The sequence below is a fragment of the Mycobacterium sp. SM3041 genome (assembly GCF_039668335.1).
Classification (GTDB): Bacteria; Actinomycetota; Actinomycetes; order Mycobacteriales; family Mycobacteriaceae; genus Mycobacterium.
On record NZ_JAYXBQ010000010.1, the window covers coordinates 57672 to 115342 of the forward strand.

General features: G+C 65.5%; 56 protein-coding genes and 1 riboswitch (2 of these 57 cut by a window edge). Of the genes, 29 read left to right on the forward strand and 27 right to left on the reverse strand.

Annotated features, from left to right (window positions below):
* From VXD91_RS04230 to VXD91_RS04240, 3 genes are all read right to left on the reverse strand, one after another.
* Positions 1-335: the beginning of an arylsulfatase gene (locus VXD91_RS04230; RefSeq protein WP_346414769.1), read on the reverse strand. 1981 nt of this gene lie to the left of the window's left edge; only the first 335 of its 2316 coding nucleotides appear in the window; it begins with the start codon at positions 333-335; its stop codon lies off the left edge, out of view.
* 126 nt (positions 336-461) lie between these two features.
* Complete coding sequence (locus tag VXD91_RS04235; RefSeq protein ID WP_346414705.1) at positions 462-1580, reverse strand: hypothetical protein; 1119 nt, start codon at positions 1578-1580, stop codon at positions 462-464.
* 7 nt (positions 1581-1587) lie between these two features.
* Complete coding sequence (locus VXD91_RS04240; protein ID WP_346414706.1) at positions 1588-2601, reverse strand: NADP-dependent oxidoreductase; 1014 nt, start codon at positions 2599-2601, stop codon at positions 1588-1590.
* Between the two features lie 102 nt (positions 2602-2703).
* Here VXD91_RS04240 and VXD91_RS04245 point away from each other — a divergent pair, with 102 nt between their 5' ends.
* Positions 2704-3372 carry a TetR/AcrR family transcriptional regulator C-terminal domain-containing protein gene (locus VXD91_RS04245; protein ID WP_346414707.1) on the forward strand — a complete coding sequence of 223 codons (669 nt, stop codon included), beginning with the start codon at positions 2704-2706 and terminating at the stop codon, positions 3370-3372.
* 72 nt (positions 3373-3444) lie between these two features.
* On the opposite strand, the gene VXD91_RS04250 is transcribed toward VXD91_RS04245, so the two are convergent.
* Positions 3445-4878 carry a glyceraldehyde-3-phosphate dehydrogenase gene (locus VXD91_RS04250; protein ID WP_346414708.1) on the reverse strand — a complete coding sequence of 478 codons (1434 nt, stop codon included), beginning with the start codon at positions 4876-4878 and terminating at the stop codon, positions 3445-3447.
* A gap of 167 nt (positions 4879-5045) precedes the next feature.
* Positions 5046-6248, reverse strand: coding sequence for an MFS transporter (locus tag VXD91_RS04255; RefSeq protein WP_346414709.1), 1203 nt, complete (start codon positions 6246-6248; stop codon positions 5046-5048).
* Positions 6249-6318: 70 nt separating this feature from the next.
* On the opposite strand from VXD91_RS04255, the gene VXD91_RS04260 reads away from it, so the two are divergent.
* Positions 6319-8217 carry a DUF222 domain-containing protein gene (locus tag VXD91_RS04260; RefSeq protein ID WP_346414710.1) on the forward strand — a complete coding sequence of 633 codons (1899 nt, stop codon included), beginning with the start codon at positions 6319-6321 and terminating at the stop codon, positions 8215-8217.
* 9 nt (positions 8218-8226) lie between these two features.
* Here the strand turns inward: VXD91_RS04260 and VXD91_RS04265 are convergent, their stop codons facing one another.
* Both VXD91_RS04265 and VXD91_RS04270 read right to left on the reverse strand, forming a co-directional pair.
* The gene (locus VXD91_RS04265) at positions 8227-8595 is read right to left on the reverse strand and encodes a hypothetical protein (protein WP_346414711.1); all 369 of its coding nucleotides are present in this window, start codon (positions 8593-8595) and stop codon (positions 8227-8229) included.
* Between the two features lie 83 nt (positions 8596-8678).
* Positions 8679-9458: a DKNYY domain-containing protein gene (locus VXD91_RS04270; protein ID WP_346414712.1), complete on the reverse strand. Its 780-nt coding sequence runs from the start codon at positions 9456-9458 to the stop codon at positions 8679-8681.
* Between the two features lie 111 nt (positions 9459-9569).
* A riboswitch (glycine riboswitch) is annotated at positions 9570-9660 on the forward strand.
* A 153-nt stretch (positions 9661-9813) separates the two neighbouring features.
* On the opposite strand from VXD91_RS04270, the gene gcvT reads away from it, so the two are divergent.
* The 5 genes from gcvT to VXD91_RS04295 all read left to right on the forward strand — a co-directional run bounded on the left by gcvT (position 9814) and on the right by VXD91_RS04295 (position 14733).
* On the forward strand, positions 9814-10962 hold the full coding sequence (gene gcvT / locus VXD91_RS04275; protein WP_346414713.1) for a glycine cleavage system aminomethyltransferase GcvT: 1149 nt from the start codon (positions 9814-9816) through the stop codon (positions 10960-10962).
* A 31-nt stretch (positions 10963-10993) separates the two neighbouring features.
* Entirely contained in the window at positions 10994-11392 is a 399-nt protein-coding gene (gene gcvH, locus VXD91_RS04280) for a glycine cleavage system protein GcvH (RefSeq protein ID WP_346414714.1), read from the forward strand.
* Between the two features lie 118 nt (positions 11393-11510).
* On the forward strand, positions 11511-12887 hold the full coding sequence (locus VXD91_RS04285) for an L-serine ammonia-lyase (protein WP_346414715.1): 1377 nt from the start codon (positions 11511-11513) through the stop codon (positions 12885-12887).
* Positions 12881-13888, forward strand: coding sequence for a Gfo/Idh/MocA family oxidoreductase (locus VXD91_RS04290; RefSeq protein ID WP_346414716.1), 1008 nt, complete (start codon positions 12881-12883; stop codon positions 13886-13888). Before VXD91_RS04285 ends, VXD91_RS04290 begins: the two co-directional genes overlap by 7 nt.
* Entirely contained in the window at positions 13885-14733 is an 849-nt protein-coding gene (locus VXD91_RS04295) for a sugar phosphate isomerase/epimerase family protein (RefSeq protein WP_346414717.1), read from the forward strand. The genes VXD91_RS04290 and VXD91_RS04295 overlap by 4 nt, the downstream gene beginning before the upstream one ends.
* Here VXD91_RS04295 and VXD91_RS04300 read toward each other — a convergent pair.
* Entirely contained in the window at positions 14711-15364 is a 654-nt protein-coding gene (locus VXD91_RS04300; RefSeq protein ID WP_346414718.1) for a VC0807 family protein, read from the reverse strand. The two genes, VXD91_RS04295 and VXD91_RS04300, sit on opposite strands and share 23 nt — an antisense overlap.
* Positions 15365-15597: 233 nt before the next feature.
* On the opposite strand from VXD91_RS04300, the gene VXD91_RS04305 reads away from it, so the two are divergent.
* From VXD91_RS04305 to VXD91_RS04315, 3 genes are all read left to right on the forward strand, one after another.
* On the forward strand, positions 15598-16089 hold the full coding sequence (locus VXD91_RS04305; protein WP_346414719.1) for a universal stress protein: 492 nt from the start codon (positions 15598-15600) through the stop codon (positions 16087-16089).
* A 10-nt stretch (positions 16090-16099) separates the two neighbouring features.
* Entirely contained in the window at positions 16100-16663 is a 564-nt protein-coding gene (locus VXD91_RS04310; protein ID WP_346414720.1) for a hypothetical protein, read from the forward strand.
* A gap of 94 nt (positions 16664-16757) precedes the next feature.
* Positions 16758-17054, forward strand: coding sequence for a DUF1330 domain-containing protein (locus tag VXD91_RS04315; protein WP_346414721.1), 297 nt, complete (start codon positions 16758-16760; stop codon positions 17052-17054).
* Between the two features lie 139 nt (positions 17055-17193).
* On the opposite strand, the gene VXD91_RS04320 is transcribed toward VXD91_RS04315, so the two are convergent.
* Positions 17194-17793, reverse strand: coding sequence for a TetR/AcrR family transcriptional regulator (locus VXD91_RS04320; protein ID WP_346414722.1), 600 nt, complete (start codon positions 17791-17793; stop codon positions 17194-17196).
* Between the two features lie 100 nt (positions 17794-17893).
* Here VXD91_RS04320 and VXD91_RS04325 point away from each other — a divergent pair, with 100 nt between their 5' ends.
* A complete protein-coding gene (locus VXD91_RS04325) occupies positions 17894-19516 on the forward strand; it encodes an FAD-binding protein (protein WP_346414723.1) in 1623 nt (540 codons plus the stop codon).
* On the opposite strand, the gene VXD91_RS04330 is transcribed toward VXD91_RS04325, so the two are convergent.
* Both VXD91_RS04330 and VXD91_RS04335 read right to left on the reverse strand, forming a co-directional pair.
* The gene (locus VXD91_RS04330) at positions 19503-22376 is read right to left on the reverse strand and encodes an MMPL family transporter (protein WP_346414724.1); all 2874 of its coding nucleotides are present in this window, start codon (positions 22374-22376) and stop codon (positions 19503-19505) included. The two genes, VXD91_RS04325 and VXD91_RS04330, sit on opposite strands and share 14 nt — an antisense overlap.
* Positions 22373-22819, reverse strand: a complete 447-nt coding sequence (locus VXD91_RS04335; protein ID WP_346414725.1) for an MmpS family transport accessory protein — start codon at positions 22817-22819, stop codon at positions 22373-22375. The genes VXD91_RS04330 and VXD91_RS04335 overlap by 4 nt, the downstream gene beginning before the upstream one ends.
* A 206-nt stretch (positions 22820-23025) precedes the next feature.
* Between VXD91_RS04335 and VXD91_RS04340 the strand changes: the two genes are divergently transcribed.
* Entirely contained in the window at positions 23026-23622 is a 597-nt protein-coding gene (locus VXD91_RS04340; RefSeq protein WP_346414726.1) for a TetR/AcrR family transcriptional regulator, read from the forward strand.
* Positions 23623-23682: 60 nt separating this feature from the next.
* On the opposite strand, the gene VXD91_RS04345 is transcribed toward VXD91_RS04340, so the two are convergent.
* Positions 23683-24876, reverse strand: a complete 1194-nt coding sequence (locus VXD91_RS04345) for an MFS transporter (RefSeq protein ID WP_346414727.1) — start codon at positions 24874-24876, stop codon at positions 23683-23685.
* Between the two features lie 105 nt (positions 24877-24981).
* On the opposite strand from VXD91_RS04345, the gene VXD91_RS04350 reads away from it, so the two are divergent.
* Positions 24982-25437: a helix-turn-helix domain-containing protein gene (locus VXD91_RS04350; protein ID WP_346414728.1), complete on the forward strand. Its 456-nt coding sequence runs from the start codon at positions 24982-24984 to the stop codon at positions 25435-25437.
* Here the strand turns inward: VXD91_RS04350 and VXD91_RS04355 are convergent.
* Positions 25385-25930 carry a helix-turn-helix transcriptional regulator gene (locus VXD91_RS04355; protein ID WP_346414729.1) on the reverse strand — a complete coding sequence of 182 codons (546 nt, stop codon included), beginning with the start codon at positions 25928-25930 and terminating at the stop codon, positions 25385-25387. The two genes, VXD91_RS04350 and VXD91_RS04355, sit on opposite strands and share 53 nt — an antisense overlap.
* Positions 25931-26480: 550 nt before the next feature.
* Between VXD91_RS04355 and VXD91_RS04360 the strand changes: the two genes are divergently transcribed.
* Both VXD91_RS04360 and whiA read left to right on the forward strand, forming a co-directional pair.
* Entirely contained in the window at positions 26481-26951 is a 471-nt protein-coding gene (locus VXD91_RS04360) for a hypothetical protein (RefSeq protein WP_346414730.1), read from the forward strand.
* 53 nt (positions 26952-27004) lie between these two features.
* Entirely contained in the window at positions 27005-27952 is a 948-nt protein-coding gene (whiA, locus tag VXD91_RS04365) for a DNA-binding protein WhiA (RefSeq protein WP_346414770.1), read from the forward strand.
* A gap of 17 nt (positions 27953-27969) precedes the next feature.
* Here the strand turns inward: whiA and VXD91_RS04370 are convergent, their stop codons facing one another.
* The gene (locus VXD91_RS04370) at positions 27970-28428 is read right to left on the reverse strand and encodes a hypothetical protein (protein ID WP_346414731.1); all 459 of its coding nucleotides are present in this window, start codon (positions 28426-28428) and stop codon (positions 27970-27972) included.
* The gene (locus tag VXD91_RS04375) at positions 28425-28997 is read right to left on the reverse strand and encodes a sigma-70 family RNA polymerase sigma factor (RefSeq protein WP_346414732.1); all 573 of its coding nucleotides are present in this window, start codon (positions 28995-28997) and stop codon (positions 28425-28427) included. The genes VXD91_RS04370 and VXD91_RS04375 overlap by 4 nt, the downstream gene beginning before the upstream one ends.
* Before the next feature lie 193 nt (positions 28998-29190).
* Here VXD91_RS04375 and VXD91_RS04380 point away from each other — a divergent pair, with 193 nt between their 5' ends.
* The 6 genes from VXD91_RS04380 (at position 29191) to VXD91_RS04405 (ending at position 31768) form a co-directional block, all read left to right on the forward strand.
* Positions 29191-29655, forward strand: a complete 465-nt coding sequence (locus tag VXD91_RS04380; protein WP_346414733.1) for an Asp23/Gls24 family envelope stress response protein — start codon at positions 29191-29193, stop codon at positions 29653-29655.
* Positions 29627-29974, forward strand: a complete 348-nt coding sequence (locus tag VXD91_RS04385; RefSeq protein WP_346414771.1) for an Asp23/Gls24 family envelope stress response protein — start codon at positions 29627-29629, stop codon at positions 29972-29974. The genes VXD91_RS04380 and VXD91_RS04385 overlap by 29 nt, the downstream gene beginning before the upstream one ends.
* A 100-nt stretch (positions 29975-30074) precedes the next feature.
* Positions 30075-30254 carry a hypothetical protein gene (locus VXD91_RS04390; protein ID WP_346414734.1) on the forward strand — a complete coding sequence of 60 codons (180 nt, stop codon included), beginning with the start codon at positions 30075-30077 and terminating at the stop codon, positions 30252-30254.
* Complete coding sequence (locus VXD91_RS04395; RefSeq protein WP_346414735.1) at positions 30247-30645, forward strand: Asp23/Gls24 family envelope stress response protein; 399 nt, start codon at positions 30247-30249, stop codon at positions 30643-30645. The genes VXD91_RS04390 and VXD91_RS04395 overlap by 8 nt, the downstream gene beginning before the upstream one ends.
* Entirely contained in the window at positions 30645-31205 is a 561-nt protein-coding gene (locus VXD91_RS04400) for a DUF6286 domain-containing protein (RefSeq protein WP_346414736.1), read from the forward strand. Before VXD91_RS04395 ends, VXD91_RS04400 begins: the two co-directional genes overlap by 1 nt.
* Positions 31202-31768 (forward strand): hypothetical protein, encoded by a 567-nt coding sequence (locus VXD91_RS04405; protein WP_346414737.1) that lies wholly within the window; start codon positions 31202-31204, stop codon positions 31766-31768. Before VXD91_RS04400 ends, VXD91_RS04405 begins: the two co-directional genes overlap by 4 nt.
* Positions 31769-31805: 37 nt before the next feature.
* On the opposite strand, the gene VXD91_RS04410 is transcribed toward VXD91_RS04405, so the two are convergent.
* Entirely contained in the window at positions 31806-32726 is a 921-nt protein-coding gene (locus VXD91_RS04410) for an MBL fold metallo-hydrolase (protein ID WP_346414772.1), read from the reverse strand.
* A 150-nt stretch (positions 32727-32876) separates the two neighbouring features.
* Between VXD91_RS04410 and VXD91_RS04415 the strand changes: the two genes are divergently transcribed.
* The 3 genes from VXD91_RS04415 to VXD91_RS04425 all read left to right on the forward strand — a co-directional run bounded on the left by VXD91_RS04415 (position 32877) and on the right by VXD91_RS04425 (position 33973).
* Entirely contained in the window at positions 32877-33107 is a 231-nt protein-coding gene (locus tag VXD91_RS04415) for a hypothetical protein (protein ID WP_061007354.1), read from the forward strand.
* 23 nt (positions 33108-33130) lie between these two features.
* Positions 33131-33478 (forward strand): aminopeptidase, encoded by a 348-nt coding sequence (locus VXD91_RS04420; protein WP_346414738.1) that lies wholly within the window; start codon positions 33131-33133, stop codon positions 33476-33478.
* 108 nt (positions 33479-33586) lie between these two features.
* A complete protein-coding gene (locus tag VXD91_RS04425; protein ID WP_346414739.1) occupies positions 33587-33973 on the forward strand; it encodes a hypothetical protein in 387 nt (128 codons plus the stop codon).
* Positions 33974-33995: 22 nt separating this feature from the next.
* On the opposite strand, the gene VXD91_RS04430 is transcribed toward VXD91_RS04425, so the two are convergent.
* From VXD91_RS04430 to VXD91_RS04440, 3 genes are all read right to left on the reverse strand, one after another.
* Positions 33996-35174: an MFS transporter gene (locus VXD91_RS04430; protein ID WP_346414740.1), complete on the reverse strand. Its 1179-nt coding sequence runs from the start codon at positions 35172-35174 to the stop codon at positions 33996-33998.
* A gap of 42 nt (positions 35175-35216) precedes the next feature.
* Complete coding sequence (locus VXD91_RS04435) at positions 35217-35747, reverse strand: Chromate resistance protein ChrB (RefSeq protein WP_346414741.1); 531 nt, start codon at positions 35745-35747, stop codon at positions 35217-35219.
* Positions 35748-35896: 149 nt separating this feature from the next.
* The gene (locus VXD91_RS04440; protein ID WP_346414742.1) at positions 35897-37264 is read right to left on the reverse strand and encodes a sugar transferase; all 1368 of its coding nucleotides are present in this window, start codon (positions 37262-37264) and stop codon (positions 35897-35899) included.
* Positions 37265-37922: 658 nt separating this feature from the next.
* On the opposite strand from VXD91_RS04440, the gene VXD91_RS04445 reads away from it, so the two are divergent.
* Complete coding sequence (locus VXD91_RS04445; RefSeq protein ID WP_346414743.1) at positions 37923-39134, forward strand: GGDEF domain-containing protein; 1212 nt, start codon at positions 37923-37925, stop codon at positions 39132-39134.
* A 271-nt stretch (positions 39135-39405) separates the two neighbouring features.
* Positions 39406-41709, forward strand: coding sequence for a bifunctional diguanylate cyclase/phosphodiesterase (locus tag VXD91_RS04450; RefSeq protein ID WP_346414744.1), 2304 nt, complete (start codon positions 39406-39408; stop codon positions 41707-41709).
* Here VXD91_RS04450 and VXD91_RS04455 read toward each other — a convergent pair.
* Both VXD91_RS04455 and VXD91_RS04460 read right to left on the reverse strand, forming a co-directional pair.
* Complete coding sequence (locus VXD91_RS04455; protein WP_346414745.1) at positions 41706-42779, reverse strand: glycosyltransferase family 1 protein; 1074 nt, start codon at positions 42777-42779, stop codon at positions 41706-41708. The two genes, VXD91_RS04450 and VXD91_RS04455, sit on opposite strands and share 4 nt — an antisense overlap.
* Positions 42779-43870, reverse strand: a complete 1092-nt coding sequence (locus tag VXD91_RS04460; protein ID WP_346414746.1) for a glycosyltransferase family 4 protein — start codon at positions 43868-43870, stop codon at positions 42779-42781. The genes VXD91_RS04455 and VXD91_RS04460 overlap by 1 nt, the downstream gene beginning before the upstream one ends.
* Positions 43871-44220: 350 nt before the next feature.
* Between VXD91_RS04460 and VXD91_RS04465 the strand changes: the two genes are divergently transcribed.
* Genes VXD91_RS04465 through VXD91_RS04475 form a run of 3 tightly spaced genes read left to right on the forward strand, consistent with a single transcriptional unit; the run spans position 44221 to position 48661 of the window.
* Positions 44221-45996 (forward strand): alpha/beta hydrolase, encoded by a 1776-nt coding sequence (locus tag VXD91_RS04465; RefSeq protein ID WP_346414747.1) that lies wholly within the window; start codon positions 44221-44223, stop codon positions 45994-45996.
* Positions 45997-46055: 59 nt separating this feature from the next.
* Complete coding sequence (locus tag VXD91_RS04470; RefSeq protein ID WP_346414748.1) at positions 46056-47564, forward strand: flippase; 1509 nt, start codon at positions 46056-46058, stop codon at positions 47562-47564.
* A complete protein-coding gene (locus VXD91_RS04475; protein WP_346414749.1) occupies positions 47561-48661 on the forward strand; it encodes a glycosyltransferase family 4 protein in 1101 nt (366 codons plus the stop codon). Before VXD91_RS04470 ends, VXD91_RS04475 begins: the two co-directional genes overlap by 4 nt.
* On the opposite strand, the gene VXD91_RS04480 is transcribed toward VXD91_RS04475, so the two are convergent.
* From VXD91_RS04480 to VXD91_RS04505, 6 genes are all read right to left on the reverse strand, one after another.
* Positions 48651-50627, reverse strand: a complete 1977-nt coding sequence (locus VXD91_RS04480; protein WP_346414750.1) for a right-handed parallel beta-helix repeat-containing protein — start codon at positions 50625-50627, stop codon at positions 48651-48653. The two genes, VXD91_RS04475 and VXD91_RS04480, sit on opposite strands and share 11 nt — an antisense overlap.
* Positions 50628-50974: 347 nt before the next feature.
* Complete coding sequence (locus VXD91_RS04485) at positions 50975-52075, reverse strand: right-handed parallel beta-helix repeat-containing protein (RefSeq protein WP_346414751.1); 1101 nt, start codon at positions 52073-52075, stop codon at positions 50975-50977.
* A 28-nt stretch (positions 52076-52103) separates the two neighbouring features.
* Positions 52104-53498, reverse strand: coding sequence for an O-antigen polymerase (locus VXD91_RS04490; RefSeq protein ID WP_346414753.1), 1395 nt, complete (start codon positions 53496-53498; stop codon positions 52104-52106).
* A 45-nt stretch (positions 53499-53543) separates the two neighbouring features.
* Positions 53544-54725 (reverse strand): hypothetical protein, encoded by a 1182-nt coding sequence (locus VXD91_RS04495; protein WP_346414754.1) that lies wholly within the window; start codon positions 54723-54725, stop codon positions 53544-53546.
* Between the two features lie 262 nt (positions 54726-54987).
* Positions 54988-55410 carry a 4'-phosphopantetheinyl transferase superfamily protein gene (locus VXD91_RS04500; protein ID WP_346414755.1) on the reverse strand — a complete coding sequence of 141 codons (423 nt, stop codon included), beginning with the start codon at positions 55408-55410 and terminating at the stop codon, positions 54988-54990.
* Positions 55407-57671 carry the 3' portion of a hypothetical protein gene (locus VXD91_RS04505; protein WP_346414756.1) on the reverse strand. It continues 108 nt past the right edge of the window, so the window shows 2265 of its 2373 coding nt (coding positions 109-2373); its start codon lies beyond the right edge, outside the window — the gene reads right to left on this strand; it ends in the stop codon at positions 55407-55409. The genes VXD91_RS04500 and VXD91_RS04505 overlap by 4 nt, the downstream gene beginning before the upstream one ends.

Consider the following 57671-nt stretch of genomic DNA (forward strand, 5'->3'; position numbering starts at 1 on the left):
TGCCCGTTGCCGATCTCGTGATGATTGCGACCCGTCAGCAGCGAGGCCCGCGTCGGCGAGCACATGGCCGTGGTGTGAAACCTGTTGTAGGAGACGCCTTCCGCGCACACCCGGTCGAGTGTCGAGGTGGTCACTTCACCACCGAGAGTGGACGGCAGTCCGGGACCGGCGTCGTCGATGAGGACGATGACGATGTTGGGGGTGTCGTCGTGCAACCGCTTGGGGACGGTCCGCGGCTGGTACGTCGACTCCTGCAGCGTCCGGCCGGCGATGCTGGCGGATGGAACCGGCGGGAATGGCAACACGCCACCGTCCGGCAGTACCGGTGCCACCATACTCGTGTCAGACAACTCGACCCCTCCTTCTGCTGATGCGGCAAGAGACTGCTCCCCGATCCGGGGTCTACTGTGCCGTACGCCACTGACGGTCGCGTCAGCGGGGGAGATCTTTGCCGTGCCGGGTCAGCCCTGGTAGCCGTCCAGGAATCCGGTGAGTCCCGACGGGGCGTGCGGACCGATGGCGATCTGTTCGACGACGCCGATCCCGGTGCGCTCACCCATGGTCGCCTTCACGACGTTCTGCAGGTGCAGCGACGTGAAGTCCGTCGGATCGAAATCGCCCAACCGGATTGATTCCCTGCCGATTTCGTACGGGCCATGATTGGAGCCGTGGCCCCAGTGCGGGTGCCAATAGCCGATACCCCGCATCCGGAACGTATAGAGCTTCTCCAGTTCGATGTGTGTCTCGCCCTCGATGGGATCGGTGAACCACAGCTGGGCCCGCCGGATTTCGCGCCGCCCGGGCTCCCAGTCCAGTTCGTAGCCGATGTCGTAACACTCGCGTACGCCGACGCGACTGCACGGTGACGCACCGTTCGGCATCGGGTCCAGGACCGCGGCAGTCTCCAGCCACCGGCGGCCGTCCTCATGCTCATGGAACGCGTAGTGGGTGAATCGGTCTCCGAAATGCAATGGCGCCCAGAGCCAGAAGACCTGGAACGGCATGGGTTGGCGCAACACGGCGAGCTGTTCGCCGACCGGACGGATGCCCCACGACCGATCCCGGGTGCCCGGCACGTCACCGGCTCTGACCGCAAGGTCCTCGCCGTCGACGCTGATGATCCCTTCCCACGACCCCCATTGCGTCAGCCTGGTGTGGTCGGTCAGCACGATGCCTTCAGCGGTGCGGCGCTGTTGACGTGGCTCCTCCACGGCCACGGTGGTGGCTCGGAAGGTCAGGTCGCAGGATATGTTCTGCTCGTTGTCCTCGACGACATAGCGGATGGTCCGCAATGGTTCGGCGACTTCGACGCGGAAGGGGCCGATGGTCGCCGACCGGTCCAGGGGCATCGCGCCCGAGGCGAAGATCGAATGTTCGACACCGTCTTTCACGACACTGAACGCGGCGTCGATGATGCCGCGAACGGGGTAGTGCCCCATGGCCGCACCGAAGTAGAAGTCGCCGTCACGCTGGTGGCCGTTGAACCAGTAACGGTCGTAGTGGTTGGGGTCACCGCTGGCCGGCACGCCTACCGGGTCTGCCGAGGCGTGAATCGGATAGTCGTCAAAGGGCGTCAGCACGGCGGCGTCACCGCTCCGGGTCGTTGATCTTAACCAGCATCTTTCCGATGTTCGCCCCGGTGAACAGACCGTTCAGCGCGTCGATGCTGGATTCCAGTCCCTCGTAAACGGTTTCGCGATGCACCAGCAGGCCCTGCTGTTCCCAACCGCTGAGCGCGGCGAAGGCCTCGTCGAATCGTGCCCACTCCTCGAGTGCGATGAAGCCCTGCATCGTCGAGGCCGTCGACAGCAGGTTCACGTAGTTGGACGGACCGGGGTGGTCGCCGTTGAGGTACGTCGTGATGATGCCGCACATGACCACCCGCGCCCGGTGGGCGAGGTTGCCGAGTGCGGCATTGAGAATGTCGCCACCGACGTTGTCGAAGTAGACGTTGATGCCGCCCGGACAGGCCGCCCTCAAGGCGGCCGGGAAATCGTCGGCCTTGTAGTCGACGCAGGCGTCGAACCCGAACTCCTCGACCACGACGCGACACTTCTCCGGGCCGCCCGCAATGCCGACGACGCGCGCGCCGGCGATCTTGGCGATCTGCCCGGCGACCGATCCGGTGGCGCCCGCGGCGGCCGAGACGACGACCGTCTCGCCCGGTTGGGGCTTTCCGACGCCCGTCATGCCGAAGTAGGCGGTCGCCCCGGTGGGGCCGTAGATCGACATCACCGCGAGAGGGTCGGTGTACCCGACCACCGGCGTGCTGAACAGGTCGTCGCGGATGATCGCGTAGTCCTGCAGGCCGGTCAGCGTGGTGACCAGGTCACCGACTTTGTAGGCCTCGCAACGAGATTCGACGACCTCGCCGATGCCGGCCACGCGCACCACCTCACCGAGCCCCAGCGCCGGGAGGTAACCGGGTTCGCCGTCCAGCCAGGTGCGGGCAGCGGCGTCGATGCCGACATAGGTGGTCCGCAGCAGTGCTTCACCCTCTGCGGGGACCGGTGCGGGCGCCGTCACCATCTCGGTGTCGTCGGGGGAGACCAGACCGTTGGGGCGGCGCCGCAGCAGGATCTGACGGTTTTCTCGGTTCATCGTGTCGTTTCTGTGGGTACCGGCGAGTTTTCATATTGATTATTAAAAGTCCTCTCGGTTATCGTCAACCCCGAATATGGAAGTGGTCGCCAGGAGAGTCCGATGAGCGTCAACAACGCAGCACCCCGCCGGGGGCGGCCGCCGCGTGTCGACCAGAGTGCCATTGCCGCAGCGGTTTTGGAGATCGGCACCGAGAACGCCACCATGCGCCGGGTCGCCGAGCATCTCGGTATCAGCCTGCCGGGGCTCTACCATCACGTGAAAAACCAGCACGACCTGCTGCGCCTGGCCACCGTCAGTGCCCTGACGAACTCACCGCCGCCGCGGTACACCGGCGGACACTGGGCGACCTGGCTCCGCGACTATGCGTCCTACATCCGGACAGTGCTGGCCGCCGAACCCGCGCTGGTGGAGAAGTTCGTCAGTGGTGCGGTCGGCCATGACGTCGAGATGGAGTACACCGCCGATGCAGTGGAAGCGCTTGCCGCGCAAGGTTTGTCGCCGAGCGACGCCCTCGCGGTGTGGGCATCGGTGAGTACCATGGCAGTCGGCAGTGTCACCGAGGCCCATCGCGAATACCTGTACTCGGAGAGCGGGCAGCCGTGGCTGGCCCGGATTCTCACGCTCACCGCCAAACGTTCACCGTCGGAGTTTCCGACGTTGCGTGCCATCGCGAAATCAGGTGACGACCCGTTCGGTGACGAGGCCTTCCAGCATCGAATCACGTTGCTGCTGACCGGTATCGCCGCGCATTACGGGCTGCCCCTCTAGCGCCGAAACGGCACTCCGGCAGAGCAAGTCTCGTGAACTTGCCTGCCGGAATGCCGTTTCGGTGGAAGTGGATCAGCTGCGCGGGTACGTCGGGTATTCGATACCCGAGAGGAACTGCACGACGCGGACGACCTGGCACGAGTAACCGAACTCGTTGTCGTACCAGCAGTACAGGATCGCCTGGTCGCCATCGACGATGGCCGCGTTCGCGTCGATGATGGACGCCGCACGCGAACCGATGAAGTCGCTCGACACCGCGTCGGTGGCCGCGGTGTAGTCGAGGTTGCGGCTCAGCGGGCCCGACAGCGACGTCTCGCGCAGGTGCGTGAGCACCTCGTCCTTCGTCGTCTCCTTCTTGAGCTGCAGGCTCAGGATGGCGATCGAGACGTCGGGCGTGGGGACGCGGATCGAGTTGCCCGTGATCTTGGCCTTGAGCTCCGGCAGGGCCTTGGCGACGGCCGAGGCGGCACCGGTCTCGGTGATCGTCAGGTTCAGCGGCGCGGAACGGCCACGACGGTCGGCCTTGTGGTAGTTGTCCAGCAGGTTCTGGTCGTTGGTGAACGAGTGCACCGTCTCGACGTGGCCGCGGATGATGCCGAACTTCTCGTCCATCGCCTTGAGCGGCGGGACGATCGCGTTGGTGGTGCACGACGCACACGAGAAGATCTGCTGGCTGACATCCTGGCCGAGGTGGTTGACGCCGTGCACGATGTTCGGCACGTCGCCCTTGCCCGGCGCGGTCAGGACGACCTTCGAGACGCCCGGACGCAGGTGCTGCTCGAGACCCGCGCGGTCGCGCCACTTGCCGGTGTTGTCGATGAGGATGGCGTCGTTGATGCCGTACTGCGTGTAATCGACCTCGGACGGGTCGTTGGCGTAGATGAACTTGATGACGTTGCCATTGGCGATGAGGAGGTTGTTCTCCTTGTCGACCTTGATGGTGCCGTTGAAGTGTCCGTGCACCGAGTCGCGCCGCAGCAGCGAAGCGCGCTTCTTCAGGTCATCGGCGCCGCCGCTGCGGACCACGACGGCGCGGAGGTTCAGGCCGTTGCCGCCGCCGGCCTTCTCGACGAGCAGTCGCGCCACGAGGCGACCGATCCGGCCGAAGCCGTACAGGACCACGTCGCGCGGGCCCTGCGGCTCGGCCTTGTTCTCACCGGTGACGTCGGACAGCGCGTCGGCGACGAAGTCGGCGACCGAGAGGCCACGCTCATCGGCGCGGTAGGCGTGTACCAGCAGGCCGAGATCGATCTTGGCCGGACCCAGGTCCAGGTTCGCCAGCGCCTCGAGGAACGGGAAGGTCTCGACCACCGACAGCTCTTCGCCGGCGATCTGCCGAGCGAAACGGTGGGTGCGCAGGATGCTGATCACCGACTTGTTCACCAGCGACCGGCTGTGCAGCAGGACGGTGACGCCGCGCGTGCGGTGCAAGGTGCCGACGATCGGAATCATCGCCTCCGCCAGGGCTTCCTGGGTGTTCCAATTGGCAAGTTCTGGTGTATTCAACTCATCTGTCCTACGGGTCGCTTGGCCGATCGCGCTGAGCAGCGCATTCATGTTAGCGATCGGCATTTCCGGTTCTGCAGGTCGTCCCGCTGGCAGGGCACGTAGGGGTTGACAGGCACGCGGGCGCGTGCGCCGAACAGGCCTCACCCAGGTGTTTCAGCGCGGCGTCAGCGTGTGGCCGGCTGGATCCGCCGCAACACCGGCACCAAACCGGCGAGCGCCGCGATGTTCGCCACGACGATCAGGGCCATGGTGTAGCCGGGGGAGATGTCGTAGACGGCACCGAGCAGGCCGCCGGCGATCAGCAACGCGACGCCCCGCAACAGGGCCAGCCAGCCGAAGGCGATGGCCCTGGTGTTTGCCGGCACGAGCTCGGTGACCACCGATTTCACCGTGGAATCGAGCACGCCGTTGACGACACCCCAGACCGCGACGCCGACCCAGACCAGGGTGCGGTCACCGGTGAAAGCAATCGCCGAGCACGCGGCGGCGAGGGGAACCGCGAGCAGCACGATCGGTCCGCGCTTGTCGTACACCCGGCCCATCACCAGACCCGCTGCGCCGTCCACCGCCATCGCGATCGCGAACAGGATCGGCACCTGGGCGTCGGTGAGCAGTCCGGTGCGCTGGGCATGGAACGCCAACAATGGGAATGATGCGACGCCGCATGACAGCAGGCCGATCGCGACGACGTACTGCCAGAACTGGGCGGGCAATCGCTTCGGCACCGCGGGGCTGCCCGGGGTGGATTCCGTGGCTTCGCGAACGGCTTCTTCTTCGTAGCTCCGCGGGTCGGGAACGCGAAACCGAAGCCAGCCCAGCAGGACCAGGACCAGGACGCCGGGAACGATGAGTACGCCGAACGCCATTCGGTAGTCGCCCGCGTGGGCGCTCAACACCGCCGCGAGCAGCAGCGGCCCGGCGATGGCACCGGTCTGGTCGAGGGCCTGGTGCACGCCGAACGCGCTGCCGCGCCCGGTGCTCGTCGACGCATGCGACAGCAGAGTGTCCTTCGCCGGCGAGCGCACCGCCTTGCCGAGACGCTCGGTGCCGTACAACAGCAGCGCTGGAACGAGAGATCCGGTGACGCCGATCAACGGGACACTCAGCACGGTCAGCGCGTAGCCGGTGATCGTCCACGTCCAGTAGTGCTGGGTGCGCGAGACGGCATAGCCGGCGACGACGCGCAGCCCGTATCCGATGAATTCGCCTGCGCCGGCGACCAATCCGACGACTGCGGCGGACGCGCCGAGGGTCGCAAGATAGGGGCCGATGATGCTGCGGGCGCCTTCGTACACCATGTCGGCGAGCAGACTCACCACCCCGAAGACGAGGACGAAGTGCCAGGGCTTGAGCGGTCGGCCGGTCACGCACCGATTGTGCACGGGACCCGGCGGCAATACATGGCACGTGTCCGACCCGTCTGGCATAATCGTACATATGTTCGAACATGTGGGTGTCGGGGCCGGCGGTGTGCTGGTTCACGATGCCTCTGTGGTCGATGCGGTGGTGCATTTCGCGCGGGTGTCGAATGTGGCCGAGTGCGGGAAGTTCCGGGCGATCGCTGATCTGGTGGCGTTGCGTGTCGATGACGAAGATGGCCGGCAGTGGTGGGCCTGTGATGGGTGGGATGCTGCGGTCGCCGAAGTCGGGGCGGCGCTGGGGATCGGGAAGCGCGAAGCGTCGGGGCAGTTGTCGATTGCGGTCGCGTTGCGGTTCCGGTTGCCGAAGGTGGCGGCGGTGTTCGCTGATGGTGGGGTGTCGGCGCGGACGGTGGGGACGATCTGTTGGCGTACCCGTTTGGTGGAGGATCCCAATACGCTGGCGGTGATCGATGTTGCGTTGGCGGGGGCGTTGTCGGAGTGGGCGGGGTTGTCGCGCAAGAAGATTGAGCGCAAGATCGATGGTTGGGTGCAGAAGTTCGACCCGGCCGCGGTGTTGAAGGTGCGCTCGGCTGCGCGGCGGCGTGGGGTCGGGGTGGGCAAGCCCGATGATGAGACCGGGGTGGCCTCGATCTGGGGTGCGCTGTTGGCCACCGATGCCGAGTTGTTGGATCGGGTGCTGGACGAGATGGCCCGGCAGGTGTGTGAGGACGATCCGCGGACGTTCGGTCAGCGGCGGGCTGACGCGTTGGGGGTGTTGGCGGTTCGTGGGGATCGGTTGGTGTGCCAGTGCGGCGATCCGGATTGCCCGGCGGCTGGGCCGGATGCGCGGGCGGCGGCGGTGGTGATTCATGTGCTCACCGATCAGCTGCCGGTGCCGGTGACTGACCCGCTGCTCAGTGGGGACCCGGCCGCGCCCCCGACCCCGGCACCGACCCAGCCTGCACCTGAGCCGGTGTTCACACCCGAACCTGAGCCTGAGCCCGCGCCGGCGGATGACGTGGCGCCGATGCCCGCGCCTGCACCGGCGGCCGATTCGCGGTCTGCCCAAACCCTGACTCCTGCTGGGGTCGAACGGGCCGGCGACAGCACGTCCACGCCAGTGCCGGCCAGCAGACCCGCGCATACACCTGCTCCGGCGGCTGAGTCGGCGCCCACCCCTGAAGCCCATGCGGCGCACCCGCCGGTCCCGACTTCCGCTCCGACTTCCACCAAGCCCCCAGCGCCGGTGCGCACCCCGGTCGGTTATGTCCTCGGCGGTGGTGTGGTGCCCCCGGCGGTGCTCGCGGACTTGGTGGCTCGCGGCGCGAAAGTCCGCACCGTGGCTTCGGCTGCGGATCTGGCTGAGGTGTCGCGGTATCGGCCGTCGGCGGCGATGGATGAGTTCGTGCGGGTGCGGGCCATGACCTGTATGTTCCCGGGCTGCGATCAGCCCGCCACCGCCTCCGATGTGGACCACACGATTCCGTGGCCGGTCGGGCCGACGCATCCGGGCAACCTGAGCCCGAAGTGCCGCAAACACCATCTGCTGAAAACGTTCTACGGCGGGCCGGATGGGTGGCAGGACCGTCAACAGCCTGACGGGACGATTGTGTGGACCGCACCCACCGGTCACACCTACATCAGCGTGCCCGAAAGCCGGATCCTGTTTCCTCGCACGGTCACCGACACCCCGCTGCCGAACCCGCCACCAGAGGACACCGATCTGGACACCACCGCGGCTCCTGGCCGGGGTGTGATGATGCCCATCCGGCGCCGCACCCGTGCCCAGAACCAGGCTCAGCAGATCGCCTACGAGCGCGCCCTCAACCAGGCCGACATCGACGAACGCGAAGCCGCACAAGAAGCCTTCGCCCGCCAACGCAAAGAACGCCAAGAACGCGAAGCCGCAGAAGCCGCCCAAGCCGCGGCGGCCGCCGAATCAGCAGAGCAACAAAACATCCCACCGCCGCAGTGAGGCAGATGGCTAGTGTGCGTGGTCGAACAGAACCAAGGTGTCGGCCAAGTTGCCGTCGACGAAGTAGGCGCGGCAGGTGAAAGGGTCACGAATCGTGCCGCCCGCTTCGGCCTTGGCGTCGACCATTCCCGACACGTTCCACACGGTGATGCGGCTGTGGTCAACGCCTTTCAGCGGTTCGTCGGTCATCAGCGGAAACATGTCCTGCCCATCCGTCTCCAGCGTGCCGGCAACTGAGCGCACGTCGGAAAGCTGAGCCGAATCGGGCGATGCCAATTGCTTGCGCACGTCGGCTTGGCATCTGTCGCGGGCCACGTCTTGCGCGCGCTGCGGCTCAGGCCTGGCGAGGCCGAACCCGTGTGTCTTCATGGCGATCATCGCCAGGACCGCCCCCGCAAGAACACACACCGCTCCGATGACGAGGAACCGGCTCGGTCGGCGCGGTTCTCCATGGTCAGCTGTCATGGACCGAACGTAACCTGCGTCCCGTCGCATCCCGTCACGGACTTGCCGGGTGGGAACTTTTGCGGATCGACATCCGGGATGACGGTGTCCCAGCGATACGCGCGCTGGGCGTCGGCGGCGCAGCCCTCATTGGCGGTGTCGTACAGGACCCGGAAGGTATGCGGATCGGCGCCGGCGATCACCCGGTCTTGGTAGTAGGCCCGCTGATTGTCGACGGCGTAATTGAAAACGCTGTCGTTGAGTCGGCGGAAGGTCGCCGCGTCCGCCCCGGGGATCGCTTCGCATCGGTAGTACACCGCGTGAATATCCTTGGTGTAGTCCAGGTTTCGGTCGTCGGGGGTGATGCGCAGGATCTCGAAGTGTGCGGGGTCGTCCGAAATCTCGCGGTCCTTGCAGTAGACGGCACCGCTGTCCTTCGCGAGATCGCTGTTGATCGTCTCGAAGTGGTCGGGGTCGCCGCTGAGGGGCAGGGTGCCGGCCCAGATGTGGTTGCGGTCCTTGGCCCAGCCGTAATTCAGCCAGTCGAACGTGGTGACATCCGCACCGGCGATCCGAGCCCCGCGGTAGTAGGCATGCGCCTTGTCCCGCGCGTAGCCGCTGGAGAGCTTGTGGAAGGAGCCGGCGTCCGCGCCGGCGACTTCGCGAGGTGACGAGTCGATGCCGCCCGTCCAGTACACCTTGCCATCCTCGACGTAGTAGCCGCCGACGACCTTCGGGCTACAGGCAGGCGTCAGGAGCACTGCCGAGACAGCCAGCGCGCTAACCCATCGACGCACCTGCCCACCTCCTGTCGGTCCCAGGATTAGACGTTCGCACAAACACGCGGGCCGTGCACCTATCTATCGAGATGACAGGCTACGATTGCCGCAGACAACTCAATACGCCGACAACGCGCTGTGGGAGAACCCCCGGAAACGGGGCGCCGTAGGAGCAAGTCCTCCCCGGGAATCTCTCAGGCCCAAATACCGCAGCGTCGAGGCAACTCTGGAGAACAGTGCGGATCAGCAGATCCGCGCTTACCGAAGGTGAACGGCGCTTACGCGTCAAAACTCTCAGGTTTCAGGACAGAGCGGGGAGGTGCTACCCAACGACGCGTCGAGCAGTCGACGCCCCGCGAACCGGAGTCACCTCATGTCTGTCCGTACAATAATTGGTAAGAACCACAACAGCTTTCGTGACCGCACTGGTCCGGCATCTCCGCTGTTGGCCGAACACCGCGCCCTGGCAGCTAGTTTCACCGACTTCGCCGGGTGGGAAATGCCACTCAAGTACGGCAGTGAACTCGAAGAGCACCGGGCGGTACGCGAGGCGGCGGGCCTGTTCGACCTGTCGCACATGGGTGAGGTCGCGGTCACGGGACCGGAAGCGGCGGCAGCACTGGACTTCGCGCTGGTCGGTGAGGCTTCCAAGATTGGTGTGGGGCGGGCCAAATACTCGTTGATGTGCGACGCCGATGGCGGTGTCATCGATGACCTTGTGGTGTACCGGCTGGGCACTGACGCCTTCCTGGTCGTTGCCAATGCGGCCAATGCGCCGACCGTGGCCCGCGAACTGGTCAGGCGCGCAGCGCAATTCGACGCGATTGTCGATGACCAGTCACTGGCGACCGCACTGATCGCGGTGCAGGGACCGGCGTCCGAGGCCATCGTCAGCTCGCTGGTGCCGCACCGCCGGAGAGCCGCCGTTGCCGAGCTCCCGTACTACGCGGTGATCGATGCTCAGGTGGCCGGCATCGACGTGCTGCTCGCGCGCACCGGCTACACCGGGGAAGACGGCTTCGAGCTCTACGTGCCCAATGGTCAGGCCGTGGCACTGTGGCGAGCGCTGCTCGCAGCCACCTCCGAGGCCGGCGGCGTACCCGCGGGTCTCGCATGCCGCGACACGCTACGGCTGGAGGCCGGCATGGCGCTCTATGGGCACGAGCTCACCGCGGACATCAACCCTTACCAGGCAGGCCTCGGCAAGGTGGTGCGCCTGGGCAAGGACTTCGTCGGATGTGATGCGCTGCAGCAACTTTCCGCGCAGAACGGCCAGCGGGTGCTGGTCGGACTGAAGGGCGATACCCGACGCGCCGCGCGGTCCGGCTACACCATCCATCACGACGACGAGGCGGTGGGCACCGTGACCTCGGGCACGCTGTCGCCGACCCTGGGATACCCCGTCGCGCTGGCCTATCTCGACGCCGCGCTGGCGGAACCCGGCACCAGGGTGCAGGTCGACGTCCGAGGGCGAAAAGAGCCGTTCGAAGTCACCCCGGCGCCGTTCTACCGTCGCCCCTGAATACGAGACGACCACTTCAGGAAGGACCACCATGGCCACCAACGTCATCCCCGACGATCGCAGCTACACCGAGGAGCATGAATGGGTACTCATCGCGCCCGGCGCCGCCCTTCCCGACACCCCGGTGCGGGTCGGCATCACCGCGGTCGCGGCCGCGGCCCTCGGTGATCTGGTGTACGTCGACCTGCCCGAAGTCGGGTCCGCCATCACCGCCGGCGAGACCTGTGGCGAGGTCGAATCGACCAAGACCGTCTCCGAGCTGTACCCGCCGGTGAGCGGCACGGTCACTGCGGTCAACAGCGCCGCGGTCGATGATCCCAGCATCATTACCGCTGACCCCTACGATGCCGGTTGGCTCTTCGAGGTGCAGCCGACCGCGGCCGGAAACCTGCTCACCGCAGCCGATTACGCCGCACGCAACGAGGAATAGCCATGAGCATCTCGGTCGTCGCGGCCGCTCCGCTCGCCAACGGTGCCGCCGATTCCGGACATCTCGACCCGCAGGTGCGTACCCTGGCCGAACAGTTCCCGCTCTACCCGGAGTTGTAATGGCGATCAGCGTGTTCGACCTGTTTTCCGTCGGGATCGGGCCGTCGAGTTCACACACCGTCGGCCCGATGCGGGCGGCCGGCATGTTCGTCGACGAACTCATCGCCCGCAAGACGATCGACGACGTCGTCGATGTTCGAGTCGATCTGTACGGGTCGCTGGCGGCCACCGGCGGCGGCCACGGCACGATGCCCGCCATCCTGCTCGGACTGGAGGGCTGCCGTCCCGAGACCATCGAGACCGACGAGATGGAACAGCGGCTGGCGGCCATCAGGGCCAACGGTACGGTCCGGCTGGGTGGCCGGATCGAGCTCCCTCTCGCCGAATCCGACATCGCCCTGCACCCGGCGCAGCAGCTCGACCGTCATCCCAACGCGATGACGATCACTGCCCGTTCGGCCGACGGCGAAGTGCTCTTCGGCGAGACGTATTTTTCTGTCGGGGGTGGCTTCGTCGTCACCGAAGACGACTTGGCGCAGCCACCCGAATGTGGCAGAGATGCGGACACTTTCACGTCGGCGGCAGAACTCCTGGCGATCACCGACCGCGAGCGCATCCCCATCAGTGCGGTGATGATGAGTCAGGAATCGACGACGCGCACCGAAACCGAGGTGCGTCGACAGCTGCTACACATCCGCGATGTGATGCTCGCGTGCGCGACCAACGGCATGTCCCGCGACGGCTACCTGCCCGGAAAGCTGATGGTCCGCCGGCGAGCCAAGGACTGGTTCGTCCGGCTGAGCGCGGAAGACCCCGGGCGCGACCCGGCCTTCGCCGAGGACTGGGTGAACCTGGTGGCACTGGCGGTGAACGAGGAGAACGCCTCGGGTGGTCGCATCGTCACCGCACCGACCAACGGTGCCGCCGGCATCATTCCGGCGGTCCTGTACTACGCGCTGCACTACACCGCGGCGGGCAAGGCCGATCCCGACGACGTCACCGTCCGGTTCCTCCTGACTGCCGGCGCCATCGGATCCCTGTACAAGGAACGCGCATCGATCTCGGGTGCAGAGGTCGGCTGCCAGGGCGAGGTCGGATCGGCGGCATCGATGGCTGCCGGTGGCCTCGCCGAAATCCTCGGTGGCACACCACAACAGGTCGAAAACGCCGCCGAGATCGCGATGGAGCACAGCCTGGGCCTGACCTGCGATCCGATCGGAGGTCTCGTGCAAATCCCGTGCATCGAACGCAACGCCATCTCGGCGGGCAAGGCCATCAATGCCGCTCGCATGGCACTGCGCGGTGACGGCACCCACCGGGTCAGCCTTGACCAGGTCATCGAGACGATGCGCGCGACCGGCATGGACATGAGCTCCAAATACAAGGAAACCTCGACCGGTGGCCTCGCCGTCACCGTTAATGTCGTCGAATGCTGAACGACATCACGGCCCCGCCGGTGCGCATCGGCATCCTGGGCGCCGCCCGGATCGCGCCGCTGGCGCTCGTCAAACCGGCGAGGGGCCGCAGCGACGTCGTCGTGGCGGCAGTGGCTGCCCGCGACACTCAGCGGGCCGACCAGTTCGCCGCGCGTCACGGCATCGGTACCGCATATGGGAGTTACGACGCGCTGATCGCAGATCCCGAGGTGGACGCGGTGTACATCCCGCTGCCGAATGGTCTGCACGGCAGGTGGATCCGGGCCGCCCTCGACGCCGGTAAGCATGTGCTCTGCGAAAAACCGTTCACCGCCAACGCAACTGAGGCCCAGGACATCGCACAGCGGGCGGCGGCGTCGGACCGCGTGGTGATGGAGGCGTTCCACTACCGCTACCACCCGCTGGCTCTACGCGTCGAGGAGATCATCGCCTCCGGCGAGCTGGGGAAGCTGCAACACGTCGAGACGGCGATGTGCTTTCCGCTGCCCAAGTTCTCCGACATCCGGTACAACTACGCGCTCGCCGGTGGCGCGACGATGGACGGCGGGTGCTACGCCATCCACATGGCGCGCATCTTCGGCGGCGGCGGTACTCCCGAGGTCGTATCGGCGCAGGCGAAACTCCGTGACGGGCACGTCGATCGCGCGATGACCGCCGAATTGCGTTATCCCGCAGGGCATACCGGCCGCGTGCGCTGCAGTATGTGGTCGACGAGCCTGCTCGCGATGAGCGCGCGGGTCATCGGGGAGCACGGCGAGCTGCGGGTCTTCAATCCCGTGCTGCCCCAGATGTACCACCGCCTCGCGGTCCGCAGCGCGAACGGCAAACGCGTGGAACGATTTTCACGACGAGCGTCCTACAGCTATCAGCTGGACGCCTTCGCCGGTGCGGTACTGCGCGGTGAACCGGTCAAGACGACGCCGAAGGATGCGGTCGAGAACATGACCGTCATCGATGCCGTCTACCGGGCCGCCGGCCTTCCGGTGCGGCAGCCGGCATGAGACCGACTGAGGATCGGCTCGGTATCGAGGCGCTGAGTGTGTTCGGCCTGCCGCCGGTCGAATTCGTGGATCTGGCCGCGGATCTCGGGTGTCGGTACATCACGGTCTTCCTCCGGAATCTCGCCGTGCTGCCACTGGGCTATCCGCCGTTCGCGCTCATGGACGGCAGCCGGCTGCGGGCTGACCTGCTGGCCGCCATGCATCACCGCGGCGTCAGCATCTCGCTGGGTGATGGATTCCTGGTGCTGCCCGGCGCCGACATGCGGTCATTCGCAAGGGATCTCGACCTGATGGCCGAGCTGGGGGTGCCGCGCATCAATGTGGTCAGCCTCGACCCGGATCTCGACCGCACCTGCGATCAGGTGTGCACGCTGGCGGAGCACGCCGCCGAGCGGCAGATCGAGACTGTCGTCGAACCCGTGCCGGGCCTGACGATCGGCGATCTGTCGACGGCACTGGCTGTGCTCCAACAGGTCTCGCGGCCCGATGTCCGGCTCCTCATCGACACCATGCACCTGGTGCGCTCGGGTTCGGGCGCCGACGAAATCTCGGCGATCGCTCCCGACCAGATCGGTTACGCCCAACTCTGTGACACCACGCTCACGCCGCGGACCGACAACTATGCAGAAGAGGCCATGTTCGAACGCATGGTGCCGGGGGAGGGCGAGCTGCCGCTGCTGGAAATCCTTGCGGCTCTTCCCGACGACGTCGTCATCGGACTGGAAGTCCCGCAACGCGCGCCGGCGCTCGCCGGCGTCGGTCCGGCAGAGCGGCTCAGACCCTGCGTCGAAGCGGCGCAGGGTCTGTTGCGGCAGCGTCAGCTCAGCCGGCGAGGGTCTGCTTGAAACGGCGGACCATGAGAGCCACCACCGCGCCGAGGACCAGGACGACGACCGAACCGACCACGTTGACCAAGCCATTGGCGACGTCGAACGGGAACGTGAAGATGATGCCGAGCAGGATGGCGACCTGAATCAGCAGGCCGATGCCGACCACGGCACTCAGCCGGATGTGCAACGCGTGCAGCGCGGTGGTCGGGGTGTGCGCCGTGGCAGCCGGCATGAAGCGGGCCGCGACGAAGTGTGTCATGGGCTTTCCGAGCAGGCAGCTCGCCAGGAACACCGCCGCCGCCACGCCGCCGACGAGCGTCTGCCCGGCCAGCACGAGCCGGGGGTCGGTGGTGACCAGTGCGACCGCCAGGGTCAGGCCGAACATCAACATGAGATACCCGGAATACGGATCGAGCTGACGTGCTTTCACGAGCCCGTATGCCACCGGGATACCGGCGACGACCGTCGCGGCCAACAACGCGAAGTACTCGGAATGCCCGGTGGCACGGAGGCCGTAGAAGGCGACCAACGGGCTCCCGATCTCGAGAACGGTCCGCATGATCACGCGGCGTTTGGCAGCGGATCGGTCGGCGTCCGGGCGGTCGACCGGCTCCGGTCCGATGGTGTCGATCGACATGGCGGTCATGGTGGTGTCCTTCCCGGACGAGTCGGTGGCTTCGCGGTTCAGCGATGCCTACAGCGTCTCGCTCGGGCCGCCGCGGGTCTGTCCGGCGACCGGCCGACGTGGGGGAGGAAATCGATGTCCACCGATCGGGGGAGGCCTCGGCAGTGCCTAACCGCGATGCGCGTCAAAAGCCCACGTCAACCGGCTTGTTCGCGTTAGTGTCGTCACGACGTCACTCCCGTAAGGAGACAGCCATGGGCACCTACCGGACCGTCCTCGTCGGAACTGACGGCTCAGACTCGTCGATGAAGGCCGTCGAGCACGCCGCAACGTTCGCCGCTCAGCAGGGCGCGAAACTGGTGATTGCGACGGCCCATTTCCATGAAGTCGAAAAGGGCAGCTGGGCACGGGCGGCCGCACCTGAAAAGGCCAGTGATCGCCGTGCGGAGGACGTACTCGGGCGTGACGCCGGTTACCGGGTGCACGGTGACGCGCACGTGTACGAAATCCTCCGCGACGCAGCCGAACTCGCGCGTGGTGCGGGCGCGCAGGATGTCGTGGAGCGGTCGGTGATCGGTGCGCCCGTCGAGGCGTTGACCACGTTGGCGCGAGACGTCGACGCCGACCTGATCGTCGTCGGCGATGTCGGACTGAATACGACAGCGGGACGTCTGTTGGGCTCGGTGCCTGCCGATGTTGCGCGCAAGGCCAAGATCGACATCTTGATCGTGCACACCGTCGACTGACCTGGTGCCCATGTCGACGCACGACTACGCCACCTACGAGGAGTTCGGCCGAAAGTTCTTCGAGGTCGCGGTCACCGCTGACCGTGTTGCCGAGGGCTTCGGCACGATGGCCGGCGACACCTTCGAGCTCGGGCCGTTTCATGCCGGGCCGGCCGGGATCGCGCGGGTGACGGCGCGGGTCAGCATCGAGCAACCACAGGTGACACGCAGAGACGGCGACATGATCGCGTTCGACGTTCGCATTCCGCTGGACATCGATCTGCTCATCGACCTGCGCGTGGACCGCTCCCGGTTCGAGGTGACGGGCGAGATCGCGCTGATCGCGACCGCGCGCGCCGCCGAACCGCTGCTGTTGATCATCGATATCCCGAAACCGCACCGCAAAGACATCACCGTCAACGTGACGTCCCAGACGCTGCGGGGCGAGCTCCTGCGGATCGTGGCCGATGTCGACTCGGAGATCAAACGCGTCATCGCCAAGCAGGTCGGCCGCCGGATCGACGCGCCCGAAGCGCAGCAGGCGAAGGTCGTCGACATCGGCAAGCGCATAGCCAGCGCGTGGACCGGAGTCTGACCGCCGGCGCCCCGGCCCTGCCATGCTGAACGCATGGTGCAGTGTCGCGGTGGTTCTCGACACTGACCGCGCCGACGTCGGGTAGTTTCACGCCATGACGGTGTATGCCATTGCCCAGCTTCGCTTTACGGACCGACCCGCCTATGACAGGTATCAGAGCCGATTCATGGGCGTGTTCGCGAAGTACGCGGGAACCATCCTCGCCGCCGACGAGGCACCCGTGGTCATCGAAGGTGACTGGGACCGCGAGAAAGTCGTGCTGATGTCGTTTCCCGACGAACCGTCGTTCCGTGAATGGGCGGATTCGCCTGAGTACCAGGAAATCTCGGTCGACCGACGGGCCGGGTCCGACGCCGTCGTCCTGCTCGTGAAGGGAGTCGGCGCGCCATAGGGCGGAACGCCCCAGGTCCCAGTTACGGTGCCGGCCATGCCGGTTGCTGCAGTGTGCACTGTGAACCTTCTTGCCCGTGTGTGAAATAGATTGGCGCACTACGTGTTCAAAACCTATGGAAGATCAGGGATCGGCGTGCCTAGTTCGCCGGCGCGACGCCGTTCAGGACGAAGTCGATGACGGCACCGGCGACGTCGCGTTGGGTCTTTCCCGAGCCGACGGCGTTGTGCAGCAGCGCTGTCATCATGACCGCGCCGAAGATGCTGACCGCATCGGTGTGCGGCTCCGCGACGCGCTTCAAGGTGCCGTCGGCGGCACCAGCTTCGAGCACACGCGCGATGGGTTCGTAGAACGCATGCTGGACAGCCGAGGCCAGGTCGGGGAGACGGATGGCGCGGCCCAGGTCGCCGACCAGCGCCATGCTGGTTCCCGGTCGATTCATCGTGTGGGCGACCTGCGCGGTGATGACGGCGATGAGTCGCTCCCGCCCGCTACCGGCGGAATCGGCGGCAGCGGCGACATCACGAGCCAGGTCACCGAGTGAATCGCGCAGCAGAAAGCCGAGGATGTCGTCCTTGCCGGTGAAGTAGTAGTACAGGGTGGCCTTCGGGACACCGGACGCGGCGGCGATCTCTTCGATCTTCGTGTTCTCCAGGCCTTTGGCGGCGATCAGGTCGGCCGCGGCATAGAGCTTGCTCGCCACCGTCCCGGGCACTGCCCGTCCCGTCTGCTCAACCACGAATCGAAGTGTACGAGCCGCCGGGCCACCGGATTCCGGGACCGTGGAACCGACATCCAAACTGATATGTTGTACTCAAAGTCTAAACCGCTGGTTCTAGATGCAGGTCGGAGTGATCATCATGGGCAACGTCACCGCTGACGTCGTTGTGGTCGGTTACGGAGCAGCCGGCGCGTGCGCCGCGCTCGAAGCTCGGGCACAGGGTGCGGACGTCCTCGCCATCGACCGGTTCAACGGGGGCGGTGCCACGCAGGTATCCGGCGGGATCATCTACGCCGGCGGTGGCACCTGGGTCCAGCGTCAGGCCGGCATCGAGGACAGTGCCGACGCGATGTACACCTACCTGCACGCCGAGGTCGGCGACTCGGTGCGGCCGGAAACACTGCGGCGGTTCGTCGACGGCAGCCCCGCGATGATCGACTGGCTCACCGCACACGGTGTGCCGTTCGAAGCATCGGTGTGCCCGTACAAGACGTCGTACCCCAACAACAAGTACTACCTGTACTACTCGGGGAGCGAGAACTCCGGACACTTCCGTGCGCTCACCCCGCCGGCGCAGCGCGGTCACCGGGCCAAGGGACCGGGCGCGTCGGGCAAGAAGATCTATCAGCCACTCGCGGCGTCAGCGCGCCGCGCGGGCGTGCGCACGATGTTCCACACGCGCGCCAACTCGCTGCTGACCGACGCTGACGGCCGGGTCGTGGGGGTCCGGACCAGCACCATGGCGCACGCCCCGGCGTGGGTGCAGCGGCGCTACGCGACCTACGCGGCTCTTGCCGTGAAACCGGGTATCTACTACCCGCCGCTGCGTGCGGCCATGGAGCGGCGCCTGGCCGGCCTCGAGCGCCGGTACGCCCAGACCGTCGACGTCCATGCCCGCAAAGGCGTAATCCTCTGTGCCGGTGGCTATATCGCAAATCGAGAGTTGATCGAGCAACACGCACCGGGCTATCGCGACGGTCTGCAGCTCGGCACCAGCGCCGACGACGGCAGCGGCATGCAGTTGGCCGTCGACGTCGGCGGTGCCGTGGATCGGCTGGACAACGTGTCGGCGTGGCGGTTCATCACGCCGCCCAGTGCCATGCTCGGCGGGCTCGTCGTCGACGAACATGGGCAGCGCTTCATCGACGAAACCCGTTACGGCGCAGCGATCGGCAACGCGATGGTGCAAGGCCACAACGGGCGGGGCTGGGTCCTGGTCGACCGGGCGCTGCTCGAGCAGGCGCGCGAACAGCTTCCGCAGCAGGCGATCTGGTTCCAGCGCCTGCAGATGGAGGCGATGCTACGGACCGATCGCGTGGAGGCCGCCACCATCGAAGCAGTGGCCGCCAAGGCCGGCGTCGACCCGGAGGGGCTGCGCCGAACCGTCGCAGAGCACAACGAGGCCGCGGCGTCGGGACGACCGGATCCGATGGGCAAGCCGGCCGACTACGTCCACCCCATCGAACAGGGGCCGTACTCGCTGATCGCGATCTCGATCAAGCGGAGCCTGATCAATCCGTGCCCGATGTTCACCCTCGGCGGCCTCATCGTCGACGAGGACACCGGCGCCGTGAAAACTCCCGAGGGACAACCGATCGACGGCCTCTTCGCGGCAGGACGCACAGCGGTCGGCATCTGCGCCAACTCTTACGTGAGCGGGCTGTCGCTGGCCGACTGCGTGTACTCGGGACGACGTGCCGGCGCGCACGTCGTCCAACTCCCTTCGGTCAGCGCTCGCTGAGTGACAGATCGTCGTCGAACTGCTGCGGCGACGGCCACTTTGCGGGCACCGGGCGCTGGCGCACGATCTGCGGCCACCAGAACCACTTGCCCAGCAGTGCGGCGATCGATGGTGTCATGAACGATCGCACCACGAGCGTGTCGAACAGCAGGCCGAGGCCGATGGTCGTACCGATCTGCCCGAGGATCACCAGCGGGCTGAAGATGAACGCGGCCATCGTGGCGGAGAAGACCAGGCCGGCCGCCGTGACGACGCTGCCGGTGCCGCCCATCGACCGGATGATGCCGGTGTTGAGGCCGGCATGCAGCTCCTCTTTGAAGCGGGACACCAGCAGCAGGTTGTAGTCCGCGCCGACGGCCAACAGCAGGATGATGGCGAGCGGCACCACGACCCAGTACAGATGGATGCCGAAGATGTACTGCCACACCAGAACCGACAAGCCGATCGATGCGCCCAGCGACAGTACGACGGTACCGACGATGACGGCCGCGGCGACGATGCTGCGGGTCACGATCACCATGATCAGCAGGATGAGAGCGACTGCCGCAATCGCGGAGATCAACAGGTCGTACTTGGTGCCCTCTTGAATGTCCTTGTTGGTGGAGCCGATGCCCGCGATGTAGATCTTGGCATCTGACATCGGGGTCGCCTTGAGAGCGTCGAACACCGCGTCCTTGATCGCGTTGATGTGCGGGATGGCCTCGGGGTTGGCGGGGTTGCCCTGGTGCGTCACGATCATCCGGGCCGCTTTGCCGTCGGGCGACAGGAACAGCTTGAGCCCGCGTTTGAAGTCGGCGTTGTCGAAGGCCTCGGGCGGCAGGTAGAACGTGTCGTCGTTCTTGGCGTCGTCGAACGCCTTGCCCATCGCGGTGGCGTTCTTCAGCGCCTCGTCGCTCTGGGAGTTGGTGCCACCGGTGGTCGCGTAATTCGACAGTGTCAGTTCGCGATTGCGTTCCTGGATCGCGATCTGCGGCGGGATCAGCGCCACCAGCTGCGGCTGCAGGGCGTCCAGCTTGTCGAGGCTGGCGGTGATGTTGCCGAACTTGTCGGAGAGATCGGCGATCCCGTCCAGCGAGTCGAACACCGAGCGCAGCGCCGCGCACATGGGGATGTCGAAGCAGTGCGGTTCCCAGTAGAAGTAGTTGCGCAGCGGACGGAACTGGTCGTCGAAATCGGCGAGCTTGTTTCGCAGATCGTTGACCGTCACGACGGTGTCGTGGAACGCCTCGACCTGCTCATGCGTCGCCTCGGCGCTCTGCTTCTGCAGCGACAGCTGCTGCTTGAGCACGCTGATCGTGTTGTCGATTTCGTTGGCCTGCTTGAGCAGATCGTTGGCCCGATCCTTCTGGTAACCCAGGTTCATGATCTGGCTCGCACTGGATGCGCTGATCTGGAACGGGATGGAGCTGTGGGTGATCGGGGTGCCCAGTGGGCGCGTGATCGATTGCACCAGTGCGATTCCCGGCGTGTGCAGCACAGCCTTGGCCGCACGTTCGAGGATCAGCATGTCCGCCGGGTTCCGCATGTCGTGATCGGCTTCGATCATCACGAGCTCGGGGTTGATGCGCGCCTCGGTGAAGTGCCGTTCGGCGGCTTCCATGCCGACCACGCCGGGTGCGCTGGCGGGGATGTAGGGCCGGTTGTCGTAGCTGACCTCGAACCCGGGCAGCGCGAACACGCCGATGAGCGCGATCGCGCCGGTCACCACCAGGATCGGCCCGGGCCAGCGCACGATGGCGGTGCCGATCTTGCGCCAGCCGCGTGCCCGCTGGGCGACCTTGGGCTCCATCAGTCCGAAGCGGGTGGCGATCAACAACACCGCGGGGCCCAGCGTCAGCGCGGCCGCCAGTGTCACGAGAACACCTATGGCAGCGGGGATTCCGAGCGTCTGGAAATAGGGGAGACGGGCGAAGCTCATGCACGCGACAGCGCCGGCGATCGTCAGACCGGAGCCGACCATCACGTGGACCGTGCCGTGCCACATGTCGTGGTAGGCCGAGATGCGGTCCATGCCCTTGCCGCGCGCCTCCTGGTACCGGCCGACGACGAAGATCGCGTAGTCGGTGCCCGCCGCGATGGCGAGCAGGGTTAGCAGGTTCGTCGCGTAGGTGGACAGCCCGATGACGCCGGCGTGGGCGAGGACCGCCACGACGCCTCGGGCCGCCATGAGTTCGACGGCCACGGTCAACAAGACGATCAGCATCGTCACCAGTGATCGGTAGACGAACAGCAGCATGATGGCGATGACCAGGAACGTGACGCCGGTGACCTCGTTGGTGCCCGCGCTGCCGACCTCGAAGTTGTCGGTCACCAACGGCGAGGCGCCAGTGATGTACGCCCTGATGCCGGGCGGCGGCGGGTCGTCGGCAACGATCTTGCGCACGGCGTCGACGGATTCGTTCGACATGGCCTCGCCCTGGTTGCCGCGCAGATACAGCTGCGTCAGGGCGGCCTTGCCGTCCTTGCTCTGCGAGCCGCCGGCGGTGAGCGGGTCACCCCAGAAGTCCTGGACGTGCTCGACATGTTCTTTGTCGGCCTGGAGTCGCTTGACCAAGCCGTCGTAGTAGTTGTGCGCTTCGGGACCGAGGGGCTTGTCGCCCTCGATGACGAGCATTGCCGCACTGTCGGAATCGAATTCGTGGAAGACCTCGCCGATGTGCCGCATCGCGAGAATGCCGGGAGCATCGGCTGCGTTCTGCCCGACCGAGCGTTCCCAGCCGACGATTTCGAGCTGCGGCGCGATGGTGTTCGAGCCGACCGCGATTACGAGCCAGATCAACAGGATCGGCAGCGAGAGTCTACGGATGATCCGTGCCGGCAGTGCGCCTTCGACGGCAGGGTCGGTCCGGTGCTCGCTCATGCGGTCTTGTCCAGGCACGAGATGTATCCGTTCACGTGGTTCGTGGACCTTTCGTCCTTGACGATGCCGTTGACGGTGATGCGGCACCCGATGGTGCTGCCGTCACCCTGAGCGCGCAGGTCGGCGTACATGGTCGGGTCGTCGGTGGTCAGCTCCTGCGACCACGGCAGGGTGACGTTCTCCACGCGCTGCGGCTGCGCGTTGATGTCCAGAAAGTTGATGGTGGCCACGGATCCGGGCGAGCCGAACACCTCGAACAGCACCTTTTTCGGGTTGTAGCCGGTGTTCTCCAGGGCTTCTGATCCGGGCCGCGATATCTCGTTGTCGGAGCCGAAGATGCCCCGCAATCGGTCGACACTGAACGCGACCAAGGCGACCACGAGGATCGCCACGATGGCGATCCACTGCCGGCGTGCCAACTTGCTCACCGAAAACTTGCTCAAGCCACAGCCTTTCGACGCCCCCGTTGACGAACAGCCGCAGCAATCTCGTCAAATCGTCCCGTAACGGAGAACGGTACGGTACCGTACGTGCGATCGCAACCGGGTTGACATATGAGCAAAAGCCTGCGCTCAATGCCGTATCGGAGTGCAACACCGTGGTGTAACTCTGGTATTCCATCTGTGTGCGATCAGGAAGAGGTGTGGCGATGTCCGACGACATGTGCGATGCCTCGAGCTGTCCGTGGAGTGAACGCGAAGCCGAACTCCTGGCGATCACGCTGGAGTTGTTGCAGGAGCACGGGTATGACCGGCTGAGCGTCGAGGCGGTGGCGACCAGGGCCAAGGCCAGCAAGGCGACGATGTACCGGCGCTGGCCGTCGAAGGCCGACCTGGTGCTGGCCGCGTTCATCGAAGGCACCCGAAGTTCGGCGGTACCGCCGCATACTGGCTCGCTGCGCTCGGACCTCCTGGAAATCGGTCGGTCTGTCTGCGAACAGGCTCAGGTCCACACCCGGACCATGCGGGCCGTGCTGAACGAGATGTCACACAATCCGGGGCTGCAGGCGGTGATGCAGGAGAAGTTCGTGTTCCACCGCAAGTTGGTGATCGACGGCGTCCTTGCCGACGCCGTCGAACGCGGCGAGATCGACGCCGCGGCCATCGACGAGGAGATCTTCGACCTGCTGCCGGGATATCTGGTGTTCCGGGCGCTGGTGTCGGATCGCCCGCCGACCACGGAAACGGTACGCATCATGGTTGACGACGTACTGCTGCCCAGCCTCCGACGCCATCAGTCGCAGTAGAGGCGAGCGCAGACACGAGCCCCCGCGGTCCGCTCGACCGGTGCCGCAGCACCCTGTCCCTCATCTGAGCCGGTCGCCGATCCATACGCCGAGCGCGGCCAGTGCGAACACGGCACCTACCACGCTCGTGCCTGTCCAGCCGGCCCGTGCGTACGCGACAGTGGCGGCGATGGCTCCCAAACCTGTGCCGATCGCGTAGTAGACCATGTAGCCGCCGATGAGGCTGGTGGTCGCGGTGGGATCGGACTCGACGATGAGGTGCTGGTTGATGACGTGCAGTGCCTCGCCGGCGAAATCGAGTGCGATCAAACCGATTCCGAGCAGAATGAGCGAGGTCGGGGTGTGGGCGATGGCCAGCCATGAGGCGAGGAACACGACGAGCATGCCGCCGGTGGCGAGCTGGGCATGACCCGCGTCGGCCCAACGGCCCGCGCCCGACGCGCCGAGCGCCCCGGCTGCACCGACGACGCCGAACAGCCCGATCTGCGTCGCGGTCAGATGCCACGGCTCCGCGGCGAGCGGAAGTGCCATCGATCCCCAGGCGGCGCCGAAGCTGGCGAACATCAGCCCGCCGATGAGGCTTCGCACCCGAAATGTTCTGTCGCTCCGGGTGAGGGCGACGACGGAGGTGATCGCCCGACGGTAGGGCACGGCGACCTTCTCGATGGTGTCGCGGGGGAGTGTCGCGGCCAGCCAACCGCTGACCGCCACCATGACCAGTGCCGCCACGACGAACACCGCGCGCCAGCCCCACAGGCCGGCGATGGCTCCGGAAACGGTGCGGGCCAACAAGATTCCGAGTACGACACCGGTCGTGACGACGCCGACGGTGCGCCCGCGCCGCTCCGGTGGGCTGGCCGCCGCGGCGTACGCGGTGATCACCTGCACTACCGTCGAGGCCGCGCCGAAGAGCGCGCAGCACGCGAGGAACGTCCACGCCGACGGTGCGACAGCTGCCCCGAGAAGGCCCAGCGCGGTCACCGCCAGCTGCCCGAGGATGATGCGGCGCCGGTCGAAGCGATCGCCGAGCGGCACAACCAGGATCAACCCGAGCAGATAGCCGCCCTGCGTTGCCGTGGTCACCCAGCCCAGCTGAGCCGCGGACATGCGCAACTGCAAGCCGAGGTCATCCAGAAGTGGTTGCGCGTAATAGACATTGGCCACCGCCGCGCCACTGACGAAGGCCAGTAGCAGGGCCATCCCGGTGCCGATCGTCTGTATCTGCCGGGTATCGGGTTCGGTCGTGCACGACATTTGGATGGGCCATCCTCTGGAGCGTCCGACAAAGTGGTACTAGATTGCAACCAGACCATAAGTAATGTGGTTGCAATTTGCAACCACACGAATCGGAGGGGTGTCATGAGCAGTCGGCTGGCTCGATCGACGTGCCCGGTATCGCGCACCGTCGACATCGTCGGGGACAAGTGGACGTTGATGATCCTTCGTGATGCCTTCGAAGGGTTATCCCGGTTCTCGCAATTCCAGCGCAGCCTCGGCGTCGCCAAGAACATTCTGTCGGGACGTCTGCAGCACCTGGTCGAAGCCGGAGTGATGGAGTCGCGTCCCGATGCAGGCGGCTCGTCTTATCGAGAATACGTGCTTACGCCCAAGGGAGAGAAGCTCTTTCACCTAATGGTCGCGCTGCGGGAATGGGGTGCGGAGAACGCCTTCGGCGACGACGAGCCGCGCACATCGTATGTCGACTCGCGTACCGGTGCGGCATTGCCGAGATTGCAGTATCGGTCACCTGATGGCGACGAGATCAAGCCCGATCACACCCGACCGGTACGGCCCGACGGTTGGGTCGCTCCGTGACGACCAATCCCGTTGCGGTAATCCCGGCGCCGGTCGGCGGCAGCTCGTCCATCTGCTCGGCAATGGTTGCCATACAGTCGCATTGACATTCGACGGCCTGCTCGAGGAGGCCGTCACGCTGGCTGGGCGTCAGCGCCATGAGTGCCGTGGTGAGTTCGCGGACGCTCTTGTCATGGACAACGTCGAGCCAGTCCAGTTCGGCGTCGAGCGCACGCGCATAGCTGGTTTCGGGGTCGAAGTAGTCGACGTCGACGCCGAAGAACTCGGCCAACATCTCCGCGGTGCGCGGTGACGGGTACTTCCGGATGCCCGAGCGCAGTTGCGACAGGTATGGGGCCGACAGCCGGTGACCGCGTCGGTCGAGCGCTTGGGTGACCTCGAAGTTGCGATACGGACCCCGTCCGGGCGCCCAGATGGTGTCGAACAATCGGTTGAGACGTGTGGCGAAAGTTGCTGTGTCCAATGAATATTGGCGGCGTTTCTTGCTGACCATCCAGTTCCCCCTTGAAACAAGCTGCAGCGCAGTGACTTACGGTGACTCAGTTGATGCCGGCTCGCTCGTGATGCCGGCGTTGCCTGATGCTTACCGCCCGGGGGTGCGGTTCCTGGGCCAGCTGCCACAGGGTGATGGTCGGGCGCGAGCCCGTCATACGAACATTAGCTCACATTCCTGTGAATGCAACGACAGCTAATGTTTGCGAAGAGTTGACGGGTCGGTAGGTTCATGGAATTCTCGTGACATCAGTTGAGTGCCAGTAAAGCCGGGGGGCTTGGGGCCGGTCTTCTCAAGGGGGATGCAGTGTTTCGTGTTCTGCCGCGGGTGTCGCGGAGCGTCGTGTCGACCTCGGCGTTGCTCACATTGCCGTAGTGGCGGTTGTGAGGGTGTCATGCCCGGTGGTTGCTGGTTTGGCGTCGACGCGGGATTGACCGCGTCGCCGTAGGCCGCGTACAGCGTCTTCACCATGTACGCGGCCAGGTCATGAGCCATACACCCGGCTGCTTCACGGCGTCGCCGAGACGCCGTGCACGATATGGAGACTTGAATGAATTCTGTTGGACGGCAGGATTGCCCACAGCACGACTGCACAGAATGGGCCGACGAGACCGCGGGGATAGCAGCGCTGCTGCGCGGCGGTTCAGGCCTGTTGAACCAGCCGCGCCCTGTGGCGCGCAACTCCGCTCACATCCCGGGCATGTTCTGTCAGCCACCGCGTCCCGTGCGGGTGGCCTATTGGTGGGCCAACGCGCTCCAGGCCCAGGGCTGGCGTCTGCGCGCGCTGGGCGAACCGCTCGCCGGTGGCGGGTTCATCGCCGAGATCGGCATGACGGGTGAGGAATCGGTGTGGGTGGTTTTTCCCCGGAACATGCCCGACGACGGCACCGAAGCGTCAGCGTTGGCAAACTTCCTGCAGCGACTGACCTTTGATCAGCGGAACTACCTGCGCCGGCTGGTCGCCGGCGCGCCCGGTGTCGGCCCGTCCCGGCGGCCGAAGGGATCGTCGACACCTTCGTGATTCCCGGTGCGGTGGCGAGTACGGAACGAATGTGTTGTGGGGGATTTGCGGTGTTGACACCGAGAGTGAAAGACGAGCTCGCTGGTACCGTCGTGCACCTGCCGAGTGCGCGCAAGGCCGAAGTGACCGCGCTGCTTCAATTCGCGGGCGGACTCCGCGTGGCCAACGGGCGCGTCGTGATCGACGCCGACGTGGACCGCGAATCCGTTGCCAGCCGCGTTTGCCGGGATCTCAAAGACCTGTGCGGGTCTTCGGCAGAGGTACGCGTGCTGCCGGGCGTCGGCACGCGTCGTCGCTATCTGATTCATGTCGCCCACGAGGCGGAAGACGTGGCCCGATGGACCGGACTCATCGACCGCTGGGGGCGGCCGGTCCGGGGCATGCCTGCGCAGATCGTCGGCGGCAGCACGGCAGAAGCCGAAGCCGTGTGGCGTGGCGCCTTTCTCGCCCGCGGTTCGTTGGCGCTGGCCGGCCGCGCCCGCGGGCTCGAGGTGGAATGCCCGGGGATGGAGGCCGCCTTGGCGCTGACCGGCGCTGCACGACGGCTCGGCGTGCAGGTGAAGGCCCGACAGCTGCGGGGCGCGGACCGGGTCACGGTGCGTGACGCGGACACCATCTCCTCACTGCTGAATCTCATTGGCGCCCAACAGACTCATACGGTCTGGCAGTCGTACCGTGACCGTGCCGGCACCGCATCGGCGGGCGCGGCACTGGTGTACTCCAACCAGCGCCGCGCACAGCAGTCTGCGATGACGACGGCCATCCGGGCGCAACGGGCGCTGGAAATCCTCGGCGACAAGGCACCTGATCATTTCGTCGAGATCGCGCGGTTGCGCATCCAGCATCCCGATCTGTCGTTGGAGGATCTGGGTCGCCTGGCTGAGCCTCCGTTGACGAAGCACGCAGCCGCCGGTCGTCTTCGGCGGGTCTTGGGAATGGCCGATCGCGAAGCCCAGCGTGCCGGGATCGCCGGTACCGGTGCGGACCTCGCCGCGGGATGACCTGAGCGGCGCCGCCGTCACCCCAGCGGGTCGCCCTCGACGACGTCTGTGATGGTCACATCGATCGGTCCGGCCGGGCTGCGGCCGTCCTGGTCGAGGTCGTCGAGGATGGTTCGGATGGTGTCCAGCACCAGGCGCCGGATGTCGTCGCCGAGGTCGCGAAGTTGGGTTCCGTAGCTTCCGGTGACGTCGATGTCGATGGCACGCAGTGCGGTGCCGTCCAGGGTGAAAGCGATTCGGGTCGGCTGGCACACGAAGCTGCGCCGCAGCTCCCGGGCCAGCAGACTGCGCAGTGCGTGATCGGTGATGTACACGACGCCGTCACCGGTATCGCGTGACGCGCGGATGGGCCAACCGACCCGGGGTGCCGCATGAACCGCCGCGCGCACTCTGTCGCTGATGGCGTCCCAGCCGGGTTCGGGCACAGTTCTCAGGTACGACGCTGCGCTGTGCAGGAAGGGATCAGGCTCAGTCACTGCCACCTCCTCAACAGAACTCGCAAAGTCTTCACAGCCCGAAGGTGGTGACCGCGCACCGCGTCGGGACTGAGCTGCAGCACCTCGCCGATCTCCGGGAACGTCATCTGCTCGACCTCCCGCATCATCCAGACCGCACGCTGGCGGACCGGCAGTTCGCCGAGCGCCAGCTCGAGGGCATCCAGGAAGGCGGCGTTGGACGCTGTGGTGAAAGGGTCCGCGGAGGTGTCGGGCCCTGCCAGCGGCTCCAGTACCCAATCTTCCACCGGTCGTGCACGTTTGAGCCGGTGCGTGTCGGCGATCTTTCGGTAGCAGATCGCGAACAGCCACGTCCGCAGTGACGAGCTACCGCGGAACGAGCCGATCTGCTGCCACGCGGCAACGAAGGTGTCCTGCACGACATCCGGGACGTCGGCCTCGGAAGCGAGCATTCGCCGCGCATACCGGTAGAGCACCGGTCCGTAGCGGTTGACGATGGTGTCGAACGCTTCGCGATCGCCGACCACCGCCGAGGCGCGCAAGGCCTCGTCGTCAGCGTCGCGTAGGTCGCCACCGGTTGGCGCTGTCACCACACTCCGCTCTCAGCTACGCTCCACCGCTCGTGAAATATAGGCATTCGTACCAGAATTGAATGCCGAACGGGCTGTCTGAGACAAGTTCGGCTGAGTAGATTTGCGATGTGTCCTGAATCACTCAAATGGGACGTTCGGTTCGAGTTCTGAGTAACGACTACCCAATAACGACGTCGAAAGGGGAGCGGTGATGACCAGCGCACAGGCCGACACGGAGCCGTCCGGCAAAGAAGTCAGCCCGTACCAGGGTTCACCGTTGGTGAGCTCGCAGGGCAAGACGACCATCGCGGACGTGGTGGTTTCCAAGATCGCCGGGATCGCGACCCGCGAGGTCAGCGGCGTGTACGACCTGGGCGGCGGGGCGTCGCGGGTGGTCGGCGCGATCCGCGAACGGATCCCCGGCGCGAGCGTCAACCAGAGCCAGGGCGTATCGGTCGAGATCGGCGAGAAGCAGGCGGCGGTCGACATCGACATCGTCGCCGAGTACGGCGTGGCGATCGCCGACCTGGCCGCGGGCATCCGCCGCAACGTCATCGCCGCGGTCGAACGCATGACGGGCCTCGAGGTGACCGAAGTCAACATCACCGTTCACGACGTGCACCTGGACGGTGACAGCGGTGACGACGCTGACGCCGCGCCCGCCCGTGTCCAGTGATGCCCCGACGGGGGACGCGGTTGTCGAGGACGCGGCCGAACGCATCGCTGCTGCGGTGACCGCCGTGGAGGGCGTGGCCGGTTTGCACGCCGGCATGTTCGGCGAGGTGGCGACCTACCTGCCGGGGCGGCGGGTATCCGGCGTCCGGATCGCGGCCGACCGGGTCGACGTACACGTGAGTCTGGTCCTCGGCGCGCCGGTTCGGCCGACGGCAACCGCGATCCAGCGGGCCGTCGCCGAGTTGATCGAACTACCTGTCGACGTCACGATCGAAGATCTCGTGCCGGTGACATCAACGCCTGGTCGGGGGTTGCTGTAGACCGCCGTGGTGTGGCGGCGCGACGAGGGGCGCGCCGCCCCACCACGGATCACGAATTCCCAAGTGCCAGTACAACTTCGTAACGCGGAAGGTTCACATCATGACCTCATCGACGCTGGGTCTGGTTGCCGGTCTGCTACTCGGCATCGCTGCGGCCGCCGGCGGACTCGGCGGTTTCCTCATCGCGTTGCTTCTCGGCGTGGCGGGCTACCTGATCGGCGCCCACCGCGACGGCGAACTCGATCTCGTCGCCCTGTTGCAGAGGCGCAACCGTGACTGAGCCAGAGGTTGCCGAAACCGTTGCGGCGCAGGCTGACTCCGAGGACGACGGTGCCACGCGCGGCACCCTGACCGTCCGCGAGAAGGTCGCGCAGCGGCTGGCCGTCCGCGCCGCACTCGACACTCCCGACGTGCTGCCGTTCCCGGAAGGACGCGCCAAACTCCCGGGCCGGTCTCTGCCACAAGCGCAGCTGACGGTCACCGGCGACCGCGTCACTGCCCATCTCAAGGTGACCGTGGCGTGGCCGGCACCGGCGGTGGACGTCGGGCGTGCGGTGCAGCGCAATGTCGTGCAGACCTTGTCGAGCATGGGTGGACTGCAGGTCGACCGTGTCGACGTCACCGTCGAGCAACTGAGCACCGTCACCAAGGACACGAAGAGGACCCGCTGATGACTGCCGACAACCTCGCACTTCCCGCACCCGGCCGGTCTCCGGCTGCCGCGGCCACCGCCCGCTACGTTGCGGTGGTGCTGGCACTGGTCGTCATGTTCGTCGGCGTCGTGTCGCTGCGTGAAGCAGGTGTCGTGTTGGGCTGGATCGGCGGAACGCCGTGGATCGGCACGGCCATCGCAGCACTCAACGGCCTGCGGAGTCAGTGGTGGATGGTGCCCGCCGGCGTCGGCACACTGCTGCTCGGCCTCTGGCTGGTGTTCGTGGCGCTGCGGCCCCGACGCAAGACCGTCGTCGCCGTCGACGCGGCGGGATCGGTGTGGATGCAGCCGCGCGACGTGGCCCGGCTGGCATCCCATGCGGCATCGTGCGTACCGGGCGTGGAGGTGCTGAACTCGGCGGCCACTCGTCGCAAGGTCACCATGTATGTCGGAATCACCGGCATCGAGTCCGACACCGCGGCGAAGGGCGCGGTCGCCGCGGCCGTCGGCAGCGCGACCGAGATCCTCATCCCCACACCGAGAATCGTCGTGCGCATCGGCACGAGCGGGGCTGCATGAGCCTGCTGCCGACTGATCTCGTGGATCGCGCGGCGACACTGGTCGCCGGGATCGTCGTGGCATCCCTGGGTGCGGCGGCGGCGTTGTGGCCGACGCATGTCGTGCATGCGGCTCCAGAACAGATCAGTACGGGGCCGGCCGTGCGGGCCACCGCATCGACGTGGTGGCCTTGGGAACTGGCCGGTGCGGGCGCGCTGCTGTTGATACTCGGGCTGATCTGGCTCATCGCGCATGTGCCGGTCCGCAAGACGCAGGTCCTACGCGTTCCCGGTACGACTGACCCGGGATTCATCACCGTGAATCTCGATGGCGTCGCCGGGGCGGCCGCCGCCGCGTTGGCGCAGGATTCGAATGTGCAGTCCGCCAAGGGGAAGACGATCGCCGACAGAGGCACCCCGACCGTGGAATTGACCGTCACCACGGCACACCCGGCGGGCCTTTCCGATGTCGTCTCCGCGATCGACACCACCCTTGCCGACATCGCCCGGGTCACCGGGGGCACCGGCAAGACCGTGGCGGCACGCGCGGTCCTGCAGATCGCGAAAACCAAACGCTCCGGGTGATTCCGCCGGCCGGCAGCCGGCTCCTTCGCTGCCTATTTCAGCAAACTTGGACCGCGTCGACGTAGTTTTGCCACCGGAAGCTGTCACCGTCCCGGCCGGCATACAGTGGGCCGTGCGCGGGGAAGTGGGCCGTCACAATGCCGATGCCCTCGTTCGCGCTGCGTTCGAGGATGGCGCGGCGCGTGTCGATCGCCTGCTGCGGGTTGTGGTCGGCAAAAAACTCCAGGTCGGGATACAGCGCCTGCACGGGGTGGTGGAGTGCGTCGCCGACGATGAGTAAACCGCCTCCGGGACTGGCGATCTCGACTGCGAGATGTCCGGGCGTGTGTCCGGCGGCCTGGGCCGCTCGGATCTGTGTGGCCCCGTTCGAATGAATGACGTCACCCGGGCTGACGCCGCGGTGTGCGCCACTGTCCAGTATGGGCAACACGCTGTCCTGGTAGACCCAGCCCGCGTCGCTCCGCCATTGCCCGACACGTGCCGACTTCCATTGTGCTTCAATATATTCGAGCTCGGCGCCGTGGAACCCGTAGGTGGCATTCGGGAAGGTCGGCACCCATACGCCGTCGACCAGTCGGGTGTTCCATCCGCAGTGATCCAGGTGTAGGTGGGTGTTGATGACGATGTCGACATCGGCCGGTTCGAACCCTGCACGCGAAAGCCGGTTCAGATAGTCGGTGTCGAGCATATGAAGATCCGCGAAGTACGGACGGTTCTTGTGATTGCCGGAGCAGGTGTCGATGACGATCACGACGCCGTCGATCTCGATCACGTAGTTGTGTATCGCGAACAGCATCGTGCCGCCGTCATCGGTGATGGCCGACGGCGCGAACAGTTGCCGCGCCGCATCCAGCTGGGAGTCGTTGATGGCGGGGTACCAGTGCCGAGGCGGGATCGGCCAGACATCCAACTCCGTGAGCTGCGTGACGGTCGCGTTCCCGGCGCAAAACGTGTGCACGGGGGTGGCCAACGCTGTTGACCCCCTATCTATTCCGGCGACGTCAAACGTGGGAAATCGATCGGGTGGCGACGTTTGGCACATCGGGCGACAGGGAATAGGTGAAGTTAGCTGATGCCGTCGGCGCGTCACTCAGTGTGAGGAATCGAGATGGTCCACGAACTGGTATTGGCCCTACAGAGCCAGCCCGAAGCAGCCGGATTCATCCTGCGGGGCATCAAGGGAATCTTCGTCGCCATCGGCAGCGTCATCGCCGCGATCATCTGCGCGGTGATCGCCGGCACGAAGGGCCGAAGCGCCCTCGGTTGGGGGATTCTGGGATTGTTCTTCTCGATCCTGACCCTGATCGTCGTGATCGTCATCCCGTCGAAGAAGTCTTGAGCCAACGGATATTAGGAGCAACCATGTCTGTTCGACGAATGCTTTTGCTCGCGGGGGCCATCTTGCTGTTGGCCGGCGCGATTGGTCTCTTGGTGCCCGTTTCTGCCTCCTCCAATGACGGCAAGGAGATCGGTTGCGGCAGTGCCCTCTTCCAGGATCTTGATCAAGCCCGCTCGGCGAATGCGTCGAGCATCGCGGGTGTGCCGATCCTCAATGAGATTGTGCCGCATACCGATTACGTCGCGCTGTGTGAATCTGCCCTGTCCGGCCGCCGGACCTGGGCCATCCCTGTCGCGATCGTCGGGATTGTCGTCGCGGCGTCGGCCGCCGTGGTTCGGCGACGGTCCGACGCAAGTGCGACATCGGCCTGATCCCGGGGCGTCAGGTTGGGGGAGCGCACGATCAATCCGTGACGGCGTTTGGCCTGCGGGATACGGGGTATGCGCTGCCACAACACTGCCGGACCAGGGAGATGCGCCATGACCACCAACCCGAAACCGCTGAGCCCACTCCACTTGACCTTATGCGCCGGCGCGTTGGCGCTGGCGGTGGCCGGCCTGGCCGCGTGTGGCGACAATGCCTCGAACGATAAATCGACGACATCGGTCACCACAACGACGCCGTCCACCGAAACATCCACGACGACAATACTTCCCACATCGGGTGCACCGACCGTGAGTACGTCGGCGCCGGTCACAGAATCGCCCGCGCCACAGATGCCCGCGACCGAGACCGGTGGGCCGATGGTCCCGGCGCCGCCGGCCATGCCCGCACCGCCGATGGTCCCGCCGCCGGCCATTCCGTCACCACCGGCGATCCCCTCGCCGCCGCCCATTCCGTCGCCGCCGCGGATTCCGATGCCGTGACAGCAGATTCGGCTGAGTCTGATCAGCCGGCTCCGCGGGCGCCCAATGCCAGGAAGTTGGCTGCGGCGGCGAGGCAGATCGTCACAGCGAGGAGCGCCACGGTCAGAATGGACGCGGTCGAGATGACGCCAACCAGGAGCGGGCCGGCGAAATCGCCCAGCAGACGGCTGATCTCGGCGACGCCCACCACCTGACCGAGCCGTTCGGGTGGGTTTCTCCGGGCCAGATAGGTGAACCCGAGTGGCGCGATCACACCCGCGCCGGCACCGAGTAACACGCCCGCACACATCAGGACCACGATGGTCGGCGCCAGTGATGCCGAGGCGAAACCTAATGCGACCAAAAGCAGCCCGATTCCGATCCCGGTGTGGTCGGCCAATTTTCCGGCATCGCGGAGACGGCGCACCGGAAGCTGTACGGATGCAGCGACCGCAACCAGAGCGGACACGAGTGCCCCGGAGGCCAGCACGCCCAGGCCCCGTTGGGCAGCCAGCACGGGCAGGAAACCGAGGCTGATGGACACTGCCGCCGTGCCGGCAGCGAGGGCCAGCGCAGGCCGCACACCTGATGTCTTGAACAGAACCCGGACAAGATCCGTCGTCGACTCGCCCGCCGGGGCCGCTGTATCAATCGTCGGCACGGCCAATGCTGCCCACGCGGTCAGTGCCGCGGCAAGGACGGCGAGCAGCAGGAACAGCGCCGAATGCCCGCCAGCGGCAACCAAAATGCCGCCGAGCAGGGGGCCCAGCGTGTAACCCGCCGCTTTCCAGGTGCGGTACCCGCCGAACGAGCGCCTCGTTCCGGCAACGGTCAACCGGGTCAGCACCGCGTCGGCACTCAGTCCGACGGCCGCGGCAGCTGCACCCTGACCGAGCCGCGCCAGACCTATGCCGAACGCGTCCTCCGCGATGGCGAACGCCCCCGATGCCACTGCGGAGGCGACCAACCCGCCCAGCAGCACGCCCCGAACACCCAGAGCGGAGAACAGCGCCCGGATCAGCGGTTTGATCAGTAATTCGGCCGCAGGATAGAGCGCCAGCAGCAGTCCCAACGTAAGCAGCATCCCATGGCTGATCCGCAGATAGCTCGCCAGATTTGCCGCAATGCTGCTGGCGCTCAACGCAATTGCGAATCCGGCGCCATAGACGGGCAGCAGGCCCGCGCGAGGTACACCAGCCGAATCTCCGGGCAATGTACTCATCGCAGCGTCCGCGGTGGCTTGATCGCGTGCGCTGCGCAGCAGTTAGGCCTGGTGCACTGCTCGATACACCCGTGCGGCGTAGTCGGCCAAGTGGGCCGCGCACCGTTCGAGCCGCAGATGGGACTCTGCGGCGACTGGCGCGCCAAAGACGTCGCGCGCCTTGATGTCTCGGTGCGACCGACGCAACCGCTCCAGTCGTTCTTCCTGGTCGACGAGTGCTGCGATGGTGAGTTCACCGTTGGCGATCGCCGTGTCGATCTGAGCGTCGAACTCCACGCAACCAGAAAGGAAGCCGGCCCATTCGTGGGTTCGTTCAGCGGTGAACATTTCCTGCAGTCGCGCCGACTCCGACCTGTCACGACCGGCCGCGCTGAGCGTCAACACTTCGCCGCCGCCGCGATGCGCCAACTGGACCACTCGCGCGACACCGTCGGCGAACACCGGAACATCCGGCATCGCCCACACACCCTGCCCGATCTGCAATGCGCCACCGCGCCGCAGCTCGCGCCACGTCGCCACCCGGTGCCGAGAAGGCACTGCAGGTATCCGCACCACCAGAATCAGCCACCGCACGAAGCGTCACGCTCGCAATCACAAACAAGAATGTAACGGATGTTTCTTTTGGTGGTGCCCAACAGGCGATTTCGGTCGTTCACCTGCGCAAAGAGTGCCGCGCGCCGGATCATGGCGAGCCCATATTCATGTCCGGCCGCACCTCGGTGTCAGTAGGCGCCGTCACCGGCGAGGACGGTGCGGACAGTCTTGCCGATGATGAGGATGTCCTGGAGCAGCGACCAGTTTTCGACGTAGGTGAGGTCGAGGCGCACAGCGTCTTCGACGGCGAGGTCGGAGCGTCCGCTGATCTGCCAGAGGCCGGTGAGGCCGGGTTTGACGGCGAGGCGGCGGCTGACGAGGTCGTCGTAGGTGTCGACTTCGCGGCGGACTTGGGGTCGGGGTCCGACGACGCTCATGTGTCCGGACAGGACGTTGAGGAATTGGGGGAGTTCGTCGATGGAGTATTTGCGGATGATTTTGCCGACCGGGGTCACGCGGGGGTCGTCTTTCATCTTGAAGAACAGGGCGTTGCCGCCGTTGGCGGCGATCATGTCGGCTTGGCGGGTGTCGGCGTCCCGGTACATGCTGCGGAACTTGGTCATGCGGAACGGTTTTCCGTCCAGGCCTATGCGTTCGGATTGGTAGAAGATCGGCCCGGCACTGGTGAGCTTGACCGCCAGTGCCGTCACGATCATCACGGGCGCAACGGCTGCCAGCGCTGTTGCGGCAAACAGAACATCGAAGGTCCGCTTGATCAGTGAATTGGCCCGGCTGTATTGAGGTTTGGCGATTTCGAAGACGGCCATGCCGGCAACCGGGCGGCTGGTGAGGCGTTGATCGGCGATGTCGATGAGGCCGGGGGCGACCATGAGATCGACTCCGTGCTCCTCCAGTTCCCACACGAGTCGGCGGATGTCGGTCGGGCTGAGGTGATGGGTGGCAGCCAGAGCGACGGTATCCACCCCGGTGCGCTGGACGGCAGCGAGGATGGCTTCATCGGTGCCGACGATGGGAATGTCGCGGCCCGCGATGGTGATGACTTCCTTGGCGTGGGTGGGTCCCATCGGGGTGCAGAATCCGGCGACGTGGTACCCCGCCCACGGGTCTTTGGCGAACTCGGTGGCGATGTCCGCGGCAGCACTGGTGGCGCCGACAACGAGGAGACGACTTTGGTCGTCACCCGACAGACGCTTCCGGGCGACGACGCGTCGCCAGATCCAGCGGGTGGTGATCAGACCGACCAGGCCGGTGGGCAGGGCGATGGCCAGGTAGCCGCGTGAGATGTCGAAGTGCAGCAGTGTCGAGGCGATGGCGATGAGGCCGAACAGTTGCAATGTGGCCGCAGCGAGGGTGACGTATTCGTCGAACCCTCGGCCGACGACTTTGGCGGACCGGCTGCCCAGCGACAAGAAGCCCATCCATGCCGCCGCGATGACCGCCGACACGGCGAGGTACCGGACGTGGGGGCCGCCGTCGAGGGACATGTAGACGGGGTGGCCGCTGGTGGTGGCGAACCGGAAAATTTGTCCGAACATGACGGAAGAGCAAATAACTAGAGAGTCGCTAAAAATGAGTATTCGCGCAAGTTTCCGGTGACGCTGTTCACGGATCGAGCGACCCCGGTGGTTGGTGGCGGTAGCTGCTGGTAGCTGAAGCGGGGCCCCTGCTGCGGCGTCGGAATGCACGCGAGCAGGGCCAATATCGTTCGTGAACTGGGAAATATCTACGGCGGGTGTCGACATGGTTACCGGGGCGCTCTCTGCTGGGCGGGACTCACTCGGTCGATTTGACCCCGCGGTGCTTGCAGGATTCACCTGCCAGTTCGGGATCGACACGCGGACCGACGATGGTCTCGCGCGAAGCACTACTTGTTAACGAACGCGATTTTCAGCAAATTTATACCGAAGGATTGGAGTGGGCAAGTAGGACACCTAACCAACAGCTGTTACGGCCATCACACTTCGATGCGTGAGGCCGTGAGATCCCGGCGAGTGGCTGCCGCCGTGGCGGCCGCATATCGCCGCCGGATGGCTGTGGATGAGCTATGAAAATTAGCCATACCTGCGTGAAGTAAGGCGTGACGAGCACAAATGAATCGGCATGGACATTGCCAAATTCGGCTGCTAGCGTTCGTTTGGTTGTTGCGATTTGGGGAGATCGCATTCATCAGGTTCACCTGAAACGGGGTCCGACGTGTTGGCACGGTTGCGCGAGCTATTGGCTGTTGCTCGGCTGGCTCGTGTCTGGTGGTCCGAGCCGGTCGACTACGACGCGCAAATCGGGTACTTCGCCCAGCGCGGCCTACTCGGGGGCATACAACTGCTTGTCGGTGGCTGCGCAGCGCTACTCGCCGCAATCTCGATCGTCATTCAGTTTTCGCCGGCGGGGCCGTCCACCGACCTGTCTCGTGGCGTCTCGTCGGTGTTTGCGGTTTCCGCGCTGGTCTGGGCACTGTTGTGGTGGTTCGGGCCGTGGCCGTCGCGCGCGACGTCGATCGCCTTCATCGTCTACGCCGACATCGGCATCAGCGTCGTCGCGCTGCTCGACTCCAACCGGCTGGCTGGATTCTTCGGCTTGAACGCGCTCCTGCTCATCTCCGTCTATACGAAGTTCTTCGAAGGCCCCAAGGTCCTGGCGCTCCACACGGCGTGGGTGCTCATGGTGACCGCGGTCTTCGCAGCCGATATCGCGTGGGGGCCGGATCAAGACCCCTATCTGGCACTCGCCAAGACGTTGGCGGCCATCGCATCTTTCGTGGTGCTGCCTGCTGTCGTCCAATTCGGCATCTGGGTGCTGCGGAACGACGCGCACGACTCGGTGACCGATCAACTGACCGGGCTGTTGAACCGTCGTGGTTTGAACCTGAGGATCGAGAGCTTCCTCGCCGACCGGGCGCACCGATCCATTGCCGGCGCCTGCGTAACGGTGCTGGTCATCGATCTGGACAGGTTCAAGAACATCAACGACACGTACGGGCACGCTGTCGGCGATGCGGTCCTGATGCGCAGCGCGGAACGGATACGGAGCGTCGTACGCAGTAGTGCCCTCGTCGCCAGGGTGGGCGGCGAAGAGTTTGTGGTCGTCGACGTCACGTCACCGCAGCAAGTGCTCGGCATCAGTGAGCGGGTACGCGCCGCCATCGCCGCACCTGCCGACTTGGCGCCGGTCACCGCCAGCATCGGTGTCGCCTCCGTCGCCTTGCCGGACTTCTCCCGGGGAGACGAGGATGCCCAATCGGTATTGGACGCCACCATCGAGTGCGCCGACCATGCGATGTTCTCGGCCAAGCGCGGCGGGGGCGATGCGGCGGTCCGCCTGACGTTCGCTGTCGGCAACGACATCGTCGGTCGGTGCGACGGCACCTCGACCCCGCGCGACGACCCTTCACCGTCGCGGCCGCACTGACCGCGGCGATTTCATTCTCGCGGCATCCGCGCCAAATTATCACATCCGGAACTTTGCTGAATCTGGGGTAGGATACGCGGATGCACGGCATACCTGAGATGGGTAGCGCGCTCCGAGTTTGCCGGCATGAAGGAAATAGCGTGATGGCAGCCGGTTTTTGGTGGCGAACACGTCGGCTGACTCCGACACGACAATGTTGGGCGGGTTGTCCACGCTAACTCGGTTGTTGTCGCTACGATTGCACGAACACGGCGGACTGGAGGCACCTGTGGTGCGGCAGGTTCTGATTGCGAGCGCGGACAGCGGCGTCGCCGGCGCAGTCTTCGTCGATGCCGTGATGGTCGCTCTCGCTCTGTTTGCCGTGGCGTGTGCGATCTCGGCCGCCGTCGGATCGCGCGGTAGACACCGTGCGGCCTGGATCAGCCTGACGGTCGGATTGTGTGGCTGGGCGGTCGCCGAGACGATATGGACGCTGTCCGAACTTCGTCTCGGAGGCACCCCGGTGGTGGTTCCGGCCGCAGTCGACCTCGTCGGGTTGCTGTATCCGGTCGCGGCGTGCGTCAGTCTGGTCCTGCTGGCATCCGGTGCCTCGGCATGGACAAGGGCCCGGTTGGTTCTCGACGGTGCGATCATCGGCCTTGCCGTGTTCGCCTTGGCCTGGGTGGTGGCGCTCAGAGACGGCTTTGCCATGGGCGCCGAGCACCGCTGGCAATCGTGGTTTGCCATGGTTTTCCCGATCGCCGATCTGGTGTTGGTCGCTGTCGCCATTGCTGTGTTGAGCGCTGTTGATCGCCGACATCGCCTGGTGCTTCTGCTGCTGACGATAGGCAACGTTCTGGGTGCGGTTTCGAACATCGCCATGCTGTTCGTCGACATGTGGGGGAGCGGCACGGCGCACCGGATGATGGATCTCGGCTGGAGTGCGGCGCTGATCTGCCTGGCATTCGCTGCGCTGGCCAGTCGGCACCAGCGAAAAACGCTGTCCGCCAGTGACGTTGACACAGCGGCCGCGCCGCGATGGTCCGCGGCCATTCCGGTGGTGCCGTTGGTCATCGCCACCGCGGTCTGCTGCATCGAATTACTGCATGTGGCGGCTGCCTGCTGCGTCCCGATGGCGATCACGGCCCTCGTGCTCGTGGTGACGACCGTGGTGCGCCAGATCGTGACGTTCAACGAGAACCAGCGCCTACGGGCCGCCGCGCGAGAACTCTTGGAGCAGGACCGGGTGACCGGCCTCGACAATGCGATCTCGTTGCGCGACCGACTGTCTCGCTCGCTGTCCCGGACCGACCATGGCGCCGAAGGCGTTTCGGTCGCGCGTCTCGATATGGACGAGTTGGCGTTGGTGACCGCGGCCTATGGCCGTGGTGCGGGAGACGAACTGCTGAACCTGGCCGCCGCCCGCATCCGATCGAGCGTCGGCCTCGACGACGTCGTCGCACGGCTGGACAGCGGGCAGTTCGCGGTGCTCATCGACGGCGGTGTCGAGCGCGGCCGGGCCGTGGCAGACCGCCTGGTCCAGGCCTTCGCCGACCCGTTCATCATCGACGGGCACGACCTGCTGATCCGGCCGAGCGTCGGCCTGGCGGTGGCCACCGACGGCGAAGCGGACCTGACTGCCGACGATCTGCTCGCGCGAGCGGCGGCGGCCGTTCAAATCGCCAAGAACTCGCACCTGCGAAGTGCGTACATCCACGGCAGGGACAGCGACATCGACGACGACGCTACGACGACGCGCACCGCGGCCTTGGGGGCACGGCCGACCGAGACGGTCCGGCTGCTGGGCCAGCTACGCCAGGCGATCGACAGTGAGGCCCTCTGCCTGTATTACCAACCGAAGTTCGACCTGATCTCGGGCGCGATGATGGGCGTGGAAGCCCTATTGCGTTGGCCCCACGCCGAACTCGGCCTGCTCGCCCCCGACCGCTTCTTGCCGTTGGTGCGTTCGCATGGCCTGACCACCTTGGTGAACGATCTGGTGATCGAGCGGGCGCTTGACGACGTTGCCCGCTGGCGCGGTGAGGGACTGGCTGTTCCCGTGGCAGTCAACGTATTCGCCAATTGCCTCACCGACATCGCCTTGCCCCGGCGAATTGCCAGGGCGCTGGAAGAACGCCGGATCTCCGCAGCCGACCTGACGTTGGAGATCACCGAGGACTTCATGCTCAGCAAGCTCGGACGCGTTCAGTACGTCTTGAACGGATTGCGCCACACCGGAGTACGGGTCGCCATCGATGATTTCGGCAGCGGCTATTCAACCTTGAGTTACCTGCGCGACCTTCCGGTGGACGAGGTGAAGCTCGACAGGCAGTTCGTCGCATCTGTCCTCAAGGACGATCGTGCGGCCGAAATCGTCCGCTCCATCATTTCGCTGGCCCATCATCTGGGTGCCCGCGTCGTCGCTGAGGGCGTGGAAGACGGCGAAACTGCCGCTCGGCTCAAGCAATTCAAGTGCGACGTTGTGCAGGGCTATCTCTACAGCACGCCCATCGCCGCTGATCGCGTGCCCGCCTGGCTTCGTGAACGGCCGGACTTTCCGCCGAGCACTCCGCGGCCCGTCGCAGCGAGTATCTAGCGGCTGCGTTTCGGGTCCCGGCCGGCCGGCGGCACGATGCCAACCGTCTCGAGTATCTGCTGGGCGGACACTTCCCACGAGTAGCGGGCCGCGTTCAGTGCGCCGTGCTCTCGCAATGAGTCCGCCAGACCCGCCTCGGATTCCAGCCGATCCAGCTGGGCGAGCAGACCCGGCATGTCATCGGGTTCGAAGTAGAGCGCGGCGTCGCCGGCAATCTCGGGCAGCGATGCCGCGTTCGACGTGATCACCGGACAACCGAGGGTCTGGGCTTCCAGCGGCGGCAGGCCGAAACCCTCGTACCGGGACGGGAAGATCAGACCACGCGCGTTGCGGTACAACCATGCCAGCTCGGCATCGGAAAGACGCCCGGCAACAATGGCTTTCGACGAGAGTGCGGCCGCTTGACTGAACACCTGGTCGTTACCGGACGCGCCGACCACGACGACGGTCCGACCGGATTCGGCGACGGCTTGTACGGGTGCCGGCAGGTTCTTGTGGACCGCGAGCGTGCCAACCATGAGATAGAACGGTTCGTCCGGTGCCACGCCGGGCCGGTGGGGTTCCACCGCTGTCAGGGCATCCGCGGCACAACCGGCGACCACGAACTTCTGGGCGCGAATGCCGAGCACGTCGTCCAGTTCCCTGGCGCTGAAGTGGGACACCGTGACCAGATGGCGTGCCCACCGTCCGAGGAACGAGTACGAGACGCGATAGAAGGCCACGAAAGCGCGGCGGAACGTCTGCGGGAACCGGAACGGCGTGGCGTCGTGCATAGTGACGACTTGCCGACGCTTTGCCAACGGTGCCGGCCCGGCGAAGTTGAGCAGCGTGTGCCCCAGCGTTGCCGCGGGTAGGTAGAGCTGCTCGAAAACCACGCCGGTGGTGCGCGACTGCCGAATCTCGACCCGTGGAGTACGCAGCCAATCGGGGATCTCGGCGTTGGCCGGCACGTGGACGACCAGATCGGCGACGTCGTCATCGATGACTGCGCGGACGATCTCAGTGGCGTAGCGTTGCGTGCCGGTGAGCTTCTGCGCCAACCACTTTCCGTTCACATGGACTTGTTTCATCAGCGGTGTCCCGTCAGTGGCCCGTACACGGAGCGGAGTGCGCTCCGCTGGTGGGTGTCGCAATTTCCGGCCAGTGCCGACGCCGTCTGCTGCTGCAGCGCCGCCAGCCCTCCGACCCGACGGAGCGCCGTGATGGCGGTGACCAGATCTTCGGGACGGTCGAGCAGCACCGGTAGGTCGACGCCGTGCAAGTACGCGCGGCGACGTGCGACCACCGGCAACCCCATGCCTGCAGCTTCCATGATGGAAATCGGAAATCCTTCCCACGACGCCGTGTGGAGGTACAGATCGCAACCGGCCATCACATCGAGGGCCGCACTGCGAGGTAGCCAACCGGTGACATCGACGCCGTGCGCGCGGAGAAGATCGATGTCCCCGTCGCTGCCGCCACCGATCCAGATGGCCTCCAGTCCGCCGTGTACCTCGGCTGCCGCACGGAACGCCTCGGCGAAGAACCGCGGGTCCTTTTGCGGGCCGAGGCGTCCGTTGCCGACGATTCGCAGCGTGGGATCCGTTGCGGGACGGTCGGCTTGGGGCAGTCCAGGTGGTTGTACATTCGGCACCGTCACCACGCGCGGCGAGCTCAGCGGCCATCTCGACAACTCGGCCTCACGTGGTGAGCACGCCGCGTAGGCGGACGTATTGAACGACAACAACCACTCGAGTATGCGAAATCCCTGCCGTACCGCCCACGGCACGTCCAGCCGTTCGAACGAATAGCAGTGCGGTGTGTAGACCAGTGGGCGGCGGCTGCTACGGCGCACCGCGGAGCGCACGTAGGCGCCTGCCATGCTCGAATGCGCGTGCACGATCACGTCGCCCGGTGTGCCGCGAAGCAACCGCCGCAGGAACCTGACCCGGGCGATGGTCCCCGGGGGCATCTGCGTCTTGGTTGCGAAGTACGTCAACTCGTCGATGTCCAGCCGCGCCTCGTCGCGAAACGAGTAGACCAGGTGATGTTCAGCCTCGGGGTAGTTGCGGACGAAGTCCCCGATCGCTGACGCGGTACCGCTGGCGAATGATTCCGCGACGTGGATGATCGACGGACGCCGGCTGGCCACGATGCCCAACGAGGAGTTGGGGTCTGCCACTTCGTGCCTCCGGATGCGAATTTAGCAAATTATCTAGCCATTGCCATATACCTCATACCGTAACCGTTCGCGCTGTGGCGGTCTAGTTGGAATCGGCGCGCGACGTGGGCCGTTTTGGGTGATAAATCCCATATTGCAGTGTCTTTACCGTGGCATCTTGTCGATCGAAGGGATCGGTGGAGCGTCATTCAGGTTGCCGACCCGTTGCTACATATGTTTGATATTGCACTTCTAGCGAACATTCGAGGTGGCAAAGTGTGTATCGTGGAGCGCGGCAGCGTCCGGTTGTCTGCGGACCATGTCGCCATTCGACTACACAGCACTTTGGATCACAGAGGGGGCTCTGGTTCGTGGACGAGGAAGCTGCCCATACGCAGCCGACATGGTTCGGCCCCGAAACGGCACCCCTGTACGGAGTCGTCCACGTACCGGCGGGACGACGTGCGCGCGGCGGCATCGTGATCTGCCCGCCCTTGGGCAAGGAGCACGTCGACACCTACCGCGGACTGAAACTGCTGGCGCAAGAGCTGTGCGCGCGAGGGTTCATGGTGCTGCGGTTCGACTATCGCGCCACGGGTGACTCTGCCGGGGAGCTCGGGGCCGACTCGGCATTGATCGACTATCAGGACAGTATTCGCACCGCGGTGCGGTATCTGCGGAGTGCGGGGGTGACGCAGATCGGCGTGGTCGGGCTACGGATGGGTGCCATGCTCGCGGCCACCGTCGGATCCGATCTCGATGGGTTGGCGGCGCTGGTCCTGTGGGACCCCGTCCTTGACGGGCGCCGGTATCTGCGCGAGCAGCGGACGCTGTACAAGATGACGGTCGGCGCGGACCGGATCGACGTCGAACGCGAGTCCATCCTGGGCACGACGTTCTCGCCGGAATGCGCACGACAACTCAAAGGCATCCAGATGCCGGAATCGCTCGGCGTGGCCGTCCCGACGCTCATCGTCGCCAGGCCCGAACGCGCGGACGAACCGACGATCAAGGCACTGCTGGGGAATGGCAACTGCGAGCTGGCGACTGTCGCCGGCCAACCTGAGTACGTCGAGCCGGTGACGTTCGTGGTGCAAATCCCGGTGGCAACGCTGACGCTGATCGCAGAGTGGCTTCATCACGCCATGGACGACACGAGCCGGGAACCGGTGTCCCCGGTCATTGCCCGCCGCGCACAGGTGGCCCAGCTGCCCGACGGCCGCGCAGTCGTCGAGACGTTGGACGAGTTGGGGCCCAATCGGTTGTTCGCCATCAGGACTGCTCTGGCGGATGCGCCGTCGGACACACCGACGTTGCTCATCCACAACACCGCTTGTGAACATCGCGTCGGCTCGGGTCGGGTGTGGACCGACACCGCACGTGAACTCGCCACACACGGCCTCGCCGCGGTGCGCTACGACCGTCGCGGTACCGGTGACACCGGTTGGGCCACAGCGGAATTCGCCACGATCTATTCGCCCGAATCCAACACCGACGTGCATGACGCGATGGTGGCGACCGGGATACCTGCCGAACGCCTCATGATGACGGGGATCTGCTCCGGCGCGTGGAATTCCGCGATCGGCGCGATCAGGTACGGCGCCCGGGCGGTGGTACTCGTCAACGCCATCCTCTTCAGCGTCCGCCACAAGGCCATCGGACCCGAGAAGTTGATCGGCATGACGCCGCCGAATCCCGGCGTGGAGCCCGCCCCCGAGCCGCGCACGTTCGAAGCCCGCCTCAAGAAGCTGATCAGGCGATGGCTGCCATATCAGCTCTGGCTGCTCATGGGCCGGGTCGGTTTGACCGAAGTGCCCGAAGTCCTGCTAACCGCCTTGGAGCGCCAGGGTGTCGTCGTCGACATGGTGATGTCGCCGGAGGACCAGGCGTGGTTCGACAAACAGCGTGGGCCGCAAGGCGTGGCACGCCTCGAGCGTCGTGGCTGGGCGCCGACCATCACACGCGCGCCGAGCGGCGATCATCCGCTCCTGCAGCGGGACATCCAGAATGTCGCGCGTGCACGGATTCTGGCTGTCGCGCAGCGCGAGTTTGCTGAACTGCTGCCAGAATCGGTTGGTGGCGACGTTCGACATACCGCATGGCATCGCAACGCAGACCCGCCCGCGTCTTGCTGTGAGCGAGGGTAACCATCGGAATGAGAAGTAGGCAGCGTGACGCGGTCGAGCGTGTGGAACCGGGCGGCCAGGTGACTGCCACGGACAGTGGCGGACCTGGCGCGCCCGTGGACGCCGGCGCGGACAAGCGCCGGCGGGACGAACAGCACGCGGCCGCCGGGCGCAATACCGTCGCGTTGCTGTTGAGCCGTCTCGCGATCGCGCTGATGGGGTGGTCTGGGACCGTCCTGATCGCGCGGTTGCTGTCGCCGACGGACTGGGGCGTGTTCTCGTTCGTGTTCGGACTTCTCGGGATGATGTCGATCGTCACCGATCTCGGCGTGGGCCGGGTGGTGCTCGGTAGACTGCTGGAAGCAGACGACGAAGACGCCGACGTCTTCGCGAGTTCGTTTGTCGGACTGCGAGCGGCGTTGGGGCTACTCGGATACGGGATCGCGGTCGGGTACGTCGTCGTCATGGGTTATTCGGGGGAGGTCATCCGCGCGACCGCCCTGGCCGGCCTCGTTGTCGTCATCGCCACGCCCAGCCATGCGCTGTCGGTCCTGTACCAGAGCCGGCTGAAGATGGTGACCGTCGCAGCGGCGGAAGCATTCGCCCAGCTGTTCCAATTGATCCTGACCGTCCTCATCGCGACGACCCACCCTGGCCTGATGTTCTTCATCCTGCCGGCCATCGCGAACGAAATCTTCTCCGGCACATGGAAATTGATCGGCGTCCGACGCGGCGGTGTCGGACCGCGGATCACCAAACAGCCGCGTCTGAAGCTGTGGCGCGAGATGCTGGTGGAAGCCATTCCGCTGAGTATCGGGTTGGCCATGATGACGTTGCTGTCCAAGATCGACATCCTCATGCTCGGCAAGTTGGACCACTTCGACTCGGTCGGCCTGTACAGCGTGGCCTACAAGTTCGCCGATGTGCTGTCGTACGCGGTCTTGGCCATCGTGACGCCGGTCGCGACGCTGCTGGTTGCGGCGTGGCCGCTGATGACCGACGAATTCCGTAGCCGGGTGCGCTCTTCCGCGGTGCTCATCGGACTGCTGACCTGTCTTGCGGTCGCCGGCATGTGGGCCTCGGGTGACGAGATCGTGTCGCTGCTGTACGGCGAGCGGTTCGGCGTGTGTGCCGACGCCGTCCGCATGTTGTTGGTCGGGGCCGTGTTCGCGGCACTGTCCCACCTCATCCTGGTGGCCCTGGTGTCGGCGACGCGGCAACGGGCCTATCCGTGGGTGGCGTGCGGCGCGTTGGTACTCAACGTCGTTCTGAATGTGTATCTGATTCCGCGGTTCTCGTTCAACGGTTCGGCCGGAGCCACGGTCATCACCGAGGTCGTCATGTTCGTCGCGATGTGGGCGCTCGCGGCCCGGACCATTCCCATCGACCGGCTGATGCCCGTGTCCAAGTTGCTCCTGATCGTCGCGCTGACGGTCGGCGTATGCGCGGTCACCGAAGTCATGCAGGGCCATGTGCCGTGGGTGGTCGTGGCCGCATGCTCGGTCGTGCTGTTCGTCGGTGGCGCGTTCGCGCTGCGACTGCTCGACCGCCAGCTGTTGGCGCGACTGCGGCCGGCGCGAGCGGCATGACCATGGCTTCCATCGTCTTCGTCAACCGTGCCGGGCGGGTATCGGGTGCGGAAGTCGTTCTGCTGCGGCTGATTCAAGCCGCCCGTGAACGCGGCGATCAGGTTCGCGTGATCAGCCCTGCGGGCGTCCTGGCCGACCGGCTACCCGGTGGCGTCGCGCACATCGAGATCGACGAACTGGATCTTGGCGGCGCCTCGGGGGTGGCACGGGTGCTGGCGCTGGGCACCTTGGCGCGACGGTGGATCCGTGCCGCGGCGGTGATTCGTCGCACTGTCGGCGCAGACGATGTCGTCATTGTGAACTCTCTGTTGGCGCTGCCCGCTGCCCGCCTCGCAAGGCTGCGGCAAGGTGTCTCCTGGCTCGTTCACGACACCCTCGATGAAGCCAAGCAGCGAGCCATGGTGCGGATCGGGAAGCCGGCCATTCGCCGTGCCGTGGCGGTGTCACCACCGACCGCGGCGCCCGTGCAACAACTCGGGCTCGAAGTGTCGGTGTCGCCGTTGGGCGTCGACATCCCGGGTGTACTCGCACAGCGGCGCGCTCGTCCGCAGCCGGTGATCGGCATCATGGGATTGATCACGCCCTGGAAGGGCCACCAGGTGCTGCTCCAGGCGCTCACCCGGGTACCCGGAGTCCACTGTGAGGTGGCGGGCAGCGCGTTCCATGCCGACGCCGACTATCTGGCCGAGCTGCAACGGTTTTCGGACGCCGAACTCGATGGCCGGGTGCGCTTCCTCGGGCATGTCGATCCGGTTGCGACCGTGCTCAACTGGGACATCTTGGTCAACGCCAGCACTTCGCCCGAAGCCGGTCCGATCGTGGCGCTCGAGGCGATGAGCGTCGGTGTACCCGTGATCGCGACCGATCACGGCGGCAGCAGTTGGCTGTTACGTGACGGCGCCGGCGTACTGGTTCCCGTCGGGGATGCCGAAGCGCTGGGTGCGGCGATCACCGACATGCTCGAAAATCCTTCCGGCGTAGCCGAAATGGTCGAGCGGGCGTATGAACGGGTCTGTGCCGATCACGACGCGAGACGGGCGTTTCCGGCAATGCTCGACGCCCTGTTGCCGGACGGGCTCCACCAGGTCAGGCGATGATCGTCGTGCCGCCCATGGTGATGCCGCTCGCGCTGTAGCTCCCGCTGGGCGTGTTGGTGTAGAAGATCGGCAGCGTGGTCTTGTCGAAACTGATGTTCTTGAAGATGATGCCGCTCATGCTCGATCCGGTCTCTTGGATCAGGCCGATTTCGCGCTGCGCCGTGAGCGGGGTTCCGGTCACCGAGATGTTCTCGATGGTCACGCCGGTCACGGGCTGGCCGCCGTTGCCGGCATACACGAGGATGGCGCCGTGCACCACGCCTGAGTTGTAGTTCGCGCCAGTCACGCTGCCGCCGTTGACGATTACGTTGGACACCCCCATGGTGTCGTAGCTGGGCTCAGAGGCGATGTACACCCCGGCACCGTTGGTGTTGGAGACCTTGATGTTGTTGTACGTGATGTTCTGTCCGCCCACCACGGTCACGCCGCGACCCCAGGTCGTGCCGTTGACGATCGGGTTGTTGATCGTGATGTTGGAGCAGATGGTTCCGTCGGCGATGTAGGAGACGACCGATACTCCGTCATCGCCGGTGTTGTTCGTCACCGGGTTGTTCACGACGCCGTCGTGAGCGCCGCCGGTCATCGAAATCCCGTCCGCGCGTGAGTTGTTCACCGTGATGCCGCTCAGGTTGAACCAGCCGGCACCCAGGACATATATGCCGGCTCCGGCAGCACCGTTGATGGTGACGTTGCTGACCGTGGCGTAGTCGCCCTCGATCAGCAGCTTGTGCTGTTCATCGGCGTAGTAGCGCGGGCCGGTCAAGTTGGCGCCCAGGGTCAGATTACTCATCGTGACGTGGTCGGCGAGAATCTCGACCGCCGACGTCGCGTCGTTCGTGGCCTGGAGCGTCGCCCCATTGCCGTTGATGGTCAGCCCGGAGACGGTGATCTGCAGAATGCCCGAGTGGTAGAACGTCTTTGGCGCCAGCGTGAGCGTCGAGCCCGGGTTCAGATTGCTGAACACATTCTGTAGCACCGCGGTACTGTCGCCCGTGATCGGCGTCGCCAGAACCGGCACCGTGACCGTCTCGGACACTTTGGACGAACCGCTGCTGGCGAGGACGGTGAAGCTGGAGGTGTTCGCGTTCGCCGAGACCGCGGACAGGTCCCGGGCCAACTTGGTCGGGGTGTAGGTGAAGGTGCCGTCCGAATTCACCGTGACGGTGCCGTAGGTCGGTTGTGCTGACACGGTGTACGTGACCGTGCCCGTGCCCTGGTTCGTCACATTGAGCGATCCGGAGACGGCGCCCGTGGTGGCATCCGGTGTGCCGACGGTCGGCGTGCCCGCAGCGAGTGAGTTGCGGTTCGTCTTGATCGCCGTGACCGGTTTGAGCAGGGTGGTCAGCGACGTTGTGCTCGTGGTGGTTGCGGCGGCCGGCGTGGGCTGAGCCGCGATGTCGGTCGTCTGGGTCGGGGCGCTCGTGGTGGTTTGGGTGGCGGGTGCGGTGGCCTGCGACGGACTCGGCGTGCGTCGCGTCCACGCGGCGATGGTCCAGGCGATCGGCGCACCGATGGGTGCCGAAGGTGCCGCGCCGTTGGACGACGAACTGGTTGGCGTGGTGACGCTTGCCGTCGTGGGCAATTGTGCTGCAGGAGTGCTGACGCCGGTCGAAATCACGTCCACCTGTATCGATTTCGCGTTGGCAACCGCGACGTTCGGTGCAGCCGAGGGAAGTTGCACCGGCACGGTCTTGGGGACCGCGGCCGACGCGACCGGCTGAGCGGGGCGTACATTTCGTGGCTCGGTTGTCTTCCCTTGGGCGCGAGGTGTTTTGGCGCGACCGGCCGGCTTGCCCGCGGTTTTCGAATCCGCCTTTGATGAACCGGGTTTCGAATCGCTCTGGTGCGGCGCGGTCGACGTGACCTCGGGTGCTGCAGCCGCTGTGCCCATGCCTGCGATGGCGGTACCGATGCCCAACGCGACCGCCAATGCGCCGACCCGCCCAACGCACATGGTGATGTCCATTTGCCCGACCTCTCGACGCTTTATCGGGCCGCGGAGCTACGCGGCCGTCATTTGTCGCAACGATGATGACGAGCGTTGGGCGCAATGTGTGGCATTTCGGAAATTCATCTCAGAACTGGACCGGACGCGAAAGGCATTCAAGCTTCGCCAGAATTCGACGTTATTGACGCAGAATGCGGTGAACCACCAGCATGTTGCTGTTCGATACCTTTTGAATTGTTTTGCCATGGCGTCAGTTTTGTGTGCAATTTAGACGCGCGGCAGAGTAACAGATGTTACCGCCGAACCGGTTGTCGCGCAGCGCAAATGCTGTTTGTTGCACACGGATCCGGCGACGGCTACCGGGTCTAGATCGAGGCGACGTCGATGTGCTTGCCGTCGCTGGTCCAGTCGGCCACGGTGTAGCTGCCGGCCGGCACGTTGCTGTAGAACGGCGCCACGGTCGTCGCCGTCAGATGGATGTTCGACAGGTTGATCCCGTGTATCGCGCGATCTCCGCCGTTCGTCTCATCGACTATCGCCACGTTGCGGTTCACCGTGGTGCTCGTGGCGGTGACCGTCACATTCGAGACGCTGACGTCGTGCACGAATCGTCCCTGATTTCCCGAGTACACGAGAATGGCGCCCTGCTCGATGTCCTTGTCCCAATTGGCACCGGTCACGGTGCCATCGGTTATCGCAACCCGTTCGACGGATCGGGTGAAGAACGGGTTGCCCTCGTTGGCGACGTAGACGCCGGCGGAACTGGTGTTCGCGACCGCAAAATGACTGATGTCAACGTTGTTCCCGCCGACCACGGTGATGCCGCGTCCCCAGCGGGTGCTCCCGACGGTGATGTTCTTTTCGGTGATGTCATGGCACGGCGCCGGGTCGTGGTCATAGGACACGACTGCGACACCGTCGTCGCCGGTTTGATCGGTCTTGATGTTCTCGACCTGACCGAACGCCGAGCCGCCCGTCATGTGCAAACCATCGGCGCGCGTACCGGTGATCGTGATGTCGCGGGCGACGAAATGTGTTGCGCCGCTGAAGTAGATGCCGGCACCGGCCGAGCCTCTCACCCTGACGTTACGCACGGTCGCGCGCTGCCCTTTGACGACGAGTTTGTGCTGCTGTTCGCCCATCCAGCGCTTGCCCTCGGACGGGGCGGCAAGTGTCACGTCGGTGAGGGTGATGCCGTCGCCCAGAATGTCGACAGCAGACGTCTCGTCATTGGTCGCGGTCAGCGTGGCGCCGTTGCCGTTGATCGTGACGTTAGGTACCCGAACGGTGAGGATGCCCCGGTGGTGGTAGGCCCGGGGTTCCAGGGTCAGGGTCGCGCCAGGTTCGACCGCGTCGAACTGTGCCTGCAATGCGGCGGTGTCGTCGCGGACGTCACCGTCGTCCGCGACCGACATGGGTTTGCAGGCGGCGACCATCATCACCACGGCGCCGAGTGCCGCAAACATTGCCCGACCTCGCACGGAGCGTCCCCTCTCAGTCGACTGCGACTACTACTGATTCAGCGGCGTGGGCCCGCTTCGGCCAGATCGTCGCGCGGCGACGAGCTCTGCGTTCGGTGAGGAGCACCGCCACAATTACCGCGGCAAGGCCGACCCAGGCGTAGGTGACGCGGCCCTGGACCCAGTACATGTACCGCGGCCACTCGACCAGCCCCGTGAAGAACATCGGATACACGAGGAGGCCGCCCAGGCTTCCCCTGCAGAAGTGGCGGTAGAGCAGCCCGGCGACCACGCCGAGTACGAAGAAGAACACGAGACCGCCGATCGAGCCGTAATCGACGAACGGAGCCTCGTACCCGCTGGGGTTGTTGAACTCTGGGTTCGCGTACTGCTCGAGGACCCGGTAGTAGGGAGAATCTGGATCAAATGTCTTGGGGTAGGGCCGATCATGACCGCCGAGGCGTTCGTAGAGCCGAAGTTGATAGATGCCTTGCACCGACCAGAACGACTCGAGCGTGTCGTACGGGAGCCGCCCCGGCCAGGTCATGTGATCGACGATGACGGCGCCGTTGTTGATGGCTGTCGCGTAGTAGCCCGCCAGCCGATTCAGCACGAACGTGGGGAACGAATCTTCTCCATGCATCCGGTAGAACATCCACGACCGGAAGTACTCGAAGAACGCGAACGTGACGATCACCAGCGCGATACCGGCCACGGGGATGGCGCGAGCGATGGTGCGGCGCTTCCGGCCGCGGGTGGAAAGCCAGCCGGCACCGACGACCACCACGGGGACGACGAGCTCGAGGATCGCGAGGCGCTCCGAGTAGATGTACGAGCGCGGCACCGACAACGCCAGGACGACGAGCAGCTTTATCAGCTCCGCGCGGGAGTAACTGTGCGCCAGCAGGATTGCGGAGATGACGACCGCGGCGATGCCGATCTGAGTCAGGGCGGTTACCCCGGGGATGTTGCCGATGGCCGTTTTGGCCGGGGCATCCCACGGGTGGTCAGATCCGCCGAACAGCTCGGCGGGTCCGAGTCCACTCTTGACGATCAGAACCGCGAACCCCACGTATCCGACGATGGTCAGGGTTGTCAGTACCGTGCTGGCGCGTTCGAGGGCGGCGCGGCGCCGTTCCGACAACGCCGGCCATACCGTGGCCAGATTGTCTCGGGCGGGCATGGCAGCGATGGCGATCATCGCGCCGAAGGCGAAGGCGAGCACGCCGCACTCGAACAGCCACAACATGCTGTCCGTCACGACTTTCGGTTCCTGCCAATACGTCCGGAACTGCTGATCGTCGACCGAGGCAGTCAGCAGGATCGCGCTCGAGCCGACGGCAAGCGACACCACGGCCGGCGACAGCCATCCCAGCCGGAGTTCGCCACCTGTGGCAGACCCGGTTGCGGCGCGGGGTTTCGTTGCCATCAGCATGGTTCGGTCACAGCCGTGCTTGCGGGCTGACGCGGGCTGTCACGCGCGCGTCGCCACGACAGACACCGGAATGTCGCGGTGCGCGATGGACCGGGCGGCGATATCGACGTCGGAAGTGGTGTCGAAGCCGATCCGCACGGCAACCACGATCTGGTCGGCCGTGTCGGCCGCCTCGACCGCGACGGGTGAACTCCAGGTGCCACCGTCGAGGATTGTCGTCTCGGCGCGGTTGGCGCCGTCGCCATCGGCGAGATCCTCACTGACGGCCTCGCCGTGCTCGGCGGCGGCAAAGGCGATATGCCGTGCCACCGTCGCGGAGCCCGACTCGGCGGACGCCCCGACCACGAGGATGGTGCCGGTACACGGGCGGGGGAGTTGCGCATAGATCGTGCGCGCCGCCTGCTCGTCAACCTGCCGCCGCGCGAGTCGGAGTACCGGCCGGAGCGCGAGCTTGTCGTCACCGTCCAACTGGGTAACCGACGTGATGGTGCCGGAGCGCGAGCGCCACACCATGGCCCCGGCCAGTGCCACGATGCCTCCGAGGAGCCCGCCACCGATGGGGCCCAACGCCGGCGAACTCAGCAGTCCGGTCGCTTCGGCGATGCGGGTCGGCTCGACGGTCTGCACACCTGGCGTACGCAGCAACTCGACCTGCAGCGACGTGCGCCGGAAATACAGCTGGACCAGCTCGTCGGTCGGGCGGGTGGCCACCGGTTCACTTGCCCGTTGAGCTTCTTCGAGTTTGGGGATGACAGCGTTGACGGCGTCGAGGCTGGACTGATACCGCTGCTGGTTCTGATCGAACACGTGACCGGTGAAGACGGTGACGGCAGCATCGACAGTCCGGCGAGCTTCGTCTGCATTGGCAGCGGTGGCTGAGAGCGTGACGAGGTTCGACTTCCCTGCCTGCGATGCAGACACCTTGGGCTTCTTGCTTTCCCCGAGCTTCTTGGCGACGGAGTCCAGATAGCTAGGCGATGACAGATAGGCCAATTCGCCCGACATGTAATCGGGCATCGTGTTCAGCAGCGGCTGCGTGCCGAGCATGATTTGGTTGGCCTCGATCGGTTCATCGACTCGAATCGTGGTACTCGCAGTCACCTCTTTGCTCGGGGCCAAGGCGAACGCCCCGATCAGCGCACCGAGCACGATGCCCACCAACGTGATCGGCCACAGCGGCGTAATCCACTTCGAAATCGCAGTCCTACGTCGCGGTCCCACGTCGGCTCCCTCCAAACCTATTCGTGTGGCCTAGACAGTAATGAAGTCACCGTCGGATGGCAAATTTACCGAGATATTGGCAATCATCGCTAAATCATGCGCTGTGCCTTGCATCGCTGCCTCGTTGGACGCGCAACAACCCGGCATAAATGCGGTTTTACAAGCCAATTTCGGCAATCACTTCGCTCGGTACAATGGTGAACGGGCTTGCCCGCCGATGTTGCTGAAAACGGTCATGAGCAATTACAGCAACTTCATATGATCAAGACGGGCCAAGTGAAGTTGGCCCGCAGACGGCGACCACGACGGCGGCAGCGTGGCACTCGGAATGTGTCAGCGACAACGAGATTTGCCGCCAGTGCTGCTCGGCCGCCAGCTCTGCGGCCGAGCCACTCAGCCGGAGGGTGACGAGCGGTTTCGTCGTCACGACCTCGATCTCGCGGGGCACGAAGGCGGCATCTGGGCGTGAAAATGCCTTGATAGCCGCCTCTTTCGCGGCGAATCGGGCCGCGAGCCGAGACAGCCGGCTGGGGCCGGCACATGCGGCCAGTTCGTCGTCGGTGTAGATCTTGGCGAGGAACCGCGTGCCGAACGTCGACACGGAGTGTTCGATCTCGTCGAGACTCACCACATCGCAACCGACCCGGACATGGTGGCCCGGAACCTGCACCTCAGGAACGATCACACCGATCTCCGTATCGCAATCGGCGCGCGCAGATCGATCGACCCGACTGTTCCGGTCGGCGACTCCCCGCCGCTCTGACGGGTCAACAGGATCTGACGCGGCAGTCGTGCGGCCACGTGGAAACAGTTGTCGCTGACGCGCCAACCCGGAATCTCGATTTCGAGGTAACGCAACGCGACCTCGCACACCAACTCGAGGACCCAAACGTGTTCCGATACCGGGGATGCCGTCGCAGTCAACAGCGAAGCGGGTTGCCTGCCTGCAGGATTCAGGACCAGCACGTCGTGCACGGTCGGTCCACCGTCGAAGGCGACACAGGCCTGGACGGCGTCAGCGGTCGGCGGCCCGAATTGATAGGCCCGCGACAGATCTCGGAACCGGCCTGACAGCTCGCTATCGAAAAAGGTGCTCGAGGAGGCCGGCGGCACGGTCAGCGGTCGCGTGACGTCCACGGCCGTGCCCACGGAATTGGTTGCAGTCAAGGTCAATTCGCCATGCAGCTCCGCATCGGTATCGTTGTAGACGTCGATCCTGACGCCGGCGAGGCCCTCGTCCGAAAGCAATACCGTGACCGGAGCCCAGGTCCTGGCCAGCACGGCCAGTGCCGGTTTCGCCCCGCCGTCGGAGTCCAGAAGACCCCACCCGGCGCCGGCCACCATATCCCGGCCGGCCAGTACGAGAGCACCGCCACAGCCTGAGTCGGCCCGCCGCCAGTAAGCGAAGCACTCGCGCATCGCGGTGGCCGCGGCAAGCCGGCCGAGCTGCAGATAGCGTTCGGGATCGGTGCGCCGAACCGTCAGGAGTCCTTCACCGAACACCTCGTGCGCGTAGAAGTCGCGGACGTCCTCGAAGTCCCACGAGGAGCCGCGGTCCCGCGGCACCCCGGCCTTCCAGTCGGGGTGATGCCCGGCGACCGCGGCGGAACCGAAATGGCGTTCGATGTAGCTGGACGACGGGGGATTGGAGAACGCCAGACACTCGGCGGCGAATCGAATTCCGGCACTCCGCACGTCGGTGATCGGGCGTAGGTAGCCACCGACGCCGAACCAGTGCGCTATGCCGGTGTCCGGGCGGATCGCGAGATCGGCGGTTCCCGGTGGGGCCGACGGCGAAGCCCGGACGTAGTGCGCATCAGAGTGTTCCGCGACGGCGGCAGCCAGAACCGACTCGACGACCGCCATCGCCGACTCGTCGTGGCTCAGGCCGAGCATCTCCGGCTGTTGCAGGGTCTCGCTGCCACCGCTGACCACGGTCAGCGCCGGGTTGCCTGACACGCGGTGCAGGACCGAGATGAGTTCTTTCGCGATCAACTCGCTGTGCTCAGCTGGTGGATCGAACGTCGCCAGCATGGCGTCCTGCCACACCAGCAGGCCCGACTCGGCACAGGCATCCCAGAACTCGGCTTGCTCGAAGAGCAACCCGCCCACCACCCGCACCATCGTGGCCCCAGCCGCTGCGAAAGTCTCTACCTGGTCGCGGATTTGCGCGGGGTCGGCGGATGCCCGGATCGGGTCGGGTGGGGACCACGTCGCGCCCCGGCAGAAGATCGGAGTGCCGTTCACGCTGATCCGAAAACCGTCCGCTGAAACCGACACTGTCCGGAATCCGACCGGCCGATCGGCCACATTCACGCCGTCGGCTTCCAGGCGCACCCGATACACGTGTTGCGGCCCATAACCGTTGGGCCACCACAGGAGCGGACATTCAACGGTGACGTCGAACCGGAATCCACCGCCGGAAGGTGTGGTGGTCTCGTCGGCCAGCTGCCGGCCGGCCGGATCCACCACGGAGAGCCGCATCGTGCGGGCACCGCTGGTTCCCGCGATCGTGATGACGTTTCCGTCGACCCGCGTGACAACGTCGGTGCGGATCTGCGCCGCCACCGCGGTTACCGGGCGCCAGATACCGACGGGCGCAGGAAGATTCCCGTAGACGGGGGCGCGCCCGATGAGCGTCGTTCTGGCCCACCGCAAACCCGGCGCGCTGACCAGCGTCGAGCGCCACCGTCCCCTCGGCCTTCGCGTCTCGAGCCAACGGTTGAGCGATGCGAAACGGATCACCACCTCGTGATCACCGGCATCGCATTCGATGCGCAGCGGCAGAAACATCGATTCGCATTCGGCCACGGGCGACTCGTCGAGAAAGACCGTGGCGGGGAAGGTCAATCCCTCGAATTCGATACTGGTCGTGTGTGCCGCGGTCAACGTGGTCCGGTACCACCAGTCGTGGTCGTCGGGGTTGCCCTCATACGCGGTCGCCAC

Coding starts and splice junctions, on each gene's coding strand:
- VXD91_RS04345 (WP_346414727.1), bottom strand. CDS start 24,876: ATGTCGTGCACGACCGAACCCGATACCCGGCAGATACAGACGATCGGC.
- VXD91_RS04420 (WP_346414738.1), top strand. CDS start 33,131: ATGTCTGTTCGACGAATGCTTTTGCTCGCGGGGGCCATCTTGCTGTTG.
- VXD91_RS04350 (WP_346414728.1), top strand. CDS start 24,982: ATGAGCAGTCGGCTGGCTCGATCGACGTGCCCGGTATCGCGCACCGTC.
- VXD91_RS04290 (WP_346414716.1), top strand. CDS start 12,881: ATGCTGAACGACATCACGGCCCCGCCGGTGCGCATCGGCATCCTGGGC.
- VXD91_RS04355 (WP_346414729.1), bottom strand. CDS start 25,930: ATGGTCAGCAAGAAACGCCGCCAATATTCATTGGACACAGCAACTTTC.
- VXD91_RS04315 (WP_346414721.1), top strand. CDS start 16,758: ATGACGGTGTATGCCATTGCCCAGCTTCGCTTTACGGACCGACCCGCC.
- VXD91_RS04415 (WP_061007354.1), top strand. CDS start 32,877: ATGGTCCACGAACTGGTATTGGCCCTACAGAGCCAGCCCGAAGCAGCC.
- VXD91_RS04485 (WP_346414751.1), bottom strand. CDS start 52,075: ATGTTTGCGGCACTCGGCGCCGTGGTGATGATGGTCGCCGCCTGCAAA.
- VXD91_RS04400 (WP_346414736.1), top strand. CDS start 30,645: ATGACTGCCGACAACCTCGCACTTCCCGCACCCGGCCGGTCTCCGGCT.
- VXD91_RS04380 (WP_346414733.1), top strand. CDS start 29,191: ATGACCAGCGCACAGGCCGACACGGAGCCGTCCGGCAAAGAAGTCAGC.
- VXD91_RS04240 (WP_346414706.1), bottom strand. CDS start 2,601: ATGAACCGAGAAAACCGTCAGATCCTGCTGCGGCGCCGCCCCAACGGT.
- VXD91_RS04440 (WP_346414742.1), bottom strand. CDS start 37,264: ATGTTCGGACAAATTTTCCGGTTCGCCACCACCAGCGGCCACCCCGTC.
- gcvH (WP_346414714.1), top strand. CDS start 10,994: ATGGCCACCAACGTCATCCCCGACGATCGCAGCTACACCGAGGAGCAT.
- VXD91_RS04260 (WP_346414710.1), top strand. CDS start 6,319: ATGTTCGAACATGTGGGTGTCGGGGCCGGCGGTGTGCTGGTTCACGAT.
- VXD91_RS04475 (WP_346414749.1), top strand. CDS start 47,561: ATGACCATGGCTTCCATCGTCTTCGTCAACCGTGCCGGGCGGGTATCG.
- VXD91_RS04305 (WP_346414719.1), top strand. CDS start 15,598: ATGGGCACCTACCGGACCGTCCTCGTCGGAACTGACGGCTCAGACTCG.
- VXD91_RS04245 (WP_346414707.1), top strand. CDS start 2,704: ATGAGCGTCAACAACGCAGCACCCCGCCGGGGGCGGCCGCCGCGTGTC.
- VXD91_RS04295 (WP_346414717.1), top strand. CDS start 13,885: ATGAGACCGACTGAGGATCGGCTCGGTATCGAGGCGCTGAGTGTGTTC.
- VXD91_RS04360 (WP_346414730.1), top strand. CDS start 26,481: ATGAATTCTGTTGGACGGCAGGATTGCCCACAGCACGACTGCACAGAA.
- VXD91_RS04425 (WP_346414739.1), top strand. CDS start 33,587: ATGACCACCAACCCGAAACCGCTGAGCCCACTCCACTTGACCTTATGC.
- VXD91_RS04285 (WP_346414715.1), top strand. CDS start 11,511: ATGGCGATCAGCGTGTTCGACCTGTTTTCCGTCGGGATCGGGCCGTCG.
- VXD91_RS04310 (WP_346414720.1), top strand. CDS start 16,100: ATGTCGACGCACGACTACGCCACCTACGAGGAGTTCGGCCGAAAGTTC.
- VXD91_RS04405 (WP_346414737.1), top strand. CDS start 31,202: ATGAGCCTGCTGCCGACTGATCTCGTGGATCGCGCGGCGACACTGGTC.
- VXD91_RS04390 (WP_346414734.1), top strand. CDS start 30,075: ATGACCTCATCGACGCTGGGTCTGGTTGCCGGTCTGCTACTCGGCATC.
- VXD91_RS04430 (WP_346414740.1), bottom strand. CDS start 35,174: ATGAGTACATTGCCCGGAGATTCGGCTGGTGTACCTCGCGCGGGCCTG.
- VXD91_RS04265 (WP_346414711.1), bottom strand. CDS start 8,595: ATGATCGCCATGAAGACACACGGGTTCGGCCTCGCCAGGCCTGAGCCG.
- VXD91_RS04490 (WP_346414753.1), bottom strand. CDS start 53,498: ATGGCAACGAAACCCCGCGCCGCAACCGGGTCTGCCACAGGTGGCGAA.
- gcvT (WP_346414713.1), top strand. CDS start 9,814: ATGTCTGTCCGTACAATAATTGGTAAGAACCACAACAGCTTTCGTGAC.
- VXD91_RS04340 (WP_346414726.1), top strand. CDS start 23,026: ATGTCCGACGACATGTGCGATGCCTCGAGCTGTCCGTGGAGTGAACGC.
- VXD91_RS04300 (WP_346414718.1), bottom strand. CDS start 15,364: ATGACCGCCATGTCGATCGACACCATCGGACCGGAGCCGGTCGACCGC.
- VXD91_RS04455 (WP_346414745.1), bottom strand. CDS start 42,779: ATGAAACAAGTCCATGTGAACGGAAAGTGGTTGGCGCAGAAGCTCACC.
- VXD91_RS04330 (WP_346414724.1), bottom strand. CDS start 22,376: ATGAGCGAGCACCGGACCGACCCTGCCGTCGAAGGCGCACTGCCGGCA.
- VXD91_RS04325 (WP_346414723.1), top strand. CDS start 17,894: ATGCAGGTCGGAGTGATCATCATGGGCAACGTCACCGCTGACGTCGTT.
- VXD91_RS04480 (WP_346414750.1), bottom strand. CDS start 50,627: ATGGACATCACCATGTGCGTTGGGCGGGTCGGCGCATTGGCGGTCGCG.